Genomic DNA, 55,978 nt, shown 5'->3' on the forward strand with positions numbered 1-55,978 from the left:
CGACCACCTGGCGCATCCGCCAGGTCGGGCGCGAGCGCGCCCGCCAGGCCGAGGCCGCCGCCACGCCGGCGGACGGCCCCGGCGCGGGTGCGCTGGGCTCGGTCCCCTCCACCGAGCTGGGCGCCGAGCACGACGACGCCGCGGTGGGCAGCTGATGAGCCAGGGCACCGTCCGCCCCACGACGGACGCCGCCGTCGACGAGGGCGGGTCGGGCGACGAGGGTCGGGCGACCCGGCGGCTCGTGTCCTCGGGCGCGGTGATGGCCGCGGGCACCGCGCTGTCGCGGGTGCTCGGCTTCGTCCGCCTGATCGTGCTGGTCGCCCTCTTCGGCAACGCCACGCGCCAGAGCGACATGTTCAACCTGGCCAACACCGTGCCCAACAGCATGTACATCCTGCTGGCCGGCGGCGTGCTCAACACGGTGCTCGTGCCCCAGCTGGTCCGGGCCGTCAAGCGCGACAGCGACGGCGGCGAGGCCTACACCAACCGGGTCATGACCGTCGGGCTGCTCGGCCTGGGGCTGGTCACGGTGCTGCTCACGCTCGCGGTGCCGGCGGTCATCGCCCTCTACTCCGGACCCGGCTGGAAGGACCCCGACCTCGCCGCTCAGTACGCGTCGATGAAGGCCCTCGCCTACTGGTGCATGCCGCAGGTCTTCTTCTACGGCGTGCACGTGCTCGCCGGCCAGGTGCTCAACGCCCGCGACCGCTTCGGGCCGATGATGTGGGCCCCGATCGCCAACAACGTCGTGTCGCTCGCCGTGCTCGGGCTCTTCGCCCTCGTCTTCGGGAGGACGAGCACCGGGCAGGCCTTCACCACCGCCCAGGAGGTCGTGCTCGGGCTCGGGGCGACCGTCGGCATCGCCGTGCAGGCGGCTGTGCTCGTGCCGTTCCTGCGCTCGGCGGGCTACCGCTTCCGCCCGCGGCTCGACCTGCGGGGCTCCGGGCTGGGGCACACCTTCCGCCTCGCCCGCTGGACCCTGGGCTTCGTCGCCGTCACCCAGCTGGCCCTCGTCGTGGTCAACCGCCTGGCCAGCGAGGCCACCGTGGACGGCCGCGGCGCGGGCCTCACCGCGTACGCCAACGCGTACGCCGTCTGGATCCTGCCGCACTCGCTGATCACCGTCTCGCTGGCCACCGCGATGCTGCCCTCGGCCTCGCGCCTCGGTGCCGCCGGCGACCTCCGCGGCGTCGCCGCGGAGACGACCCGCACGGTGCGGCTCGCCCTGACCGTGCTGCTGCCCGCCGCGGTGGGCATGGTCGCGCTCGGGCTGCCCGCCGCGCAGCTGGCCTTCGGCTTCGGCCGCGGCGCCCGTGACGCCTCCTTCGTGGGGTGGACGCTGATGGCGCTGGCCCTCGGGCTCGTCCCGTTCACCGTCCAGTACGTCCTGCTGCGCGCCTTCTACGCGCTCGAGGACACCCGCACCACGTTCTTCCTCCAGTTCGTCATCGCCGCGGTGAACGTCGCCGCCGCGCTCGCGCTCACCACCCTGCTGCCCGGCGAGCTGTGGGTCGCGCCCGCCCTGGGCCTGGCGTACTCGCTGGCGTACGTGGTCGGCGCCCTGGTGTCCTTCCGGCGGCTGCGGCGCAGCCTGCCCGACCTCGACGGCCACCCGCTCGTCGCGCACTGCGTCCGGCTGCTGGCCGCGGCGCTCCCCGCCGCGGCCCTGGGCTGGCTCGTCTGCTGGGCCGTGACGAGCCGTCTCGGCTCGCGTCCCGCGCTGCTGCTGGCGCTGGTGCTGGCCGGCGTCGTCGCCGTCGGGGTGTTCGTGGTCCTCGCCCGGCTGCTGCGCGTCGGCGAGGTCGCCCAGCTCACGGGCCTGCTGCGCCGACGCCGGCCGGCGGCGCCCGCGGGGCCGGCCGACGCCGTCACCTCCGGAGAGGCGCCCGCGGAGGACGAGCTCGACACCGAGGTGCGCAGCGCGCGGTCCGCGGAGGTCGTGGGCGCGGTGGAGAGTTCCGTGGTCTCCGGCGGTTCGGAGCCCCCGGGCGGGCCCGGGGCTCCTAGCATCGGAGCAGCATCCACCACACCCGTCGCGGGTCTCGATCGGGGCGACGTGCCCGCGGCGCCAGGCAGCACCGAGGACGACCTGATGACCCAGACGGCGATCGCCCCCGGCCGCCCCCACCCGCTGGACGCCACCGACGAGGACGGCGACGCCGACGCCGTCCGGGAACCGTCCGCGGAGTTCCTCCACGTGCCCACCGCGGCCGCGCTCCCGACGGGGACGGTCCTCGCCTCGCGCTACCGCCTCGAGGAGCTGATCGCGGCCTCGCGGCCCTCGGTGACCTGGCGGGCCTTCGACGAGGTGCTCTCGCGCTCGGTCCTCGTGCACGTGCTGGCGCCGGGCGACCCGGACGAGCCCGAGCTGATGGCCGCGGCCCGGCGGGCCTCCGTCGCCACCGACTCCCGCTTCCTGCGCGTGCTCGACGCGGTCGGCGGCGAGGAGTCGAGCGTCGGGTCCTACATCGTCTGCGAGTACGCGACCGGCCAGTCGCTCGAGGTCCTGCTCAGCCAGGCGCCGCTGTCCGGGCTCGAGGCCGCGTGGGTCGTCCGCGAGGTCGCCGACGCGCTGTCCGGCGTGCACGGCCTCGGGCTGCACCACCGCCGCATCAACCCCGAGAACGTCATCGTCACCCCCTCGGGCAACATCAAGATCGTCGGCCTGCTCATCGACGCCGTCCTGCGACCGAACCGCAGCACCAGCGTCCCCGGGGCCGACACCGGCGAGCTGGTCGACGTCGCCGACCTCGGGCGCCTCCTGTACGCGGCCCTCGTCTCGCGCTGGCCGGGCGGGCCCGCGTACAGCCTCCCCGCCGCCCCGCGCCTCGGCCGGCGCTGGATGACGCCGCGCCAGGTCCGCGCCGGCGTCTCCCCCGCCCTCGACAACGTCTGCGACCAGGTCCTCGGCGACCCGCCGCGCCACCAAGCGCCCTCGATCACGACCGCCCACCAGCTCGTGCAGGCGCTGAGCAAGGTGCTCGGCTCCGCCGACGCCACCGGCGACCTCGAGCGCCGGCTCCACCAGCCCATCCCCGTCGTCCAGCACGGCTCCGGCCGGGCGCCCGCCTCCGACCCCGACACCGGCGCTCCCCCGGTCAGCGCGCTGCTCGACCAGCCCACCGAGGAGATGACCGCCATCCGCCCGGCCGTCCCCGGTGCGGCCGCACCCCGGACGGCGGGCCGCCGACCGGCCGCCGACGCCCCCGTGAGCCGCCCGCGGGCCACGCCCCTGGCCGTAGCGGGACCGGCCGGCGTGACCCAGCAGGTCGCCGGGGCGGGCGGAGCGGGCGGAGCAGGTTCCCGCCCGGCCACCGCGACGCGGACGACGCCGCCGCAGCAGCACCCACGTCGCTGGATCGCCGTGCTGCTGGCCCTCTGCCTGGTGCTGGTCGTGGCCGGGACGGTCTCCGCCCAGGTCCTGAGCCGCCGGCTCGGCTCCTCGCCCGCCCCGAGCACCTCGGCCGCGGCGCCCACGACCTCGGACGCCCCGACCACGCTCCCGGCCGACCAGCCCGTCCGCGTCGTCTCGGCCCGTGACTTCGACCCGCAGGGCGACACCCGCGAGGAGAACCGCGAACAGGTCCCGCTCGCGATCGACGGCAAGGACGACACGCGCTGGACGACGGTCACCTACAAGGGCAACCCGAAGCTGGGCGGGATCAAGCGCGGCGTCGGGCTCGTCCTCGACCTGGGCGAGGCCCAGCAGGTGGGCTCGGTGCGGCTGCTGCTGAGCGGCGACGGCACGGACGTCGACCTCCGCGTGCCGGCCACGGACCCCGCGGGGACGACCACGCCGCCCATGACCTCCGACCGGTCCTGGAGCAGCGTGGCGACGCGCTCGGACGTCGGCTCCTCCGCCACCCTCACGCTCGACCAGCCCGTCACGACGCGCTACGTGCTCGTCTACCTGACCTCGCTGCCCCGCGAGGGCAGCGGCTACAAGGGCGGCATCTACGAGGCCGAGGTGCGTTCTTGAGCGGTGGGGTGACGCAGGGGGCCACCCCGCACCCACCGTCCGACGCGGCCGCGGGCGACGTCGGTCCGGAGCCCGCAGGCGGGTCCCTCGCGACCGTCGCACCGGGCGCCCCCGAGCCGGAGGGCGACCCCGGCCCGACCGACGCCGAGCTGCTGCACGCCCACGTCGAGGGCGACCACTCGGCGTTCAGCACGCTGGTCGCCCGGCACCAGGACCGCCTCTGGGCGGTCGCCCTGCGGGTGATGGGGACGCCGGACGACGCCGCGGACGCGCTGCAGGACGCGTACGTCGCGGCCTTCCGGCGCGCGGGGACGTTCCGGGGCGAGGCGCAGGTGACCACGTGGCTGCACCGCGTGGTCGTGAACGCCTGCCTGGACCGGCTCCGTCGCGCCAAGGTCCGCGCCGTCGACCCGCTGCCCGAGGACCTGGACCGCGTCGAGGTGCTGGGCCGCGAGCCCGAGCGCGACCCCGTCGAGGAGCGGGAGCGCCACGACGCCGTGGCAGAGGCGCTGGCCACCCTCAACCCGGACCAGCGGGCGGCCCTCGTGCTCGTCGACGTGCAGGGCTTCTCGGTCGAGGAGGCCGCGGCCGTGCTCGGCTGCGCCCCGGGGACGGTCAAGAGCCGCTGCGCCCGGGGGCGGGCCCGTTTGGTCCCCCTGCTCGACCACCTGCGCGCACCCCCGTGACCGACCTCGACGCCGCCACCCGGCGTTCGCACCGGCGCTCCGCGACCCCGGCGCTGGCCATACTGGCCGGACAGCGGCACCTCCCCCACCGCGCGCCGGCTGCCGCACACTCCCGCCCGGCACCCCGCACACCCCCCGACCCGACCTCGTCGACAAGGACCCTCCCGTGACCGACCACCCGACCCGCGACACGCTCGCGGACGCCGCGGAGGGGCTCCTCGAGCCCGCCGAGGCGACGGTGGTCGACGCCCACGTGGCGGGCTGCGCCGACTGCCGGGCGGAGCTCGCGGCGTTCTCCGAGGTCGGCACCGTCCTGGCCTCGGCGCCGGTCCCGGTGATGCCGGCCGAGGTCGCCGCACGCCTCGCCGGCGTCGTCGCGCGGGAGCAGGCCGCCCGTGAGGTCTCGCCGGTGCTGCACGCGGTGCCGGGCTCGGGCCCGGACGCCCCTCCCGTGCCGCGCCACCCGTACGGGACGCGCCGCCGGCTGCACCCGAGCCTGCACCACTCCTTCGGCGAGGGCCTGCGCACGGTCTCGCCGGGTCGCCGCTGGGGGCTGCCGGTGCTCGCCGCCGCGGCCGCCGCGCTCGTGCTCGGCTTCGTCGCGTACGTGGCCAGCGCGACGCTCGGGCTCAACGAACCGCCCGCCGTCTCGATCTCCACCGCCCCCGGAGAGCTCGCGGGCCAGGCCGAGCAGCTGCGCGCCCGCACCGACATCGACCCGCACCGCTTCTCCCAGGCGTGGTGGTGCGCCCGGCGCGCCACCGACGGCGCCGGCCACATCGTCGGCCTCGCCACCACCAGCTCCGGCGACCGGCCCGCGGTGCTGGTCTACGTGCGCACCTCCGACGGGCTGGGCGTCCGCGTGGTGACGGGCTGCGACGCGGGCGACCCCGTCGCCACCCCCTGGGTCCGCATCGGCTCCTGACCCGTCCGGGTGCGAGCACCCGGGGAATAGCGGGCCCGCCCGGGGGCGTTCCGGTGGTCCACGGGGAACGACCCGGCCTAGGGTGGGCCCGGTCCGTGACCCACAGGGCAGACAGCGAGGGACAGGCAGGGATGAGCGAGCAGATCCGAGACGTCATCATCGTCGGGAGCGGCCCGTCGGGCTACACCGCCGCGATCTACGCCGCCCGCGCCGACCTGCACCCGCTGGTCTTCGAGGGCTCCATCACGGCCGGCGGCGCGCTGATGAACACCACCGAGGTCGAGAACTACCCCGGCTTCCCCGAGGGCATCCAGGGCCCGGACCTCATGGACGGGCTGCGCAACCAGGCCGAGCGCTTCGGCGCCGAGCTGGTCAGCGAGGACATCGTCTCGATGGACCTGACCGGCGCGGTCAAGACCGTCACCGACGGCTACGGCAACACCTTCTCCGCCCGCGCGGTGATCCTGGCCACCGGCTCCGGCTACCGCAAGCTCGGCCTGCCCGACGAGGACCGGCTGTCCGGCCACGGCGTCTCGTGGTGCGCGACCTGCGACGGCTTCTTCTTCCGCGACAAGGACATCGCCGTGGTGGGCGGTGGCGACTCCGCGATCGAGGAGGCGACCTTCCTCACCCGCTTCGCCCGCTCGGTCACGCTCGTGCACCGTCGCGGCGAGCTGCGCGCCAGCAAGATCATGGCCCGCCGCGCCGAGAAGGACCCGAAGATCCGCTTCGCGTGGAACTCCGCCGTCACCGACATCAAGGGCACCGACCACGTCGAGGGCGTCACGCTGACCGACACGCTCAGCGGGGACAGCCGGGAGCTGGCGATCAGCGGCCTGTTCATCGCGATCGGCCACGACCCGCGCTCGGAGCTCCTGCACGGCCAGGTGCGCCTGGACGAGGAGGGCTACGTGCTCACCGAGTCCGGCTCGACCCGGACCAACCTGCCGGGCGTCTTCGCCGCGGGCGACCTGGTCGACCACACCTACCGCCAGGCGATCACCGCAGCAGGCAGCGGGTGCGCCGCCGCCCTCGACGCCGAGCGCTACCTCGCCGACCTCGACGACGTCGGTGACCCGGTGATCGCGCAGGCCGAGGCCGCCCTCATGGCCGGCGCCGGCAGCTAGTCCGTCGTGCGGGGGCCGGCGTCCCCGCGCTGTCAGACCCGGCCGTCAGACTGACGGCCGGTGCAGGACCTCAGAAGTAGGAGCAGCAACATGGCAAACGTCGCCGACGTCACCGACGAGACCTTCGACTCGGTCGTCCTCAAGTCCGACAAGCCCGTCGTCGTCGACTACTGGGCCGACTGGTGCGGCCCGTGCAAGCAGGTGGCCCCGATCATCGAGGAGCTCGCCGCGCAGCACGGCGACAAGGTGACCTTCGTCAAGATGGACACCAACACCAACCCGGTGACCCCGGCCAACAACCACGTCCTGGGCCTGCCGACGATCCAGGTCTACGTGGGCGGCGAGGTCGTCAAGGCCTTCAAGGGCGCCAAGTCCAAGTCCACGCTGCTGAACGCGCTGGAGGAGTACCTCTGACGCACCGCGGTCGCGGCGTCGCCGCGACCGCGTAGAGCACCCTGCGCCCGCAGACGGTGGACACCTCCACCGCCTGCGGGCGCTCGTGCGCCCGGGGACGTCCGTGATCGCCGCTCGTCCCGGGGCGGGTTCGGTGGGCGACCCGCGCCGACGTCCCGCACGCCTCCTTCGACAATTGCACAACAGTTCTTGTGCAAGAGATGTTGCGGGTTCTAGGGTAGGCACCATGACCCCCCGCGACGTGCAGACGCTGACCGAGGCCAAGGCGCTGAGCGCGGTGGCCCACCCGCTCCGCTCCCGGCTGCTCGACGCGCTGGCGGTGCACGGCCCGTCGACCGCCTCGGCCCTGGCCGCACGGCTGGACGAGGCGGTCGGCAACGTCAGCCACCACCTGAAGGTGCTGGCGCAGGCCCACCTGATCGACGAGGCCCCGGAGCTCGCGCGCGACCGCCGCGAGCGCTGGTGGCGGCTCAGCTCCCCGTCCACCCGGTGGTCGACGGCGGAGATGACGGACCCGGCGGCCGTGGACGCGGCCATCGCGGCCGAACGGCTCCAGCTCACCCGGCAGCTCGAGCGCACCCGGGCCTGGCTCGACGCGCGGGAGCCCGGCGGCGCGTGGGACGAGACCGCCTTCGCGATGCAGCGCTGGCTCCGGCTCTCCCCCGACGAGCTGCGCGAGCTCGGCGACGAGCTCCTCGCCCTGCTCGACCGCTGGGCGGCGCGGTCGGCCGAGCCGGTCGCAGCCCAGGACGGCGACGACCCGGGTGGGGACCGCGAGCCGGTCCTGGTGTTCGCCCGGGGCTTCCCGAGCCGTCCGTGAGCACGGTTCCGGGCGTCACCGCCGCGCAGCCCGAAGGGCGGGGCTTCGGTCTGCTCTGGCTCGGCGAGGGGGTCAGCGTGCTCGGCAGCGCGACCGCCGGCGTCCTGCTCCCCCTGGTGGCCGTCGTCTCCTTCGGCGCGGGGCCCGTCTGGATGGGGCTGCTGTCGGCCGCGGCCTGGATCCCGTGGCTCGCCGTCGGGCTGCCGGCCGGGGCGTGGGTCGACCGGCTGCCGGCCCGGTCCGTCATGATCGCGGCCGACCTCGCGGCTGCGCTGCTCGTCGTGAGCGTCCCGCTGGCCTGGTGGGCGGGCGTCCTGACGCTCCCCCACCTCCTGGCCGTCGCGCTGCTCAGCGGGACGTGCGCGGTGTTCTTCCGCACCGCGTACATGGCGATCCTCCCGCAGGTGGTGCCGGGCGCCGCGCTCGAGACCGCCAACGCCCGGCTCTTCGGCACCGAGTCGGCCGCCCAGGTGGCCGGGCCCGGGCTGGCCGGTCTGCTCGCGCGGGTGGTCGCCCCAGCGGCCGGGCTCCTCGTCGACGCCGTCAGCTACCTGGTGTCCGCCGTCTGCCTGTGGCGGGTACGACCGCGCCCCCGGCCTGCGCTGCCGCCGGCGGAACCGCTCCGCACCCAGATCGGCGTGGGGCTCCGCCTCGTGCTGCGCGACCCGTACCTGCGCTGGCTGAGCGGGCTCGGCGGGGTGTCGAACCTCGGCCTCACCGGCTACCAGGCGCTGCTGGTGCTGTACCTGGTGCGGGACCTGCGCGTGCCGCCGCCGCAGGTCGGCCTGCTCCTCGCGCTCGGGGCCGCCGGCGGCGTCCTCGGCGCGGTGCTGGGGGCCCCGGCCTCGCGCCGCTGGGGGTCGGGGCGCGCCTCCACCGGGTTCATGGTGCTCAGCGGGCCGCCGGCCCTGCTCCTCCCGCTGGCCGCGCCCGGGGCGGGCACCGCCCTCGTCGTCGCCGGGCTCTTCCTCGTCGGGACGGGTGTGGTCGCCGGCAACGTCGTCCGCGCCGCCTGGCGCCAGCGCTACGTGCCGCCCGCCGTGATGGGCCGGGTCCTCGTCACGATGGCGGTCGTCAACTACGGGACGATGCCGCTCGGGGCGCTGCTCGCCGGGGGCCTGGCCGCCGTGGCCGGCACCCGCACCACGGTGGCGGTCATGGCCTCCGTCCACCTGCTCGCGACGCTCGGCGTCCTGGTCAGCCCGCTGGGACGCTCGCGCGCGCTGCCCGACCCGGTCGTCGAGCCAGGGCCGCAGCCGGAGCCCTCGGGGAGCATCGCCGGCTCAGCCCGCCGTGGAGTCTGACGGAGCCGGGATCGCCTCCCGACGCGCGTACGCCGCGGGCTGCGGGGCACCGACCGGGCCCACCAGGCCGGCCAGCCGGCTCCACGCGGCGCCGAGACCGGGCCAGCGCTGGGTCGTCTGGAGGTCCATCCGCAGGCGCGGGGTGACCGGGTGGTCGCGGACGACCTCGAAGCCCACGCGCTCCAGCCAGCCGACCGGCATCATGCAGGACGGCCCCTCGCGGCGGGTGCCGACGGCCTCCAGCGCACGCAGGTCGCGCCGCGCGACCAGCCCCGCCGCCGTCGTCACGAGCTGGCGGCCGAGACCCTTGCCGCGCCAGGCGTCGACGACCTGCGCCGACAGCAGCACGGCGACGTCGGGTGCCACCGGCGCGGTGGCCAGCGTGGGCAGCCGCTGCACCAGCCGGGCCGGTGCCATCGTCAGGAACCCGACGACCTCGTCGTCATGGACCGCCAGCACCCCGCAGTGGCCCCAGTGGTCGGTCACCTGCTGCGCCCACTCCGCCTTGCGCGCCGCGCCGTCGCGGTGCTCGGCGGGGGCGGCCAGGTCGGTGAGGCCGCTCTCCCAGAAGGCGCAGCCGCCGCACGGCTCGGGCAGCAGGTCCAGGTCGGCGGCCGTCATCGGTCGCAGTCGTCGGTTCGCCACGGCGTGCTCCTCACCCTGCGTACGTGCCCGCTGCCGGCCCGCTCAGCCGTTCGCGGCGGGGTCCGGCCAGGACCGCGGCCGGGCCAGGCCGACCAGGAAGCCCAGGGCCAGACCGCCGGCCACACCGGCCAGCAGGCAGGCCGCCCACCGCAGCGCCGGGGACCCCGAACGCTCGCTGGACGCCACGCCCTCATCGTAGCCAGCACCGCGATCGCGGCACCCCGGCGCCGGGGCTTCTCAGCGCCTCGACGCGACGTGCGGGCGGTGGGAGCGATGAGGCACCCTTGGGGGTGGAGAGCACGTCGGAGCGGGAGGCGGCGCCCGGCACGTCGCAGCCGTCGACGCCGGCGGTCCTGCGACGCCAGGACACCCGGCTGGACAGCTACGTCGACCGGTACGCCGCACGGACGCACGGGATGACCGCCTCCGCCATCCGCGCCCTCTTCGCCGTCGCCAACCGCCCGGAGGTCGTCTCGCTCGCCGGCGGCATGCCGAACATCGCCGACCTGCCCCTCGACGTCGTCGGCTCCAGCCTGCAGCAGCTCGTGCTCGGGCGCGGCCTGCAGGCGATGCAGTACGGCTCCGGGCAGGGCGAGCCGGAGATCCGCGAGGCGATCTGCGAGGTGATGCGGCTCGAGGGCATCTCCGCGCACCCCGACGACGTGACCGTCACCGTCGGCTCCCAGCAGGCGCTCGACCTGGTCAGCCGCATCTTCTGCGACCCGGGTGACGTGGTGCTGTGCGAGGCGCCGAGCTACGTGGGGGCGCTGGGCGTCTTCCGCAGCTACCAGTGCGAGGTCGCCCACGTCGCCATGGACTCCGAGGGGCTCGTGCCCGAGGCGCTGCGCGAGGCCGTCCTCGCGCTGCGGGCCGCCGGCCGCAAGGTCAAGTTCGTCTACACGATCCCGAGCTTCCACAACCCGGCCGGCGTCACCCAGTCCCTCGAGCGGCGCGAGGCCATCCTCGCCGTGGCCGAGGAGACCGACCTGCTGGTCATCGAGGACAACCCGTACGGGCTGCTGGGCTTCGACGCCGAGCCGATCCCCGCGATCCGTTCCCTCAGCGACGACCGCGTCGTCTACCTCGGCACCTTCTCCAAGACCTTCGCCCCGGGGTTCCGGATCGGCTGGGTGCTCGCCCCGCACGCCGTGCGCGAGAAGCTCGTGCTGGCGCAGGAGTCGGCGACGCTCTGCCCGCCCACCTTCAGCCAGTTCGCCATCACGGCCTACCTGGCGCAGCACGACTGGCAGGGCCAGATCAAGGTGTTCGCGGAGATGTACCGCGAGCGCCGCGACGCGATGCTGACCGGGCTCAGGAACGACATGCCCGAGGGCGTCACCTGGACCGTGCCCGCCGGCGGGTTCTACGTCTGGCTCACCCTCCCACCGGGCCTGGACTCCCAGGCCATGCTCCCCCGCGCCGTCACCGCGCGCGTCGCGTACGTCCCGGGCACCGCCTTCTACGCCGACGGGTTCGGCAGTCGCCACCTGCGGCTGTCCTACTGCTTCCCCACGCCGGCCCGCATCCTCGAGGGCACCCGGCGCCTCGGCGACGTGCTGGCCCACGAGACCGAGCTCATGTCCACCTTCGGGACGGCGGTCGCCGGTGCGCGGCCCGGCGAGCTGTCGACGGGGCTCGCCCCCGGCACCAACCAGGCGTGAGGACGGCCACGACCATGAGCGCAGTGCAGCAGGGCCCCGACGTCAGCGTGCCCGTCGAACCCGTCGACCTGCCCCTGCCCGAGCTGGTCGTCGTGCTGGCCGGCGGCCTGTCGCACGAGCGCGACGTGTCGCTGCGCTCGGGACGCCGCGTGGCGCAGGCCCTCCGCTCGCGTGGGCTCGACGTGCTGGAGAGCGACGTCGACTCCTCACTGGTCCCCCGCCTCGCCGAGGTGCCCGGGGCCGTCGTCTTCCCGGTGCTCCACGGGGAGGCCGGCGAGGACGGCGCGCTGCGCGAGGTGCTGGCGCTGCTCGGCGTGCCGTTCGTCGGCAGCGTGGGCTCGGCCTGCCGCGTGGCCTTCGACAAGTCCATCGCCACGACGGTCGTCGCGGACGCCGGGGTGACGGTCCCGACCCAGGTCGCCCTGCCCCACGAGATCTTTCGCGAGCTCGGGGCGCAGGCGCTCGTGGCCGCCCTCGGCGACCAGATCGGCTTCCCCATGATGGTCAAGCCGTCGCGCGGCGGCTCGGCCCTCGGCTGCTCCAAGGTCTCCACGCCCGAGGAGCTGCCCGCAGCGATGGTCGGGGCGTACGCGTACGGCCCGGTCGCCGTCGTCGAGTCCTTCGTGGAGGGCACCGAGGTGACCGTCGCGGTGGTCGACCGCGGCCACGGTCCCGCTGCCCTGCCCGCCGTCGAGATCCGGCCCGACTCAGGGGTGTACGACTACACCGCCAGGTACACGGCGGGCACGACGCGCTTCCTGTGCCCGGCCGAGATCCCTGCCGACGTCGCCGCGCGCTGCGCGGAGGTCGCCCTGCGGGTCCACGACGAGCTGGGGCTGCGAGACCTCTCGCGCACCGACCTCGTCGTCCGCGACGGCGAGCCCGTCTTCCTCGAGGTGAACGTCGCCCCCGGCATGACCGAGACCTCCGCCGTCCCGCTGGCCAGCGAGGCCGCCGGGTGGAGCCTCGGCAAGATGTGCGCCGACCTCGTCGCGGTGGCCGCCGCGCGTGGCGGGCGAACCGCACCCGTGCCCGCATGAGGTGGCACCCGTGAGCACGCAGATCGGCGGGCCGTCGACCGCGCAGCCGCACACCTGGCTCAAGCAGACCGGGGTCGTGGCGCTGGGGGTCGTCGTCGCGGCGGCCATGGTCGTGCTCGGCATCTGGCAGCTCGACGTGTACGAGCGGCAGGGCTCGCAGGCGGCCGACCGCCGCGCCGCCGAGGCGCCGGTGTCCCTACCGGCCGTCGCGCCGCCGGGCGGCACCGTGCAGGACGGCTTCGGTCGCCGGGTCACCTTCACCGGCACCTACGACCCCTCGCTGCAGGTGCTCGTGCCCGGCGACGGCGGCTTCCGGGTGCTGACCGGGCTCAAGCAGGCCGACGGGAGCATCGTGGCCGTGGTCCGCGGGCTCGAGCCCGACGCCGAGCAGCCGGTGCCACCGACCGGCGAGGTCACCCGGACCGGCGTCCTGCTGCCGTCGGAGGAGGCCCCGACGTCGACCGCCGCGCTCCCCCAGGGCCAGGTCGCGACCGTACGGCTCCCCGTGCTCGCCCAGACGTGGCCCGGGCCGCTCGTCGGCGGCTTCGTCACCCTCGACGCGGCCGACGCGACGCAGGAGGGGCTGACGCCCGTCGCGGTCGACCTGCCCGAGGGCCAGGGCCGGCTGCGCAACGGTGCGTACGCCCTCCAGTGGTGGGTGTTCGCGGCCTTCGCGCTGGGGATGAGCATCCGGGTCGCGCGGGACGTCGGTCGCCTCGAGGAGCGCGAGCTCGACCCGTTCGCGTGACCCTCGTCGGCGTTCGCGTCGCGTGACGCGGCTCCCTCGACGGACCCCACGCCAGGCGTCCGGTCCACGCCACCGGCGACGTAGGCTCCGAGCATGCGCAACGCCCTGATCCGCTACCGCGTGATGGCCTACGTGGTGGGGGTCCTGCTGATCGTCCTCACCTGCGTCGGGATGCCGCTCAAGTACGTCTGGGGCAACGACAGCGTCGTGACCGCGACCGGCATCGCGCACGGCTGGCTCTACATGCTGCTCATCATCACCGCGATCGACCTGGGACGCCGGGCCCGCTGGAGCTGGCTCCGCCTGCTGCTCATCGCGCTCGCCGGCACCGTCCCGTTCGTCACCTTCGTGGCCGAGCACTACGCCACCAAGGACGTGAAGGCCAAGCTCGCCGAGGACGCGGCGCACCCGGCCGAGCCCGAGATCGTCTCCGTCGACCCTCAGCACTGAGGCTGGATCACATAGCCTGACTATGTGACCGGCTCAGCGCCGAGAGCAAGGTCAGCCCGCGAGGATGGCGGCGATGCGCTCCAGGTCCTCCTCGGAGGCGAACTCGATGGTGATGCGTCCGCGCTTGCGGCCCGCGTCGACGCGGACGCGGGTGTCGAGGCGGTCGGTGAGCGTCTCGACGAGCACCCGCGCCCGTTCTGACGGTTCCCGCGAACCCCGCCGGCTGGGTGGGGCGGTCGGCTGCTCCCGCTCCCCCAGCGTCACGAGTTCCTCCGTCGCCCGGACCGACAGGCCCTCGGCGACGACTCGCTGGGCGAGGCGCTCCTGGCCGAGCGGGTCGGGCAGGGCGAGGAGCGCACGGGCGTGCCCGGCGCTGAGCACGCCGGCGGCCACGCGACGCTGCACCGTCGGCGGAAGGCGCAGCAGGCGGATCGTGTTGGAGATCTGCGGCCGGGACCGCTTGATCCGGGTGGCGAGCTCGTCCTGCGTGCACCCGAAGTCCTCGAGCAGCTGCTGGTAGGCGGCCGCCTCCTCGAGCGGGTTGAGCTGCGCGCGGTGCAGGTTTTCCAGCAGCGCGTCGCGCAGCAGGTCGTGGTCCTCGGTGGGCCGGATGATGGCCGGGATGGTCGCGGTGCCGGCAGCCTGCGACGCGCGCCAGCGTCGCTCCCCCATGACCAGCTCGTAGCGGTCGTCGCCGAGCGGACGGACGACCACAGGCTGCAGCAGCCCGACCTCGCGGATCGAGTCGACCAGCTCCTCCAGCGCGTCGCCGTCGAAGACGCTGCGCGGCTGCCGGGGGTTCGGCACGATCTGCTCGAGCGGGAGCTCGGCGTACGACGAACCCTCCGGCACCGGCACGAGGGGCTCTGCCGCCGCAACGGGCTGCGCCTCCGCCTTGGGCTCGCTCGGGAGGTCGGTCCGCTGGAACAGCTCCCCCAGCCCGCGCCCGAGGCCGCGGCGCTCGGTGCTGCGCTCGTTGGTGACGGTCATGCTGCCTCCTCGGCTCCGCGGCGGGCGATCTCCTCGGCCGCCTTCAGGTAGGACACGGCTCCGACGGAGTCCGGGTGGTAGGTCAGGACGGACTGGCCGTAGCTCGGGGCCTCGGAGATCCGGACCGAGCGGGGGATCGCGACCGAGAGCGTCTCGTCGCGGAAGTGGGACCGGACCTCGTCAGCGACCTGTGCGGACAGCCGCGTCCGGCCGTCGAACATCGTGAGCAGGACCGTCGACAGCTTGAGCTGGTCGTTCAGCTCGCCCTTGACGAGATCGATGGTGCGCACCAGTTGCGAGACACCTTCGAGCGCGTAGTACTCGCACTGGATGGGGATGAGGATCTCCGTCGCAGCCACGAGGGCGTTGAGCGTGAGGAGACCGAGCGACGGGGGACAGTCGAGCAGGACGTAGTCGACCGGGTGGTCGGCGACGTAGCGGTCGAGCGCTCGGATCAGGCGCCGCTCCCGGGCGACGACGCTCACGAGCTCGATCTCGGCACCGGCCAGGTCGATCGTCGCCGGCAGGACCTGCAGCCCGGGCGCCTCCGGGGACTCGACGACGTGGTCGGCGACGCTGGCGCCGCCGATCAGCACCTCGTAGGTGCCGGCGGTACCGGGTCCGTGGTCGATGCCGAGAGCCGTCGACGCGTTCCCCTGGGGGTCGAGGTCGACGACGAGGACCCGGAGTCCGCCGAGTGCGAGCGCGGTGGCCAGGTTGACCGCGGTCGTCGTCTTGCCGACACCACCCTTCTGGTTCGCGATGACGAACGTCCGGCGCTGCGTGGGCGTCGGCAGCACCCGCGTCCGTGTTTCACGTGGAACGGGGAGGTCGTCCGGCACCGGCGGCTTGGCCGCCAGCTCGTCCTGGTCGAACCGGGCACGTCGCGGTCCGGCAGCCTTCGGGATCACGGATTCAGGCGCCTCGGGTGGCTCAGCAGCGTGGTCGACGACGTTGTCGACCGACGGGGGGCTGGCGCTGACTAGACCCGGGTCAGGTTCGGCGTCGCCCTCCGATGCCGCGTCCTCGTCCGGCTCCCGTGTCGGTACCTCCGGGCTGCTCCCACTCTCGTCCGCCGGGAGAGCGGGGGAGGAGCCGACCACTGCCGGGTCGGACGGCCAGTCGACTGTTTCACGTGGAACATGGGGCCACCCGACGCCAGGGTGCGCGTGGTCCCTCCGCGGCCAGCCCAACCCAGGGGCGACCTCGACAGGCCGTTCCGGTCCTGCTCCGATGCTCATCGGCCTCCTTCGACCGGGCCACGCTACGGGGCCGGGGAGCCCGGGATGTGGACCCACGCAGCGCACGAGACGAGAACCACACGCCGATCACTTCCGAGGAGCACGACCGCCGGATCAGCCCACGATCCCGAGGGCCGGCAGCACGACGAGGTCGACGACGTCGACGAAGTAGGAGCGTCCGACGGGCCCCTCGGCGAGCCCCCGGCTCGCCATCGCCGGGATCACCTGGGCGACCAGGGGCACGGCTTCCGCGCGGCCCGGGCTGACCTGTCCCCGCGCGAGCGCGCGGTCAAGCAGCGCCTCGTACACCCCGACATACGGCGTGGTCACGGTGGTCCTGACGGCGTCAGCCACCCGGGGCGAGACCTGAGCGGCGGTCACCAGGCCGTCGAAGAGGACCATCCGGCGGTCGGGTCCGCCCAGCCAAGGGGAGTCGACGACCGCCAGCAGGTCCGACCGGACGGTGCCCGTGTCCGGGAGCTCGCGCGCCTCGGGCGGCGTCCCCACCGCCTCTACGGCCGCCACGACGAGGTCGGCCTTCGTCGGCCACCGCCGGTAGAGGGTCGTCTTGGCCCGACCCGTCCGCAGTGCGACCAGGTCGAGCGTCACCTGGTCGTAGCCCCGCTCGGCGAGCAGGTCCAGCGTGACCGCCAGGATCGCCGGGTCGCCCGAGTGGTCGTACGGGCGCCCTGGTCGACGCGCCCCGTGCGCCGCCTCGCTGCTCTCAGAAGCTGCGTCCACCCGGTCAGCCTAACGACCTCGTCCGGGTTACGCTACCAATGAGTATCGTTTAGTCAGTATGGCTGCGCGGCGAGGGAGAGCGAACGGTGGAGATCAAGAACTCGGTGATCCTGGTGACCGGGGCGTCGGCGGGCATCGGGGAGGCGACGGCGCGGGCCGCCTCGGCCCACGGAGCCCGGGTGGTGCTGGCCGCCCGTCGGGCCGAGAGGGTGGAGCGTCTGGCCCGCGACCTGGGGGACGCCGTGGCCGTGGCGTGCGACGTCACCGACGCGGATCAGGTGGCGGCCCTGGTCGCCCGCGCGGTCGAGCGCTTCGGCCGGGTGGACGCCCTCGTCAACAACGCCGGTCAGGGGCTGCACGCGCGCGTGGAGGACACGGCGCCCGACGATCTCCGTGCCCTCCTCGAGCTCAACCTCGTCGCCCCGATGGTCCTGATGCAGTCGGTGCTCCCCGTGATGCGGGCCCAGGGCTCGGGCCGGATCGTCAACGTCAGCTCGGGGACGACCCTGGCCGACGCACCGGCCACCGGTGCCTACGTCGCGTCGAAGATCGCCCTCGAACGGCTCTCGGCGATCGCGCGCGCCGAGCTCGAGGGGAGCGGCGTCACGGTCTCGACCGTCGTCCCGTTCGCCACCCGCACGGAGTTCATCACCGCTCTGCGCGGCGGCGCCGAGGCGGCCGCGAGCGAGATGGCCGGGGTGGACTTCGACCCGCCCGAACGGGTCGCCGCGATGATCCTGGACGTCATCCGCACCGGAGCGGCCCGCGCGGACCTGGTGCCGGTCGCGTACGGGGGCACCCGACGCTGATCGCGCCCCTCGGCGCCCTCGCGGCGGCACCGCGAGGCGAAGGCTCAAGCGCGACGGACCCGCACCACGGTGGTCGGCTCGGACGTCGCGTGCGCCTGCACCGAGAGGACGTCCACCCTCAGGCGGCGGCGGGCGAGCACGGCGGACTCCTGCTCGACCTCCTCGGCGGCGGACCGGCCCTTCACGGCCAGCACCGCCCCGCCGGGCGCGGTGAGCGGCAGGCACCATTCGAGCAGCCGGGGGAGCGGGGCCAGCGCGCGCGAGGTGACCACGTCGTACGCGCCGCGGTGGTCCTCGGCCCGACCACGGACGACCTCGACCCGTCCGCCCAGTCCGAGGTCCTCGACCGTCTGGGTGAGGAAGGTCGCCCGGCGCAGCAGCGGCTCGAGGAGCGTCACGCGGAGGTCGGGCCGTGCGAGCGCGAGGGGCAGGCCGGGCAGGCCCGCACCGCTGCCCACGTCGACGACGTCGGCGTCGCCCGGCACGAGGTCCGCCACGGCTGCACTGTTGAGGACGTGCCGCTCCCACAGCCGGTCGGTCTCGCGCGGACCGATGAGCCCCCAATCGACCCCGGTGGTCGCGAGGATCTCGACGTAGCGCTCCGCGAGGGCGGCGTCGGTGCCGAACACCGCCTCCACGACCTCCGGCCCGACGTCGGTCATCGCGTCGCTCCTGCCGCTCGGCGTCAGGACGCCGGCAGCACCACGACGTGGCGGCGCGGCTCCTCGCCCTCCGACTCGCTCACCAGCCCGGCCGACGCGACGGCGTCGTGCACGATCTTGCGCTCGAAGGGGTTCATCGGCGCGAGGGCGGCCCGCTGCCCGGAGCTCCGCACCTCCTCCACGGCGTCCTTGGCGACCTGGAGCAGCTCGGTGCGCCGCGTCTCGCGGTAACCGGCGACGTCGAGCATCAGTCGGCTGCGGTTGCCCGTCTCCGTCATCACGGCGAGGCGGGTGAGCTCCTGGAGCGCGTCGAGGACCGTGCCGTCGGGCCCGACGAGGACCTTCGACTCGCTCACGATCGAGACGTGGGCGCGGTCGCCCTCGATGAAGGTGTCGATGTCGCCGTCGAGGTCGGCGATGTCGAGCAGCTCCTCCAGGTAGTCGGCGGCCACCTCGGCCTCCGCCTCCAGCGGGTTCTCGTCCTCGTCCTCGTCCTCGGCGTCCTCGGCCGCGTCGTCGTCCTCGGACTGCTCCAGCGCGTCCTCGTCGGAGGTCGCCGGAGCGAGGGTCGCGTCGTCGGTCACCGTGCTGGCGCCGTCGTCGACGACGACCGTCTCGCTGGTCTGGTCGGGCCCGACGCCCTGCTCGGTCGTCGCGCTGCCGTTCGTCGTCTCGCTCATGGGGTCAACCTCTCCTCCCGCCGGGCCGGGGCCCGGCGGCGCACTCCGACCCGCGTACGGTGCGGGCCGGTCTGGTCCGGTCCGCGGCCGCCCTCACGGGCGTGGTGCCGGGCGGGCCGGGTGGACTGGGTGGGTCAGCGCTGGCGCTGGGACCGCGACGACTTGCGCGGCTGCTGCCGGACGACCCGGGGCGGTGCGGGTGCCGCGGCCGCCGCTCCGTTGGACTCAGCGACGGCGACCCCGCCCCGCGCGACCTCGGTCGCGGGCTCGGTGGCCTGGCGGTGGCTCTGGTGGCGCTGGTGCCGCTCTTCCCACGCCGCGAAGGCAGGCGTGCCCGGCGCGGGGTTGCGGCGGATCACGTAGAACTGCTGGCCCATCGTCCACAGGTTCGAGGTGAACCAGTAGATGAGGACGCCGACCGGGAAGTTGATGCCGCCGATGGCGAAGATCAGCGGGAAGACGTACAGCATGATCTTCTGCTGCTGCGCGAACGGGCCCTCGAGCGCCTCGGCCGGCATGTTCTTGCGCATCAGCTGGAGCTGCGTGACGAAGAGCGTCGCGGTCATGGCGAGGATCAGGCCGAGCGTCAGGACGTGGACGCTCGTGATGCCGTTGGCGAAGCCCACCTTGGTGAAGGTGTCGGAGATCCGGGCGCCGAGGATCGTCGAGCTGTTCAGCGAGTCGACGAGGCCCGGGCTGACGTCCGGCTTGAGCCAGTGGCCGCGCGGGATGTTGCGGGCCGCGCCGTCGAGCACCCGGAACAGCGCCAGGAAGATCGGCATCTGGATGAGCAGCGGCAGGCAGGAGGCCAACGGGTTGGCGTTGTTCTCCTTGTAGAGCTTCATGGTCTCCGCGCCGAGCTTCTCGCGGTCGTGACCGTACTTCTTCTGCAGCTCGCGCACCTTGGGCTGAAGCAGCTGCATCGAGCGCGACGACTTGATCTGCTTGACGAACAGCGGGATCAGCGCGACGCGGATCACCACGGTCAGCGAGACGATCGACAGGGCCCAGGTCCAGCCGTTGTCGGCGCCGAAGAGCGGCGACCACACGGAGTGGAAGAGCACCAGGATGCCCGACACCACCCAGTAGAGCGGCTGCAGGATCGTGCTGCCGATCGAGATGAACGGGTCCCAGATCGACAAGGAGGTCAACAACGGGCTGAGCATCAGGTCACCCTCTGCAGGACTGGCGATCGCGGTTCGGTGGGGGAGTGGCGGTGCGGGGCGTGCCCCGGCTGGTAGGAGGAGTGCTCGGCGTCACCGGCCGCCGCGGCGAGGACGGCCTGCTCCTCGTGCCACTCCGGCGTGCCGGGGACGGGGTCGTACCCGCCCGGCGTCCAGGGGTGGCAGCGGAGCAGCCGCCGCGCGGCGAGCCAGGGACCGCGGACCGCCCCGTGCACCTCGACCGCACGCAGCGCGTACGCCGAGCAGCTCGGGTAGTAGCGGCACACGTTGCCGTAGAGCGGGCTCACCACCAGACGGTAGACGCGCAGCAGCGCGATCAGGAGGTGCTTCACCGCGATGTCCGGGTGCGACCAGGGGACGACCGGTGCATCGCCTGGCTCCACGCCGACGCCAGGTCGTCACCGAGCCGCTCCGGCGACGTGCTCGACGCAGGCAGCGCCCGGACGACGACGTCGCGCGGGACGTCCGCGTCCGCGGTCCCGGTGCGGGACAGCTCGGCGGCGACCAGGTGACGCAGCCGGCGCTTGACCCGGTTGCGCACCACGGCGCCGCCGACGGCCTTCGACACGACGAAGCCGACCCGGCTCTGCGGGTCGGCTCCGAGGACGGCGTGCACCACCAGCGTGGGCCTCCCCGCGCGCACCCCTGCCCGGGTCACCCGACGGAAGTCGGTTGACTCGTGCAGACGCGCGGTCCGGGGAAGCACCTCTGGAGCGCGAAGGCTCAGGCGGAGAGCTTCGCGCGACCCTTGCCGCGGCGGGCGGCGAGGATGGCGCGGCCGGCGCGCGTACGCATCCGGAGCCGGAAGCCGTGGGTGCGGCTGCGACGCCGGTTGCTCGGCTGGAAGGTGCGCTTGCTCATCGGGAGGACTCCCCAGGGTGTTCGGGTTCAGGCGGGTTCGGGTCGTGCGTCCGACCGGACCGACGACGGGTGGTCGGGGTGCGGGCGGGGGTGCCGCTGGTCACAGCGACCCACCAACGGTACGGGGGGCTCACAAACAGGTCAAACCGACCGGGCCGGAGCACCAGAGCGATCCTTCCGGCGTGTCCAGACGACACGCCGGGAAGGGTCGAGATTGGTGCCCCCACGGGCTTGCACCGGCCAGTTTTCGGTTGCTAGCGTCGCGCCTCGCCTTCACTTCACGTCGTGCCTCTGGGGCTTCGGGGGTTGTCCCCACGGTGCGTCTCCACCTGCGTGCCCGGTACGCCGGGAGACGGCAGTTCGTGCATGCACAGGTTGTGGACAACACTGTGGAGTGGGAACGACCGACAGACACTGGACAGACCGTCCGTCGGGTGGCGTCGACCCCCTCACGGGTGTCGTACGTGCTCGGGGGGACATCGATGGAGAGGCACGGGTGCGCGTGAGCGACGTCGTGGACAGCGGCACTTCGGGCACACCGCACGCGGCCGAGGCGTTCGAGCAGGTGGTCCTCGGGGCCTCGCCGGAGCTGCGCCGCTGGCTGGACAACGCCAAGCCGCTGAACGTGCACGACGACGTGATGATCATCGCGGTGCCGAGCAACTTCGCCCGCAACCTGCTCGAGGTCCGCTTCCGCGGCCACGTCGAGCAGAGCCTCGAGGGCGTCTACGGCCGCCGGATGAAGATCATGGTGACCGTCGACGACGGTCTCAACCCCTCCCCGTCCTCCATCGAGCTCGACCAGGAGGCCTCCCGCGAGCGGCGCCCGCCGGGGGAGCGCGAGGTCCTCGACCGTGCGCGCACCGACGCCGCACCCGCCCCGGAGCAGCCGCAGGACACCGAGGCCGCGTACGCGCCCGAGCAGCCCGCCGGCGAGCAGCGGACCTACGCCCCGGCCCAGGCCCCGCTGCCCGTCGACGACGTGGCCGACCGCAACGCCGGCTTCGGCGCCCGCAGCGACGGCAGCCCGATCGCCCACGGCGGCGCCCACCAGGGCAACGGGCTGCGCCCGCGCCGCGAGGTCGGCGCCCGGCTCAACCCGAAGTACACCTTCGAGACCTTCGTCATCGGCGCCTCGAACCGCTTCGCCCACGCCGCGGCCATCGCCGTCGCGGAGAACCCGGGCAAGTCGTACAACCCGCTGACCATCTACGGAGACTCCGGGCTGGGCAAGACCCACCTGCTGCACGCCCTCGGCCACTACGTCCGCAGCTACTTCGAGACGACGCGCGTGCGCTACGTCTCGACCGAGGAGCTGACGAACGACTTCATCAACGCCATCAGCCAGAACAAGGGCGCGGAGTTCCGCCAGCGCTACCGCGACGTCGACGTCCTGCTGATCGACGACATCCAGTTCCTGGAGGGCAAGGAGCAGACGCAGGAGGAGTTCTTCCACACCTTCAACACGCTGCACAACGCCGAGAAGCAGATCGTCATGACGAGCGACCGGCCGCCGAAGCTGCTGGAGAACCTCGAGCCGCGCCTGCGCAGCCGGTTCGGGTGGGGGCTCATCACCGACGTCCAGGCGCCCGACCTCGAGACCCGCATCGCCATCCTGCGCAAGAAGGCCGCCCAGGAGCGCCTCGTCGCCGGTCCCGACGTGCTCGAGTTCATCGCCAGCCGGATCCAGACCAACATCCGCGAGCTCGAGGGTGCCCTGATCCGCGTCACCGCCTTCGCCAGCCTCAACCGCCAGCAGGTCGACCTCGCCCTCGCCGAGATCGTCCTCAAGGACCTCATCCCCGCCGGCGGGGAGGCCCAGATCACCAGCAGCATGATCATGGCCCAGACGGCGTCCTACTTCGACATCACCATCGAGGACCTCTGCGGCGGCAGCCGCACGCAGCAGCTCGTGAACGCCCGCCAGATCGCGATGTACCTCTGCCGCGAGCTCACCGACCTCTCGCTGCCCAAGATCGGCCAGCAGTTCGGCGGCCGCGACCACACGACGGTCATGCACGCCAACAAGAAGATCAACACGAGCATGGGCGAGCGCCGCAGCACCTTCAACCAGGTGACGGAGCTGACGAACCGGATCAAACAGCAGGCCTCGCAGCGCTGACCTCGCTGCACTGGTCGGCTCTCCTGGGGCTTCGTCTGGGATCCGTCGGGTCCTGAGCGACGGCGCCGAGCAACCATCCGCACGGGCGCGAGGTCCACGCTGAGCGACGTTCGCAGTCGCGCCCGTGCTCCCGCCAGACCCATCCACGCTCGGCGCCGTCACTCAGGACCACTCCTTCACCGCTCAGCCTCATCGGGGGCTCCAGCACGCTTCGGTACGGACCACAGGCGGGTGCCGTCCACGGTCTGCCGCACCCCGGCGTCGGGACTGTCGAAGGGCATGAACACAAGGGAGCCGCGCGCAGCCCTCCAGCAGATCGCGCCAGTACGCACGACCTGAGCACGACGGAGCCGCCCGCGTACCCACGAGCGCTTCTCGACCTGCCGTGCGCGCACGAGGACGCCTCGCTGGACACGCAGACCCGCGCCAGGCCTGTGTTGGAGGCCGGAGGACGACCGAGGAGCCCCCGCGGCCACGTGACGTCGAAGGGAGGGCTCAGGGCCTCGGCGCCGAGCGTGGATGGGTCTGGCGGGACCACGGGCGCGACCGCCGACGTCGCCCAGCGTGGACCACGCGCCCGTGCGGATGGTTGCTCGGCGCCGAGGCCCTGCGCCCGACCGGCACCAGACGGCACCGACCGAGCCGGAGGAGAGCGACTCAGTCGCCGAACGAGTCCCGCCCACGACGGACCAGGAGCGGGTCGGCCGGGTAGACCACCGAGGTGTCCTTGTCCGCGTACGCGAACTGGTCGAGGAAGAAGCGCATCGCGTTGATGCGGGCGGCTTTCTTGTCGTTGCTCTTCACCGTCGTCCACGGGGCGACGTCGGTGTCCGTGGCGGCCAGCATGGCCTCCTTGGCGTCGGTGTAGGCGTCCCAGCGGTCGAGGGACTCGATGTCCATCGGGGAGAGCTTCCAGCGGCGTACGGGGTCGATCTGGCGGATCGCGAAGCGGGTGCGCTGCTCCTGGCGCGTCACCGAGAACCAGAACTTGGTCAGGTGCACGCCGCTGTCGACGAGCATCTGCTCGAACAGCGGCGCGTGGGTCAAGAACTGCTCGTACTCAGCGGGCGTGCAGAAGCCCATGACGCGCTCGACGCCGGCGCGGTTGTACCAGGAGCGGTCGAACAGGACCATCTCGCCGGCGGTGGGCAGCTGGCTGACGTAGCGCTGGAAGTACCACTGGCCGGCCTCGGTCGTCGTCGGCTTGTTGAGCGCGACGACGCGGGCGGAGCGCGGGTTCAGGTGCTCCATGAACCGCTTGATGGTGCCGCCCTTGCCGGCGGCGTCGCGGCCCTCGAAGAGGATCACGTGCTTCTGGGCGGTGTCAGCGATCCAGTACTGGAACTTCAGCAGCTCGATCTGGAGCGCGTACTTCTGCTCCTCGTAGGTGTCGCGGTCCATCCTCTCGTCGTACGGGTGGTCCTCGCGCCAGCTCTCGATCGGGTCGCCGTCGGGGCCGATCAGGTCGGGGTCGGAGCCGTGCTCGTCGGGCCGCACGCTGTAGCCCGACGAGATGAGGTCGTCCAGGTACTCCCGGAACCCCTCGCGGATGATCGTCACGTCGCGCTCCCTCTCCCGGCGGCCGCTCGTGGGCGGTCGCACCCATCCTCCTGCGCACCCGGGTCGTCCGTGCCGGGTCGCCTGGTGCACCGGGTGCACCGCGGGCCAGTCTCGGACGCCCGCAGGAGCACCCGGGTGACGTGCGGCTGAACGGCGGGCGACGTCCCGGTGAGCGTCCGACGACGCCCGGCCCGGTGTTACCGACCGCGCATCACGATCGGGTGACGGCCTCCCCACACCTGGGGACAAGGGTGTGGACAACGGGGGAAACCACACGATCCGCCCGGGACGACCCGTGGGCAGTCGTCGCGCCGCGTCAGCGTGTCCGCAAATCCTCCCCGTGTCATTCCGAGTGGTCCACACCTGGCTCCCGAGGCCGATCGCCGCGCTGACCAGCGCGGACGTGTAGTTCTCCACAGTGCCCACAGCACCTACGACGACGATGAAGAGAGAGATACGAAAAGATGGTCTGAGTCTGGCGACCCCGAAGCTGTGCACAGGAGGGTCGCGGCGCGACGATCAAGCGAGGAACGACCGTGGGTCTGCTCGACAAGCTGTTCCGGCGCCAGTCCGACGACGACGGCGGTGAGGACGCGGTGATCACCCTCGACCTCGACGCCCGCCGTCCGCAGCTGCTGCGCCTGGAGCAGGGCCTGGACGCGCTGTCCCGGGCGATGCGCGACGTGCAGACCGTCGACAACCCGGGCTGGCGCGGCCGGATCAACGAGTACAGCCGGCTCGCCGGCGACGCGATGGTCATGCGCAAGGGGACGCCGACCCGCGAGGGCGTGCTCGACCTCGTCTTCGAGGTCCGTCCGGTCTTCACCGGGCCGCCGCCGTCCGAGCTCGAGGTCCTGGTGCCGCTGCAGGACGAGGTGCTGGCCGCGGCCGAGGAGCTGCGGACGCTGCGTCCGGGCGAGAAGGCCTGAGCGCGGGGTCGCTACGGTCGGCGGGCGGCAGGGGCGTCCGCGCTCGCTATGCTTCGCCGTGCCCACGGGCCGGTCGTAGCGGCCGGCGTGTGATTCCGCAGCGGGCTGTCGAGGAGGACGCGTGAAGATCAGGCTCGAGCGCGACGTGCTGGCCGAGGCCGTCCAGTGGGCGGCCCGCAGCCTGCCCGTACGCCCGAGCGTGCCGATCCTCGCCGGCCTCCTGGTGCGGGCCGACGCCGAGGGCGTGACGTTCTCGAGCTTCGACTACGAGACCTCCGCGCAGATCAGCGTCAAGGCCGCCGTCGCCGACGAGGGCCAGGCGCTGATCTCCGGCCGCCTGCTCGCCGACATCTCCAAGAGCCTCCCGGCCAAGCCGGTCGACATCACCAGCGACGAGACGCGCATGGAGCTCGTCTGCGGCAGCGCCCGCTTCACGCTCCAGACGCTGCCCGTCTCGGACTACCCGGCGCTGCCGACGATGCCCGAGTCGAGCGGCACCGTGCCCAGCACGGTCTTCGCCCAGGCCGTCGCGCAGGTCGTCGTCGCCGCCGGCCGCGACGAGCTGCTGCCGGTCTTCACCGGCGTCCGGGTCGAGATCGAGGGCGAGACGATCTCGCTGCTCGCGACCGACCGCTACCGGATGGCGCTCAAGGAGCTCACCTGGAACCCGGCCTCGACGCAGGCCTCGGCGACCGCGCTGGTGCCGGCGAAGGTCCTCAACGACACCTCGCGCTCGATGACCGCCGGCGAGGAGGTCACGCTCAGCCTGGCCAGCGTGGGGGCCGGCGAGGGCATCATCGGCTTCGAGGGCCACGGCGCCAACGGCGAGCGGCAGACGACGACGCGGCTGCTGGACGGGGAGTTCCCCAAGGTCCGCCACATCATGAACACCGCCGCGGTGATGAACGTCCGCGTCAGCACCGCCGAGGTCATCGCGGCCGCCCGCCGCGTCGCGCTCGTCGCCGAGCGGAACACCTCGCTGCGGATGCTGATCTCGGAGGGTTCGGTGACGCTCGAGGCCGCCACCGGCGACCAGGCGCAGGCGTCCGAGGCCATCGAGGCCGTCGTCGACCAGCCCGAGGGCGGCGACCTCGCCGTCACGGCCGCCGGCTTCAACCCGAACTACCTGCTCGACGCGCTCGGGGCCTTCGACACCCCGTACGTGAACTTCGCCTTCACCGCGCCGAGCAAGCCCTGCCAGCTGACCGGCGTCCCCGAGCTCAACGGCGAAGCGCTGACGGACTACCGGCACGTGATCATGCTCATGCGCCTGCCCAGCTGAGCTGGTCATCGTCCTGAGCTGACTCGGTCGGGCGCCTCACGCTCGCGTCTTCCTCCTCACGGGGCACGACGAAGAGCGTGTCGTGCCCCGCTCGTCGTCCAGACGCGACCGGCGCCCTCCCTCACACGCTCATGACGAGGTCCGCTCCCTGCCGCTCGGGTTCTGCGTCCGGTGCCGACCGTGCGCGATGGGTGACAAGACCCGGGCCGGGGGTGGGAGCCCGGTCCCGCTAGGTTGAGCCGCGAGTCTTCGGCGAAGGAGTTTTGGCATGCAGCTCGGAATGGTGGGCCTCGGCCGGATGGGGGCGAACATCGTCCGCCGTCTGATGCGCGGCGGGCACGAGTGCGTCGTCTACGACGTCAACGCCGACTCGGTGAAGAGCCTCGAGGGCGAGGGGGCGACCGGGTCGTCCTCCATGGAGGACTTCATCTCCAAGCTCAGCACCCCGCGCGCCGTGTGGGTGATGATCCCGGCGGGCCTCACCGGCCAGATCGTCGACCAGATCGCCCCGCTGCTCGACGAGGGCGACATCATCATCGACGGCGGCAACTCGAACTACCACGACGACGTCCGCCGCGCGGCCAAGCTGAGCGAGCAGGGCATCAGCTACGTCGACATCGGCACCAGCGGTGGCGTGTTCGGCCTCGAGCGCGGCTACTGCCTCATGGTCGGCGGGCCGGACCGGGCCGTCGCCCTCCTCGACCCGGTGCTCAAGACCATCGCCCCCGGGCCCGGCGAGATCGACCGCACCCCGGGCCGCAGCGGCGAGCTCGCGCCCGAGGAGCAGGGCTACCTGCACTGCGGCAAGTCCGGCGCTGGCCACTTCGTCAAGATGGTCCACAACGGCATCGAGTACGGGATCATGGCCGCCTTCGCCGAGGGCCTGAACATCCTGCAAAACGCCGACGCGGGCGAGAAGCAGGCCGAGCACTCAGCGGAGATCGCGCCGCTGGAGGAGCCGGAGTTCTACCAGTTCGACATCGACACCGCGAAGGTGTCGGAGCTCTGGCGTCGCGGTTCGGTGATCTCCTCGTGGCTGCTCGACCTGACGGCCGCCGCGCTGCAGTCCAACCCGCAGCTCGACGGCCTCGCCGGCCGCGTGTCCGACTCGGGCGAGGGCCGCTGGACGGTCAAGGCCGCCATCGACGTGGGCGTCCCGGTCCCGGTCCTGGCCGCGTCGCTCTTCGAGCGCTTCGCCTCCCGCGACAACGACCGCTTCGCCAACCAGGTGCTGTCGGCCATGCGTCAGCAGTTCGGCGGCCACCACGAGCTGCCGGCCGGCGACTCGCTCGAGGCCGGCGGGGAGAACGCCGACCAGGCCGGCGGGAAGAACTCCGGGCAGTCCGACACCGCCTGAGGCTGGGTCGGGTCGGGGCCGTCGGGCCTGCGGGTCGCGGCTCCGCGCAACCATCCGCACGGGCGCGTGATCTCGTCGTCTCGACGTAGGCGGTCGCGCCCGTGCTCCCGCCAGACCCATCCACGCGCGGAGCCGCGACCCGCAGACCCTCGTTCACGTCGCGTCCGCGCTCACTGCGGCCGACGCTGCGTGTCAGGTCGCTGGCCTACCCGACTTCAGGGGTACGGCTCCGCTGTGGTCGGGCGCGCTCGAACCTCTGTGGGGCGGCGGTCTGCTCAGAAACCGACCCCAGATCGACTCGAGGCGCAGGACTCGCGCTCAGCGCGCGGCCCGAGCGCGATCTCGGGGCGCGGATCGAGCAGATCAGGCGACGGGGACGAACTTCGAGAGGAAGTCGGCAGCCGCGAGGCGTCTCCGGAGGAGCTCGTGGTTCGGCGGGGCCTCGAGGACGTCGGTGTAGCCCGGGAGGTCGACCGGGTGGGAGTCCAGGTCGCGGAAGCCCATGCTCCAGTCGCCGAAGCGGCGGTGCGGGGACAGGCTGCTCCAGACGTTGACCACGTCGGCGTGGCGGGGGTCGTGGGCGATCACGTTGTAGAGCGGGCGGACGACGTCCTCCTCGCCCTCGAGGACCTGCATGAAGGAGCCCTCGCGGTGCAGGAGGACGCCCGTGATGCCGAGACCGGTGTTCTTCGCCCGCGATTGCGCGAGCAGGGCCGAGAGCTCCGGGGTCGACCATGACCCGACGGCGCTGCTCACGTACACGGCGGTGTAGAGCACGCTTACAGCGTATGCGGGCCGTTTCAGACGCCCCGGGCGCGCGCGGGCAGTGCGCGGTGGCCCGGCCCTGTTGAATGGGGGCGTGTTCGTGGACCACCTGCAGCTCGTCGACTTCCGGTCGTACGCGGCTGTCGACGTCGCGCTCGGCGCGGGCGTGGTGGTCTTCGTGGGCGCCAACGGGCAGGGCAAGACCAACCTGGTCGAGGCCGTCGAGTACCTCTCGACGCTCGGCTCGCACCGGGTGTCGAGCGACGTGCCGCTCGTGCGGGCGGGCGCGGAGCGGGCCATCGCCCGGGCGCGGGTGCAGGCCGGCCTGGACGACGAGCGCCAGCTGCAGCTCGAGGTGGAGATCAGCCGGGGCAAGGCCAACCGCGCGCGGCTGAACCGTTCCCCCGTGCGCCGCACCCGCGAGATCGTCGGCGTGCTGCGGACGGTCGTGTTCTCGCCCGAGGACCTCGCCGTGGTCAAGGGCGACCCGTCGGAGCGGCGGCGCTTCCTCGACGACCTCGTCGTCTCGCGCTGGCCGCGGATGGCGGGGGTGCGGGCCGACTACGACCGCGTGCTGCGTCAGCGCAACACCCTGCTCAAGTCGCTGAGCGGCCGCAGCCGCGGGGGACCGCCCGGCGCGGACGCCGCGGCGACGCTCGACGTGTGGGACGCCCACCTGGCGGCGGCCGGGGCGGAGCTGGTCGAGGCGCGGTTGGTCACGCTCGGCGACCTCGTGCCGCACCTGGCCAAGGCGTACGCCGACATCGCCCCGACCAACAGCGAGGCCGCCGCGGAGTACGTCACCGCGGTCGACCTCGAGCCCGGCGCGGACCGGGACGCGATCGTCGCCGCGCTGACCGCGGCGATGACGGCCCGCCGGAACGACGAGGTCGCCCGCGGCATCTCGCTGGTGGGCCCGCACCGCGACGACGTGCTGCTCTCGCTCGGGGTGCTGCCGGCCAAGGGCTACGCGAGCCACGGCGAGTCCTGGTCCTTCGCCCTCGCGCTGCGGCTGGGCAGCCTGGCGCTGCTGCGCTCCGACGGGGTGGAGCCGGTGCTGGTGCTCGACGACGTCTTCGCCGAGCTGGACGCCACCCGGCGCGAGCGGCTGGCGAGCATGGTCAGCGGGGCCGAGCAGGTGCTGGTCACCGCCGCGGTCGGCGGTGACGTGCCGGCCGTCCTGTCCGGGCGCCGCTTCCGCGTCGCCGGCGGGGAGGTCACGCCGGATGCCTGAGCCGAGGGACCCGGTCGAGCCGGGGGAGCCGCCGCCCGAGGAGCACGAGGCCGTCCCGCACGACCCGACCGGGCTGAGCCTGGCCCGGGAGACGGCCCGCGCGCTCGGCGCCCGGGCCCGGCGGCGCCGTCCGCCGCCCTCGGGGGAGCGGCGCCGCACGGTCGACCCGGTCAGCTCCGGCGCGCACCCCGACGACCGGGACCCGCAGACCCTGTCGCGGGCCGTGCACCGTCTCGTCGACGCCAAGGGCTGGGCCGCCGAGGTCAACGTGCGGACGCTGCTCGCGCGCTGGGCGCTCCTCGTCGGGCCGACGCTCGCGCTGCACTCCAAGCCCGAGCGCTACGCCGACGCCGAGCTGACCGTCCGGACCGACTCGACCGCGTGGGCGACGCAGCTGCGGCACATGGCCCCCCAGCTCGTGGCCATGCTCAACGAGCAGCTCGGCGCCGACACCGTGCGCTTCGTGCGTGTCCTCGGCCCCGACGCCCCGTCGTGGAAGCACGGCGGGCGCTCGGTCCGCGACGGCCGCGGCCCCCGCGACACCTACGGCTGAGGCGCGCGCCGGTCAGACCGCGAGGCTGCTGCGCATCTCGAGCGAGATCTGGGCGGCGTCGAGGTTGGCCAGCGCGTGCTCGAGCAGCTCGGCGTCGAAGGTGCCGTGGTCGCGCGCGTCGAGCAGGGCGCTGCGCTGCGCCGCGATGACCGCGAGGCGGTGCTCCTTCGCCGCGACGAACTGCTCGCCGGTCGGCGGCCCGTCCGGGTGCGGCGGCGCGGGCAGGGCCGCCGTGGTCGTGCGCACGAGCTCGGTGATGCGGTCGCGCTCCGCGGCCTCCTGGCGCTCGACCTCGGCGGGGTCGGTGCTCGGTCCGAGGCGGTGGACGAGGGCACCCACGGTCCCGCCCTGCAGCAGCAGGGACAGCGCGGCGACCGCGAAGGCCACGAGCACGAGCAGCAAACGCTGCGGGGTGTCCTCGGGCAGCGTCTGGGCCGCGGCCACGGTCACGGCGCCGCGCATGCCCGCCCAGACGACGACGGTCCCGTCGCGCCAGCCCAGCGGCTGGCGCCGGAAGTACTCGATGTCGGCCAGGACACGGGTGACGCGCGAGGCGAAGCGGTCCACGTCGCGCTCCGAGCGCGGCCGCCGGCCGCGGTTCACCGCCTCGAAGCTCTCGCGCCTGCCCTCGGGCGTGCCCATCGAGGACTGGAACTCCTCGAGCCGGTCGCGGAGCTGCTGACCTCGCTGCGCCATGCGGCTGAGGAAGACCAGGAGCGGCACGACGTACGCGGCGCGCACCAGCAGGACGAGCACGAGCGCCCCGGCCGCGACCAGCACCGCGGTGCCGACGCCGGCGTGGTCGCGCTCGACGTCGGTGACGATGCTCGAGATCTGCAGCCCCATCGTGAGGAAGACCGCCCCCTCCAGGACGAGCTCGACGGTGCGCCAGTTCTGGGAGTCGGACAGCCGGTTCTGCGGGGAGAGGTGGCGCGGCGCGAGCACACCGGTCAGCAGGCCGGCCACCACCGCCGCGACCAGCCCCGAGGCGCCCAGGAGCGTGGCGGGCAGCGAGGCGACGAAGGGGACGGCGAAGGAGATCACCGTGTTCACGGTCGGGTCGGTGATCCGGCGCCGGACCAGGAGGTTGACCGCACCGACCCCGGTCCCCAGCACCACCGCGACCACGATCGACCAGGCGAAGTCGCCGACGGTGCCCCAGAAGGAGAAGGCCTGCGTCGCCGCCAGCGTGGCGGTGCCGAGGAGGACGAGCGCCGTGGCGTCGTTGAGCAGGCTCTCCCCGTCGAGCATCGCGACGACCCGCCGCGACGTGGGCGTCTGCTTGACGATCGAGGTGGCCACGGCGTCGGTGGGGCTGATGATCGCGCCGAGCGCCACCCCGTACGCGAGGGTCAGGCCGGGCACCGCGGCGCTGAAGAACAGCCCGAGCACGACCGCGCTGAGCACGACGAGGACCACCGACAGCCCGCTGATTGCGCCGAACTCGCGGCGGAAGTTCATCGTCGGCATCGACACGGCGGCGGCGTACAGCAGCGGCGGCAGGACGCCCTCGAGGATCCAGTCGGGCTCGACCTGCACGCCGGCCAGCGCGGGGACGAAGCTCGCGAGCACACCGACGGCGACCAGCAGCAGGGGCGCCGCGACGCGCAGCCGAGGACCGACCACGCTGGCGCCGGCGATGACGACGAGGGCGACGACGAGGACGACGAGCAGCTCGGTCACGGGGCCAGCCTCGCAGGGGCAGCGCCTACGGTGACGAGGTGCAGCCGATCCGGTCCCTGAACGACGTGCTCGACGACGCGGCCTTCCTCAGCACCGAGCGGCAGCGCCGGCTGGGCGACCTCCTCGGGAGGGCGGCGGGTACGCCGAGCGCTGGGACGTCGACCTCGAGGCCGGCCGGCTGACCTTCACCGGTCCGGCCGGGACCCTGGAGACGCCCGCCCACCTCGTCGGCACCGCGGCCCCCGGCCCGGGCAGCTGGATGTGGGCCTGGAACAACGTCAACGCATTTGCCGACGCGGTCGTTGCGCGCGCGGCCACTGTGCGGGACTTCGGCACGCGCTTCGGCATCCCGGAGCTGACGAGCGCGGAGGTGCCGCTGCGGGGGAGCGCCCGCGCCGACGCCGTCGAGTACGCCGTGGTCGCCGGCCTCGTGAACGGCGGCCTGCCGCACTACACCGCCGAGGTGGGCGGCGGCACCGTCGTGGCCTTCGTGCTCGACGAGCCCCGCGCGGCGCTGCCGGCGCCCAGCCTCGTCACCGCGGTCTCGGTCATCGGGGAGACGCTGATGGGCGGCGCGGTCCTCGACCACCGCCGCGCGCTCGAGGCGTACGCGGAGCTGCGCGGCCTCGGCCTCGAGCCGGCCGGGCGCGACGCGGTGCTCCTCGGGCCGGACGGCCGGGTAGAGGTCCGCTTCGACGAGGAGGACCGGATCGTCGGCCTGGAGGGCTCGCTCGGCGCCGGCGCGGGTGCGGAGGACGGCACGGGGACCGGCGCTGGGAGCGGTGCCGAGGACTAATCCCCTCGCCGGCGCGGTTGCGCTCCTTGCATACTGGAACTAAGCCATCCGCGCCGACCTAAGGCACAGCCCTGTCCTCTCCGCCTGCCGCGAACCCCGGACCCACGGTCTCGCTGCTCCCGACCGCCCGGAACCGCGACGGCGAGGCCCGTACGGGCGCCGCCACCTCGATCTGGCGCTTCCGCTCCTACCTCCTGCCCTACCGCTGGCGCTTCGTCGTCCTCGTCGTCGTCGCCGTGCTCGGCATCGGCGCGAGCATCCTCGTGCCGCTGGTGACCCGCCGCGTGGTCGACGGCCCGATCGCGAACAGCGACCGGCCGGGCCTGTACGTGCTCGGGGCCGTCGCCATCGCCGTGGGCGTCGGCGAGGCGCTGCTGATGTTCATCCGGCGCTGGATCGTGTCCAAGGCGACCCTCGGCGTCGAGACCGACATCCGTACGCAGCTCTACGCCCGGCTCATGCGCCTGCCCCTGGCCTTCCACTCGCGCTGGGCCTCCGGGCAGCTGCTCTCGCGCATCACCTCCGACCTGTCGGTGATCCGCCGCTTCCTCGGCTTCGGCCTGGTCTTCCTCGGCGTCAACATCCTGCAGATCGTCGTGGTCGTGGCGATCCTGCTGCACCTCTACTGGCCGCTCGGGCTGGTCGTGGTGGCCTCGACCGTCCCCGTCACCTGGGTGTCGCTGCGGACGCAGAAGGTCTACACCAAGCTCTCCCGCGCGGTGCAGGACCAGACCGGCGACGTCACCTCCAGCGTCGAGGAGATGGCCCGCTCGCTGCGGGTGATCAAGTCCTTCGGGCGGGCCGACCACGTCTTCGGCGGCTTCGACCGCCGCAGCACGCGGCTGCACGACACCGCCGTCACGCGCGTACGGGTGCAGTCGAACTTCTGGACCTTCCTCGACGTCATCCCCAGCGTCACGCTGATCATCGTGCTCGGCCTCGGCGCGCTCGCCGTGGCGCAGGACCGGGTCACGCTCGGCACCCTGGTCGCCTTCACGACGCTGATGATGTCGCTCGTCTGGCCGGTGACCTCGCTGGGCTTCCTGCTGTCGATGACCCAGGACGCGATGACCGCGGCCGACCGCATCGCGGAGGTCTTCGACGCCGAGATCACCATCGTCGACGGGCCGCGCGAGCTCGAGGCCGTCCGCGGCGAGCTGGCCTTCGAGCACGTGTCGTTCCGCTTCCCGGACGCGAGCGAGGACGTCCTGCACGACGTCAACCTGCACCTCGCGCCCGGGGAGACCGTCGCCCTGGTCGGCGCCACCGGGTCGGGCAAGACGATCTTCACCAACCTCGTCGCCCGGCTCTGGGACGTCACCGGCGGGCGCATCACGCTCGACGGCGTCGACGTCCGCGACCTGCGCCTCGACCGGCTGCGCGAGCTCGTGGCCACGGCGTTCGAGGACCCGGTGCTGTTCAGCATGTCCGCGCGGGAGAACGTCGCTCTCGGCCAGCCCGACGCGAGCGACGAGGAGGTCCTCGCCGCCGTCGAGGTCGCCCAGGCGCAGTTCGTCCACGAGCTGCCGTACGGCCTGGACACCCGCATCGGCGAGCAGGGCATGAGCCTGTCCGGCGGTCAGCGCCAGCGCCTGGCCCTGGCCCGCGCCGTCCTCGCCCGCCCGTCGGTGCTCGTCCTCGACGACACGCTGTCCGCCCTCGACATCCACACCGAGGCGCTGGTCGAGGAGGCGCTGCGGCGCGTCCTGGTCGACGTGACCGGCATCGTCGTCGCCCACCGGGCGTCGACCGTGCTGCTGGCCGACCGCGTCGCCCTCCTGCAGGGCGGCACGATCACCCACGTCGGCACCCATACCGAGCTGCTGGAGACCGTGCCCGCCTACCGCGCGCTGCTGTCGGCCGAGCTCGACCCCTCCGACGAGCTGCTGGAGGTGGCCTCGTGACGACCGCCCAGGAGCGGCCCCTCGAGGTCGCCGACGACGAGCGCGAGGTCGAGCGGGCGGTGGTCGTCGACGAGCACGAGCGGTGGCGGGGCGTCGGGGTCGACTCCGGCGCGAGCGACGAGGAGGTCAGCCGTACGGGCAGCCGCTTCCTGCGCCAGCGCAGCCGGCGCCTGCTCGGCTCGCTGCTCGGCCCGTACAAGGGCTGGATCGTGGTCATGGTGCTCGTCGTCCTCGTCGAGAACGCCGCCCGGCTGTCGATCCCGCTGCTCGTGGCCCGCGGGATCGACCAGGGCCTGCCGCCGGTCATGGACGGCGGGAGCCCCCGCACGCTGCTGATGATCGTCGCGGCGATGCTCGTCGCCGTCGTGCTGCAGTCGCTCGGCCGGATCGCCTTCCTGCGGGTGTCGGGGCGGATCGGCCAGGACGTGCTGCTCGAGCTGCGGCGCCGGGTCTTCACCCACTTCCAGAAGCTCGACGTCGCCTTCCACGACCGCTTCACCTCCGGCCGCGTGACGTCGCGGCTGACCAGCGACATCGACGCCATCTCCGAGCTGCTCGTCGGCGGCTTCGACGGCCTGGTGACCGCGGTGCTGACCATGGTCGGCGTCGCGGTCCTGATGCTCAGCCTCGACGTGGAGCTGGGCCTGGTCTGCCTGCTCTGCTTCCCGGTGCTGCTGCTGCTCGTGCGGTGGTTCGCGCGGCGCTCGGCCACGGTCTACCGCCGGGTCCGCGAGCTGTCGGCCCTGGTCATCGTGCAGTTCGTCGAGACCATGACCGGCATCCGCGCGGTGCAGGCCTACCGCCGCGAGGGCCGCAACTCCGACATCTTCGACGGCATCGCCGACCGCTACAAGGACGCGAACACCGACTCCTTCCGCCTCGTCGCCGTCTTCATGCCCGGCGTCCGGCTGGTCGGCAACATCACCATCGGCGCGGCCCTGCTGTTCGGCGGCTACCGGGCGCTCGAGGGCGACATCACCATCGGCGTGCTGACGGCCTTCCTGCTCTACCTGCGGATGTTCTTCGAGCCGATGCAGGACATCAGCCAGTTCTTCAACACCTTCCAGTCCGCCTCGTCGGCGCTGGAGAAGCTGTCCGGGGTGCTCGAGGAGGAGCCGGGAGTGCCCGAGCCGGCCCACCCCGTCGCGCTGCCGCGGCCGCGCGGCGAGGTCCGCTTCGACCACGTCGACTTCGGCTACGACCCCGAGCGCCTCGTCGTTCGGGACCTCGGGCTGACCCTGCGCGAGGGCGAGACCGTCGCCGTCGTGGGGACGACCGGCGCGGGCAAGACGACGATCGCCAAGCTCCTGGCCCGCTTCTACGACCCCACCCGGGGACGGGTGAGCCTCGACGGGGTCGACCTGCGCGAGCTCGCCGACGCCGACCTGCGCCGGGCGGTGGTGATGGTGACGCAGGAGAACGTCATGTTCTCCGGCAGCGTGGCCGACAACATCGGGTTCGGCCGGCCCGACGCCACCCGCGCCGAGGTCGAGGCCGCGGCCCGCGCGGTCGGGGCCGACACGTTCATCGAGGCGCTGCCGGAGGGCTACGACACCGACGTCGCCAAGGGCGGCGGCCGGCTCTCCGCGGGCCAGCGCCAGCTGGTCGCGTTCGCCCGAGCCTTCCTCGCCGACCCCGCGGTGCTGGTCCTGGACGAGGCGACGTCGAGCCTCGACATCCCGAGCGAGCGGCTCGTGCAGCAGGCGCTGCAGACCGTGCTCGCCGACCGTACGGCGGTGATCATCGCCCACCGCCTGAGCACGGTCGAGATCGCCGACCGCGTCCTCGTCGTCGAGCGCGGCGAGATCGTCGAGCAGGGCCCGCCCTCGCTCCTGCTGGACGAGTCGGACGGCCGCTACGCCGCCCTGCACGACGCCTGGGAGGCCTCGCTCGCCTGAGCTCCCGCCGGCTGCTTGCCGGCTTCCTGCCCCTCGGTGTGGTGACCACTGGTCACCTGTGGGCCGCGGAGAAGGTCTGGAGCGACCAGAGCTGACCAGTGGTCGGAGTACGGGCAGAGGTGGCGGGTCGGGCGGCCTCGGCCGCGGGTCAGACGTCGAAGACGACGACCCGGTCCGCGTTGGCGCCGATGGCGGACTTCACGGGCTCGTGGTTGGGGTGGTCGAGGTAGACGTCGCGCGCCTCCGGCGAGGCGAACGTGACGACGAGCATGTAGTCGAAGCCGTCCTCCTTGCCCTCGGGACTCGAGGAGGGCCCCTCGACGACGTCGACGACGTCGGGGATGGTCCGGCCGAAGTCGGCGACGAGCGGGCGCACGGTCCGCTCGGCCTCCTCGGCCGTGCCGGGACGCCAGGACACGAGCACGACGTGGGTGGTGGTCACGCCGCCGAAACTAGCCGCCGCGGTCAGCCGGCCGCGGTGCGCACCCAGGCGACGGCGTCCCCGACCTCGCCGACCGCGGGGACGTCCGCGGGTGCCGACGGCCGACGGACCACGACGACGGGTACGCCGAGCTCGCGCGCGGCGTCGAGCTTGGCCTCGGTGTGGGTGCCGCCGGAGTCCTTGGTCACGAGCAGGTCGGCGCGGTGCTCGGCGAGGAGCGCCCGTTCGCCGTCGAGCGCGTACGGCCCGCGCGAGCGGACGACCCGCCAGGCCGGTGGCAGGTCGAGGTCGGGCGGGTCGACCACCCGGACGAGGACCGAGCGGTCGGCCCAGGGCAGGAAGGCGGCCAGCCCCTGCCGACCGGTGGTGAGGAACGGCCGCTCGCCGGGGACGGCGAGCACGCCCTCGACGCCGTCGACCCAGGTCCACCGTCCGGCGTCGGGGTGCTCGGACCAGCCGGGGCGGGCCAGGCGGAGCAGCGGGGTGCCGGTGACGGCGCAGGCTGCGGCCGCGTTGGCCGAGATCCTCGCGGCGAAGGGGTGCGTGGCGTCGACGACGGCGGTGACGTGATGTTCCACGAGAAACGTCGCGAGGCCCTCGACCCCGCCGAACCCGCCGACCCGCACCCGGCCCACGGGCAGCGCCGGCTGCGAGACGCGGCCCGCGAGCGAGGAGAGCACGTCGACCCCGTCGGCGACGAGCCGCGCGGCCAGCGCGCGGGCCTCGGCCGTGCCGCCCAGGACGAGGACGCTCACGCGGACGTCCGGCGGACGAGACCGCGGCCGAGAGCCAGCCCGACGGCGACCGCGAGGCTCAGCAGCGACGTCGCCCGGGCCAGGCGGACCGTCCGGGCCACGTCGGCGACCGCCACCGGTCGCCCGTCGCCGAGCGTCCCGCGGTCCTCGACGTGCCCCTCGTACGCGTTCACCCCGCCGAGCCGGACGCCGAGGGCCCCGGCGAACGACGCCTCGACGACGCCGGCGTTCGGGCTGGGGTGCTGGGCCGCGTCACGCCGCACCGCGCCCAGCGCGGCGCCGGGGGTGCCCCCGACGAGTGGCGCCGCGACGGCGGCCAGCAGGCCGGCGACGCGGGCGGGCCCGAGGTTGAGCAGGTCGTCGAACCGCGCCGCCGCCCACCCGAACCGCCGGTAGCGCTCCGAGCGGTGCCCGACCATGGCGTCGAGGGTGTTCGCGGCCCGGTAGGCGAGCAGCCCCGGCACGCCGGCGACCGCGCCCCACAGCAGCGGGGCGACGACGGCGTCGGAGGTGTTCTCCGCGACCGACTCGACGCAGGCCCGGGCGACCTCGTCGGCGTCGAGCCGGGTCGTGTCGCGTCCCACCAGGTGCGTCACCTGCACGCGGGCCGCGGCCAGGTCGCCCCGCTCGAGCTGCGCGGCCACCGTCTCGGCCTCGCGCCGCAGCGAACGTCCCCCGAGCACCGCCCACGTCGCCGCCGCCGTGACGAGGACGCGGGCGACCGGGGCACGCCCGAGCCGTTCGAGGCCGACCCCGAGCAGCACGGCACCCCCGACGAGCACTCCTGCGTACGCCGTCCCCCGGAGCCGGTCGGGCGCCCAGACCCGCCGCTCCAGGGCACCGGCGACGGTGCCGAAGGCGGCGACCGGGTGCCCGCGGCGGGGGTCGCCGAGGACGACGTCGGCGGCGTAGCCGAGCAGCAGGCCCGCCGCCGTCGCCCGCGGGCCAGCGCCTAGGGTCGTCACCGATGTCTCCTCTCGCCTCGGCACCGGCCCAGCGCACGCTCGTCACCGGCGGTGCCCGTTCGGGCAAGTCGCGCTTCGCGGAGGGTCTGGTGGCCGACGCGGAGACCGTCACCTACGTCGCGCCGGGCCCTGTGCCCGACCCGGCGACCGACGCGGAGTGGGCTGCGCGGGTGCGCGTGCACCAGCAGCGCCGCCCGGAGCACTGGACGACCGTCGAGACCGACGACGTGGCCGCGGTGCTGCGCCGCGGCGACGACGCCTACCTCGTCGACTGCCTGGGGACCTGGGTGACCGCGGTGGTCGACGGCCTGGGCACCTGGGACGTGCCGCTGCCCGACTGGCAGGCCGACTTCGACGCCCGCGTCGAGGACCTCCTCGACGCGTGGCGCTCGACGCCGCGCATCGCCGTGGCCGTGACCAACGAGGTGGGCTGGGGCCTGGTGTCGGAGCACCGCTCGGGGCGCGTGTTCACCGACCTGCTCGGCCAGGTCAACGCCGCCGTCGCCGGCGCGAGCGAGGACTGCGTGCTGATGGTCGCGGGGCGCGCCCTCTACGTCTGAGTGCCCCCGAGCCCGGACCGGCGTGGTCACGCCGCGGCCGCCAGCACGACCAGCAGCGTCGCGAACGCCGCCTCGACCGCGGCCCCCATGACGTCGCCGCTGACCCCGCCGAAGCGGCGCGTGGTGTGCCGGACCAGCACGAGCACCACGACCGCGGCCAGGACCCCCGCGACCAGCCCCAGCCACCACGGCTGACGCACGGCGAGCCCGGCGACGACCGCGAGGCCGAGGAGCAGGAGCGTCCCGGTCGCCACCCCGAGCGGGCCGACCGAGCCGGCGACGACCCGGCCCAGGCCGTCCGGTCGCGCCGCCGGCACACCGACGCGGCAGACCAGCACGAGCACGGCCCGCGACGCGCAGACCAGCAGCAGCACCGCGAGGGCGCCACCCGACGCGTACGGGAGCGCGGCGAGCCCGGCGACCTGGAGGCCGAGGACGACGACCAGGGCGACGGCACCCATCGGGCCGACGTCGCCGCGGCGCATCACCTCGAGCGCGCGGGCCCGGTCCCAGCTGGCGCCGAGCCCGTCGACGGTGTCGGCGAGCCCGTCGAGGTGCATGGCCCGCGTCCCCAGGGCCAGGACGCCGACCACCAGGAGGGCGCGGACGGCGGGCGGCAGCACCGCGAGCTGCGCGAGCAGCACGACCAGGCCGGCGAGCGCGGCGACCGGGAGCACGGCGACCGGCCCGAGGACCATCGCGCGACCGGCCGTGCGCGGCGTCGCCTCGACCGGGCGTACGGGCACGACGCTCAGGAACCCGCCGGCCAGCCGCAGCGCGTCGAGCACCGAGGTCCTACCCGCCCGGCGCCAGGTCCGCGAGCAGCGCCATCTCGCGCAGCAGCAGGACGGCGGAGCGCAGGACGGGCAGCGCGGTGAGCGCACCCGTCCCTTCGCCGAGGCGCAGGCCGAGGTCGACCAGCGGCTCGAGCCCGAGCTTGTCGAGGGCGAGCTGCTGGGCGGGCTCGGTGGAGCGGTGGCCGGCGGCGCACCAGGCGACCACGCCCGGTTCGAGGTCCTCGGCGACGGCCAGCTCGGCGAGGCTGACGATGCCGTCGAGCAGGACGGGCACCCCGGCCCGTGCCGCGGCGCACAGGAACCCGACACCGACGGCGAGGTCGGCCGAGCCGAGGGCGGCGAGCCGCTGCACGGGGTCGTCGACGCGCGCGCCGGCGCGGGCGAGCGCGGTGGCGACGACCTCCGTCTTGTGCGCGAGCGCGGCGTCGTCGACGCCGGTGCCGCGCCCGACGACCGCGTCCGCCCCCACGCCGAAGGTGGCGGCGACCAGGGCCGCGGCCGGTGTGGTGTTGCCGATGCCCAGGTCGCCGAGCAGCAGCAGGTCGGCCCCGGCCGCGATCTCCTCGGCCGCGATCGCCGCGCCGGCGTCCAGCGCGGTGCGGACCTCGTCGGCCCTCAGCGCGTCCTCGGTGTCGATCGACCCGGACGAGCGCCGCAGGCGGTGGCGCCCGACCGCGGGACCGAGGCCGCCGAGGTCGGCGTCCACCGCGATGTCGAGGACCTGCATGGCCACGCCGTGCTGGCGGGCGAGGACGTTCGCCCCCGAACCGCCCCCGGCCATCGCGGCGACCATCGCGCCGGTGACCTCGCGGGGGTAGGCCGAGACCCCGGCGTGCGAGACGCCGTGGTCGCCGGCGAGGACGGTGAGGCGTACGCGCTCGAGCGGGCGCGGCGGGCAGGTGCCCTGGCAGGCGGCGACCCAGGCAGCCGCGTCCTCGAGGCGTCCGAGCGCCCCGAGCGGCTTGGCCAGGGCGTCCGACCGTTCCCGGGCGGCGCGGGCGGCCGCCGCCGACGGCGGCGCGATCACGCGTCGACCAGCGCGGTGGTGCGCTCGCTGCGACGGCCGCGGACGGCCAGGCGGTGCGCCAGCTCGGCGGTGACGAGCCCGATGACGCCCCACAGGGTGAGCTGGACGAGCACGCTCGACAGCCGGAAGTCGTAGAGCACGCTCGCCGGGAAGCCCTCGGGCACCTCGTCGTAGGTCGGCACCAGGCTGCTCGCCAGGCCGACCACGACGACGTACGCGGCCCCGCAGACGATCGCGGCGTACCAGGCGCCCCAGCGCGCAGCGGCCCGACGGCCGACCAGCACGGCGGTCACCCCGGCGATCACCGAGATGGCCACGAGCAGGAAGTAGAGCTCGGTGCGGTAGCCGATGGTGTCGGCCGAACCGACGGCCGGCGGGTTGGGCGGGTAGGTCAGGAACGGCACGAGGTAGACCGCGACGAAGCCGAGCCCGGCGACCAGGAGCGGCACGCCCCGGGCCCCGAGTCGGCCGAAGCGGCCCATCCCGAGCGCGCTGACCACGCCGATCAGCCCGCCGAGGGTGACCCCGGCGACGATCGTCGCGGTGGCCAGTCCGGCGGTCGACTGCAGCGAACGGGGGACCTCGGTCTCCCCGGCGGTGCCGTGGTCGTGACCACCGGCGGCGTGACCGTGGTCGTGGTCCTCGGCGGCGGCGGAACCGGTGTCGGTCCCGTGCGAGTGACCCCCTGCGGAGTCCTCGAGGGCGATGGCGGCGCTGACGGACGGCTCACCGACGACGTACGCCACGAAGAACGCGGCGACGCCGGCGAGCAGGCCGGCCAGCAGCCCCCGGACCAGCAGGTCCCGGGCTGTGGTCATCTCAGCGGCTCAGTGGCAGGGGAAGCCGAGGAGGTGGCGCCCGTCGTGGGTCCACTCGTGCACGGCGGTGCCGTTCAGCAGCGAGGTGGCCCCCTGCTCGGCGCCGACGAAGTACATCGCCACGAAGGCGAGCAGCGCGGCGAACGCGAGCCAGGGCAGCACCTGGTGCAGCGGGACGGGCTTGAGCGTCACGGCTGCGGGCGCAGGGGCCGGCGCGGCGATGGCGGTGGGGGTGCGGTGGTCGGTCATGGTTCCTCCTGGGTTTCAGCGACCCGTGGTCGGGAGCCCGTGGAGGAGGGGTCTGACTCGGGCGTCACCCTCTGGTCGAGGGCTGGCCCACACAGTGGCGCGACCGTGCCGGAGTCCCACCGGCTTCCGCTTGATCTCCGCGAACCCGAGCACTGTAGCCCGTACGCACCCGGGTCGGCGAGGGCGTGACCACGGCTTGGCTTCGCGGACGGCGACGCGTCCGTCAGCCGTACGTCTCGACGTCGCTGAAGAGGCTGCTGACGCTCTCGCCGTGGTGGATCCGGTGCATGGTCTCGGCGAAGAGCGGGGCGACCGAGCGGACGTGCAGGTTCGGCAGCCGGTCGCCGTGCGCCTGGGGGACCGTGTCGGTGGTGACCACCTGCTTGACGCCCGGCTCGTTGGCCAGGCGCTCGATGGCCTGGCCGGTGAAGAGCCCGTGCGTGCAGACGACCGAGGCCTCGTTCGCGCCGTGCTCGCGCAGCACCCGCAGCAGCTCCACGATCGAGCCGCCGGTGGCGATCTCGTCGTCGAGGATGATGACGTCGCGGCCCTCGACGTCGCCGACGATGCGGTCGATGACGACCCGGTCGTCGGAGAGGCGCTGCTTGGACCCGGCGGCCACGGGCAGGCCCAGCTCGCGGGCGAAGGCGGCGGCGACCTTGGCGTTGCCGAGGTCGGGGGACACGACGACGGTGTTGCTGAGGTCGAAGCGGCGGAAGTGCGCGGCCAGCTCCAGCGTCGCGCTCAGGTGGTCGACCGGCACGGAGAAGAAGCCGTGCACCTGCGGGGAGTGCAGGGCCATCGTCAGCACGCGGGTCGCGCCCGCGCTGGCCAGCATGTCGGCGACGAGCCGGGCGCCGATCGAGATGCGCGGCTCGTCCTTCTTGTCCGAGCGGGCGTAGGCGAAGTGCGGGATGACGGCGGTGATGTGGTCGGCCGAGGCACCCCGCGCCGCGTCGAGCATGAGCAGGAGCTCCATGAGGTTCTCCTGCACCGGCGGTACCAGCGGCTGCACGACGTAGACGTCACGGCGCCGGCAGTTGGCGCGCAGCTGCACCTGCAGGCAGTCGTTGCTGAAGCGCCGCACCACCGAAGGGCTCAGCTGCACCCCGAGGATGCGGCACACGTCGCGCGCGAACTCCGGGTGCGCCGACCCGCTGAAGACGGTGATCTCTCCGGTCACTGGTGGCCTCCTTGTCGTGCAGGGGCGACCCCACAGCTCTCGGCCCGCCCCCTGACCGGGAGGACCGTGCACCATCTCAGCGGACGGCCGGTCGGCGCGCGGCACCGGGGTCCCGGGCGGCAGGACCTGGGCCCTCGTACGGATTAGGGTCACGACCATGCGCAAGCCGCCTCCCCGCTCGGCGGTGCCGCACAAGTTCATCTACCGCGAGGTCGTGCGCCACCCCTCGGCGATCCTGTTCATCACCCAGCTGCTCGGGGTGCTGCTGTACGCCCTCGACGAGGCCACCTCGACCGCGACCGGCTGGCGGGTCGCCCTCGAGCTCTTCGGCGCCGGCGTGCTGGCGCTGGCCATCTGGGCCGTGCGGGACCAGCCGGGCCCGACCTGGATGGCGGTGATCCTCGGGGTGGCCGCGTCCGGGCTCTCGGTGCTCGGTCTCGTCCTCGGCTCGACCCCGGTCGAGCTCGCCGGCGACGTCGTGCACGCCGCGTTCTACTTCCTCGCCGCCTCCAGCATGTTGGTCTACATGCTCGCCGACTCCGACGTGACCCACGACGAGCTGTGGGCGGTCGGGGCGACGTTCACCCTGGTGGCGTGGGCGTTCGCGTACGTCTTCGCGGTCGTGCAGCAGCTCGCGCCCGGCAGCTTCATCGCCGCGGTCGACCCCGACGCCCCGCGGACGTGGCTGGAGCTGCTCTTCCTCAGCTTCACCAACCTGTCGAGCACCGGGCTGTCCGACGTCGTGCCGGTGCTGCCCGTCGCCCGTTCGGTCGTGATGATCGAGCAGCTGGCGGGGCTGGCCTACGTGGCGCTGTTCGTGTCGCGGGTGGTCGGGCTGACCATCAACCGGCGGCGGATGACCCACCCCGAGGCCGGGGAGGACGTGCGGCGGGAGCAGGGAGCTGGGCAGCCAGTCCTGCGACAGGACCGATGACGGTGACCGCCGGGGCGCGGACACCCGCGGCCTCGCCGACGGCGGCGATGTCGGCGACGGTCGCGCTGACGCTGCGCTGAGCGGGCAGCCCCGCGTCGGTGACGGTGAGCGCGGGCGTGGTGGCGGGCAGGCCCTGCGCGACGAGCTCGGCGGTGATCGCGGGCAGCGTGGCGATGCCCATCAGGACGACGAGCGTCGTGCCGCTGCGGGCGAGTGCGCCCCAGTCGAGCGTCGAGCCCGGGTCCCCCGGCGGCAGGTGGCCGGAGACCACCGTGAAGCCCTGGGTGAGGGTGCGGTGGGTCAGCGGCACGCCGGCGAGGGCGGGGCCGGCCAGCGCGGAGGAGACGCCCGGCACGACCTCGACGGGGATGCCCGCCTCGGCGCAGGCCTGCCACTCCTCGCCACCGCGGCCGAAGACGAAGGGGTCGCCGCCCTTGAGGCGCACGACCCGCTTGCCGGCGCGCGCGTGCTCGACCAGCAGCTCGTTGATGCGCTCCTGCGGCGTGAACGACCCGCGCGGGATCTTGGCGACGTCGACCACCTCGGCGTGCGCCGGGGCCTGGTCGAGGACGCCGATGGGGGCGAGCCGGTCGGTGACCACCACGTCGGCGCTGCGAACCGCCTCGAGCCCGGCCACGGTGAGCAGCCCGGGGTCGCCGGGCCCGCCGCCGACGAGCACGACCGAGCCCTGGCCGGGCGTGGCGCCCGGCGCCGCGGCGGGTCGGCGGCTGCCGACCACCGGCAGGCCGAGGTCGGCGCACCAGCGGCGGACGACCTCGTCGAGCGTGGGGTCGGCGACGACGACGAGGTGCACCGCGTGCAGGTCGACGGGGCTGGGGGAGCGCCGGTCGAGGCCGATCTGGCCGCGCTCGGCCAGGTCCACGACGGTGTCCACGGGGGTGTGGCCGACCACGCGGACCAGCGCGCCGGCGTCCAGCAGCGAGCGCACGGGCGCGAGCGCGCCGGCACCGGCGCCGGCGACCAGCACGGCGCACCCGGCGAGGTCGAGGTCGGCGGTGAAGCTCACGCGAGGCACCGTACGACCGCGGCCGCGAGAGCGGCACTGGTCGTCTCGTCGCGGACGGCCACGCGGACCCAGCCGGCGTCCAGCCCGGGGAAGGTCTCGCCCCGACGGACCGCGTACCCCTGGTCGCGCAGCGCGTGCCGCAGCCAGCCCCGCGGGCGCTCGGGGCGCAGGTGCGCGGTGTCGAGCAGGACGAACGGGGCGCGCGGGTCGCCGGCCGCGGTCAGCCCGAGCGGGGCGAGCGCGTCGAGCAGGGCCCGGCGCCGGCCGGTGAACCGGTCCGCCGCGGCCGCCGCCTCGGCCCGGGCGGCGGGCGACAGGCAGGCGACCGTGGCCGCGAGCGCCGGGGTCGAGGCGGACCAGGGCGGCTGCTGGGCGCGCAGCCGCGCCACCAGCGCCGGGTCCCCGACCACGTAGCCCGCCCGGAGCCCGGCCAGCCCCCAGGTCTTGGTCAGCGAGCGCAGCACGAGCACCCCGGGCAGGTCGGCGGCCGCGAGCGAGGCGGGTTCGCCCGGGACCGCGTCCATGAAGGCCTCGTCGACGACCAGCACGCGCCCGGGCCGGACGAGGGCCTCGAGCGTCGCGCGCGGGTGGAGCACGGAGGTGGGGTTCGTCGGGTTGCCGACCATGACCAGGTCGGCGTCCTCCGGCACCCGAGCGGGATCGAGGACGAAGCCCTCGGCCGCGGTGAGGACCAGGCGCTCGGGCCGGTGCCCGGCGGCGAGGAGCGCGGCCTCGGGCTCGGTGAACTGCGGGTGCACGACCAGCGCGTGCCGGGGGGTGAGGGCCCGTGCGACCAGGGTGAACGCCTCCGCCCCACCGGCGGTGGGCAGCACCCGGTCGAGGTCGACGCCGTGGGCGGCGGCGATGGCCTTGGCCGCTTCGTCCGTCCGCGGGTAGGCCCCGAGCGTCGCCGTGCTGGCGTTGATCACCTCGCGCAGCCAGGCCGGGGGTGCGGGCGTCGCGACGTTCACGGCGAGGTCGACGAGGCCCTCGCCCACGTCCGAGTCGCCGTGGTGGGCGAGGTCGTGGTCCGGCCCGTGCTGGTCCTGCTGGCGCGCGGTGCGGGCCGCGTGGTCGTGCACCGCGGTCGCGAACGACTGGGCGAGCTGCGGGTGCCCGGCCCAGTGGACGTGCTGGTACGACGCGTGCAGCGTCGGGTGCCCGAGCCCGGCCGGGTCGCCGCTGAAGCCGTCGGCCTCGCCGCCCACGAGCCAGGCGGCGCCCTCGCCCCTGACTGGGGCACTGGTCGTTCCGGGGGGTTCGGGGGGGTCGTCCCCCCCGCAGCAGGAGACACCGTGGTGCGGTGGAACTCGTGCCCGGTGGCCCGGGTGCCCGCGGGGCCGAGCAGCCCGTCCGTCGGCACGACGAGGCCCTGGTAGCGCAGCGTGAGCTTCGGCGACATGACCGCCTCGGCCTCGAGCGCGCCGACCATGGGAACGCCGTCGACGCTGCGGCAGAGGTAGAGCAGCCCCGCGCACTCGGCGACGGTCGGCATCCCGCCGGCGATCGCCGCGGCGAGGGTCTCGCGCAGGGCGGTGTTCGCGCTGAGCTCGGCAGCGTGGACCTCGGGGAAGCCGCCGCCGAGGTAGAGCCCGGCCGTGCCCTCGGGCAGCGCGGTGTCGGTGAGGGGGTCGAGCTCGACGGGCTCGCAGCCGGCGGCGCGCAGCAGCTCGTCGGTCTCGGCGTAGCGGAAGGTGAAGGCGCGGCCCGCCGCAACGGCGACCTTCGGGCGGGCGGGGCTCGGCGGCCGGACCTCGAGGGTCGGGTCCCAGGGCTCGACGGCGAGGTCGGGTGCTGAGTGGGCGATGGCCAGGACGGCCTGCAGGTCGACGTGCTCGGCGACCTGGTCGGCGAGGCGGCGTACGGTCTCGGCCGCCTGCTCCCGCTCGGCCGCGGGCACGAGCCCGAGGTGGCGGCTGGGGGCCTCGATGCCCGCGTCGCGCGGCAGGACGCCGAGGACGGGCAGGCCGGTGGACTCGAGGGCGGCGGTGATCTCGGCGGTGAGGCGGGGTGAGCCGGCGAGGTTGAGGATGACGCCGGACAGGCGCACGCCCGGTTCGAACGTGTGGAGCCCGTGGACGAGCGCGGCGGTCGTCCGGGCCATCCGGGAGATGTCGACGACGACCACGATCGGCGCCTCGACCAGGCCGGCGACGTGCGCCGTCGAGGCGAAGCCCTCGCCGCCCATCCGCCCGTCGAAGAGCCCCATGACGCCCTCGACGACGGCCACGTCGGCCGGCGTGGGGACGGCGGCGCCGTGCAGGAGCAGCGGCGCGAGCTGGTCGGGCCGGCAGAGGTGGGGGTCGAGGTTCCTGCCCGGTCGGCCGGTGGCCAGCGCGTGGTAGCCGGGGTCGATGTAGTCCGGGCCGACCTTGAAGCCGGCCACCTCCAGCCCCTCGCCCCGTAGCGCGCCCATCAGCCCGGTGGCCACGGTCGTCTTGCCGTGGCTGGAGGCGGGCGCGGTGACGACGAGCCGGGGCAACGCTCCCTGAGCCCGTCGAAGCGGTGTCCTGAGCCTGTCGAAGGGGGCCCCGGAGGGGTTGGCGTTCTCCACCGCGGAGGCGCTCACCACTCGATCCCCCGCTGGCCCTTCTGGCCCTGCTCGAAGGGGTGCTTGACCTGGGTCATGTCGGTGACGAGGTCGGCGACCTCGACGAGGCGCGGGTTGGCGCGGCGCCCGGTGATCACGACGTGCTGCTGGCCGGTGCGTCCGGCGAGCGTGCTGACGACGTCGTCGACGTCCACCCAGCCCCACTGCATCGGGTAGGTGAACTCGTCGAGGACGTAGAGGGTGTGAGTCTCGGCGGCGAGGCGGCGCTTGATCTCGGCCCAGCCCTCCGCGGCAGCACGTGCGTGGTCCTCCTCCGTGCCCTCCTTGCGGGCCCACGACCAGCCGGCGCCCATCTTGTGCCACTCGACCGGCCCGCCCTGGCCGGTCTGGGCGTGCAGCTCGCCGAGCGTCTCGAGCACGGTCTGCTCGCCGATGCGCCACTTGGCCGACTTGACGAACTGGAACACGCCGATCGACCAGCCCTGGTTCCAGCCGCGCATGGCCAGCCCGAAGGCGGCCGTCGACTTGCCCTTGCCGTCCCCGGTGTTGACCACCAGCAGCGGCCGGTTGCGGCGCTGCCTGGTCGTGAGCCCGTCGTCCGGCGTCCGCTCGACGCGTCCCTCGGGCATCAGGCCGCCCTCGGTCCCTGGGTCTGCCGCAGCGCCGGGTCGAGAGCGGCGCGCTCGGTGCGTACGGCGTCGACCAGCGAACCCGCCGCCACCTCGCCGAGCCTGACGTGGTCGGCGCCCAGCCGCACGGCGAGGTCGCGGGCGAGCCCGAGGCTCATGCGGCCGGTCTCGCAGTCGACGACGAGCGCGCTGACCCCGGTGGCGCGCAGCAGCTCGGCGGCCTGGCGCGACCGGGCGACGGCGTCGGGCCCGCTGGTGGCCCGGCCGTCGGTGACGACCACGAGCAGCGGCCGGCGTCGGGGGTCGCGGAGGCGTTCGAGCCGGAGCGTCTCGGCCGCGCGGAGCAGGCCCTCGGCCAGCGGGGTGCGCCCGCCGCTCGGGAGGTCGGTGAGCCGGCGCGCGGCGACCTCGACCGAGGAGGTCGGCGGCAGGGCGAGGACGGCCTCCGTGCCCCGGAACGTCACCAGCCCGACCTTGTCGCGGCGCTGGTAGGCGTCGAGCAGCAGCGACAGGACGGCGGTCTTGACCGCCTCCATGCGCTTGCGCGCGGCCATCGAGCCCGAGGCGTCGACGGCGAGCAGGACGAGGTTGGACTCGCGGCCCTCGGTGACCGCGTGGCGCAGGTCGGTGCCCACGAGCCGGAGCCGTGAACCGTCCGTACGCCCGCGGGTCGCCTGGTGCGGTGCTGCGGCGCGGACGGTGGCGCTGAGGTGCAGCGGCCGGTGCTCGCCGTCGGGCAGGGTCGAGCCGACCGTACGACCGGTGCTGGTGACCGCGCGGCTGCGGCGCCCGGCCGTGCCCGTCCCGACACCGCGGGCGGTGAAGAGGCGCGTCCGGTAGGCCTGACCGGGTGCCGCGACGGACACGGCGACCGCCCCACGGGTCGGGTCTCCGTCGCGGGCGTCCGGGGTGCTGCTCGGCTCCGGGGCGGCCGGCGGCTCGGGCTGCCGGTCCGCGGGACCCTGCGGGCCGTCCTCACGGTCGGCGGATCCCGGACCGGGCGGGGTGGCCGGCGGGTCGCCGGCCTGGGCGTCGGCCGGGTCGGCCGCGTCGCCGGTGCCCTCCGAGTCGTCCGGGCCGGGGCTCGGCGGCGGGTCCTGCGGCGGGTCGGGGATGGGCGGGTCGTCGTCGCCGAGCAGCCGGTCGAGCAGCTCCTCGTCGAGCCCGGGCGCGTCGAACGGGTTGCGCCGGCGGCGGTGCGGCAGCGCGAGCCGGGCGGCGGCACGGATGTCGGCCTTGGTGACCCGGTCGCGCCCGTGCCAGGCGGCGTGCGCGACGGCGGCACGGGCGGTGACGAGGTCGGCGCGCAGCCCGTCGACCTCGAAGGCCGCGCACACCTCGGCGATGAGCAGCAGCTCGGCGTCGCCCAGCCCGACGTGGGCCACGCGGGCCTGCGCGTCGGCCAGCCGGTGGCGCAGGCGGGTCTCGGACTCGCTCCATGCGGCGGCGAACGACTCGGGGTCGAGGTCGTACGCCATCCGGCGCCGGACGACCTCGGCGCGTAGGGCGGGTTCGCTGGGGGCGGCGACCTCGACGGTCAGCCCGAACCGGTCGAGCAGCTGCGGGCGGAGCTCGCCCTCCTCGGGGTTCATGGTGCCGACGAGCACGAGCCGGGACGCGTGCGCGATCGAGACGCCCTCGCGCTCGACCGTGGACCGGCCGGTCGCGGCGGCGTCGAGGAGCAGGTCGACGAGGTGGTCGTGGAGGAGGTTGACCTCGTCGACGTAGAGCAGGCCGCGGTGCGCGGCGGCGAGCAGGCCGGGGGAGTAGACGACCTCGCCGGAGCCGAGGGCCTGGCGCAGGTCGAGCGAGCCGATGACGCGGTCCTCGGTCGCGCCGACGGGGAGCTCGACCAAGCGGGCCGGTCGGGTCGTCGCAGGGTCCTGGTCATGCGGACCGTCGGGGCACGTCGGGTCGGGCGCGGCCGGGTCGCAGCCGAACCGGCACCCCTCGACGACCGCGACCTCGGGGAGCACGGCGGCGAGCGCCCGGACGGTCGTCGTCTTCGCCGTGCCCTTCTCGCCGCGGACGAGCACGCCGCCGACCTCGGGCGAGACGGTGGTGAGGACCAGCGCGAGCGCCAGGTCCTCGGAGCCGACGACGGCGGAGAAGGGGAAGGTCGGCGCCGGGCGCGCGGTGCGCGCCGGCGGCGTCGATGACGGGGGTGAGCCGGGCATGTGCGGTGGAACCCTCCTGCGGGTGTCCTCGCCCGCGAGCCGTGGGTGTGCGGCGCAGCAGACGTCCTGACTCCCGGGTCGTACGACTCACCCGGTCACAGTGGCGGGACCGCTCCGGACTCTCACCGGATTCCTCTGCTCGCGTCGCCGCCGATCCTCTCACGGCCGAGCCGTCGGAGAACTTCTCGCCCGTGGTGCACCTCAGCGGTGCACGAGGGGCGAGAACTTCTACGCCAGGCGAGGTCAGGATCGCAGGAAGGTCTGCGGAGGGCATGCCTCGCCCACCGCGGCGGCGATGGCCGAGGCGTACGCGGCCTGGCCCTCCGCCGTCAGGTGGAAGCTCGACGAGCTGGGGACGAGCGAGCCGAGCGAGGCCAGCACGACGCCGTTGACCCAGGGCGCCTGGCGGTCCGACAGCGCGTGCCCCTCGAAGGCGGCGGTGACGTCGACGAAGCGGGCTCGGACCCCGGTGGCCTGCGCGCGCTCGACGCCCGCGGCGAGGGCGGCATCGAGGGCCTCGCTCTGGATGCCCATCCACTCCGCGTCGGCCTCGGCCACGAAGAGCGGCAGCACCTCCGAGGCCCGGTGGCCCTGCGGGGTGGGCCGTGATCCGAGCAGCCGGGGGTAGCCGGTCACGAGGATCTCGGCGTCGGGCGCCCGCCGTGCGACGTCGGAGAGCACGCGCACCAGGGGGACCGTGCGGTCCTGCGGCGAGGCCGCGGGCCCACCGAGGAAGGCGATCCGCTGCCGCGCGCCCGCCTTGATCGACTCCCGCCACGGCGCGCCCTGGTCGAGGACGGCCTGGATCCGCGGGTCGGGGGAGTGGAGGCAGGCGGCGAGGACGGTGGCGAAGCCGGCGTCGTTCCCGCCCACCGTGAGCGTCACCGTCTGCGTGCTCTCGCGCAGCGACGAGACCTGCGTGGCGAGCACGTCGCCGGTCACGGCCCCCGAGCGGGCGGCGCCGGTCAGCGCCGAGAAGCGCGCCGCCCCCGTCTCCTTGAGCAGAAGGGGATAGGCCAGCGAGGGCAGCAGGCCCTCCCCGGACGCGTACGAGTCCCCCAGTGCGACGTAACCCACGCCCCCAGCCTCCGCCGTCCAGCCCTCGTGCCGCGGGGCGGGCGTCTCGTCAGGCCTCGCTCGGTGCGCCGGGGCGTCACCAGGGCGTGGGGCCCTCCCGGTCGAGGAAGCGCCCGCTCGGGCCCTCGGTGTCGAGGGCGGCCGCGACCACCGCGTCGCTGCCCTCCTCGACGCTGTGCCCGGCGTGGTCGGTGAACTCGGTGGCGGTCAGGCCGGGGTCGACCGCCGTGACGAGCACCTGGGGCAGGCCCTTGGCGTACTGCACGACCAGCATGTTCAGGGCGGCCTTGGAGGCCGGGTAGGGCAGGTGGGCGATGTCGGCGTAGACCGGGTCCGTCGACTGCAGCCGGAGCGAGCCCATGCCGGACGACACCATGACCAGCCGCGGCCGGTCCCCGCGCAGCAGCAGCGGCAGGAAGGCCTGGGTGACCCGCACCGGGCCGAGCAGGTTGGTCGTGAGGACGTCGGCGAAGTCGGCCGGCCCGACCTCGGCGGCCGGGGCCCAGGTGCCCGGGACGCCCGCGTTGTTGACCAGCACGTCGAGCGAGCCCAGCGACTCCTCCACCTGCCGGGCGGCGGCCGCGACGGAGTCGTCTTCGGTCACGTCGAGCGCGAGCGGGCGGACGTCGAGCCCGGCGAGCGTGGGGTCGTCCCGGACCCGGCGGCCGAGCGCCTCCGCGTCGCGCGCGCCGGCCAGGACGGTGTGACCCTGCCCGGCCAGCCGGCGGGTGGTCGCAGCCCCGATGCCCCGCGAGGCCCCGGTCACGAGGATGGTGCTCATGCCGTCATGATCACCGATGCGTCGGTCAGGGCGCGGTGAGGAGGACGCGGTCGGTGTCGAGGCCGAGGGAGACCCGGGTGCCGGGGGCGAGGCCGCGCAGCCGCGAGCCGGAGAGCTGGGCGACGAGCTCGGCACCCTCGGGGGCGCGGACGCGGACGCGGGACACCGCGCCGCTGAACTGCACGTCGACGACCTCGGCCCCGCCCGACTCGTCCGGGGTGACGGTGAGGTGCTCGGGCCGGACGAGGGCGACGCCCGGTCCGTCGGTGACGGAACCGTCGAGGGTCGCGACCTCGGTGCCGAGGACCCGGGCGCGGCCTGCGGCGACCTGGGCCGGGATGCGGTTCATCAGGCCGACGAAGTCGGCGACGAAGGGGTTGGCCGGGTGCGCGTACAGCTCCTGCGGCGAGTCCAGCTGCTGCAGCCGGCCCTGGCTCATGACGCCGACGCGGTCGGCGATGGCCAGCGCCTCCTCCTGGTCGTGGGTGACGAAGAGGGTGGTCGTGCCGACCTCGAGCTGCACGCGGCGGATCTCGTCGCGCAGCTGGACGCGGACCTTGGCGTCGAGGGCGGAGAGGGGCTCGTCGAGGAGGAGGACGGAGGGTTCGATGGCCAGGGCCCGGGCCAGCGCGACGCGCTGCTGCTGGCCGCCCGAGAGCTCGGTGGCGTAGCGGTCGGCCTGGTGGGCGAGCCCGACGAGCTCGAGCATCTCCCGGGCCCGCGAGGCGCGGCGGGACCGGTCGACCTTGCGCAGCCGCAGCCCGAACTCGACGTTGTCCTGCGCGGTTAGGTGCGGGAAGAGCGAGTACGCCTGGAAGACCATGCCCATGTCGCGCTGGTTGGCGGGGACGTTCGTGACGTCCTTCCCGCCGACGACCACGCGCCCGACCGTGGGCTCGTCGAGGCCGGCCAGGATCCGCAGCGCCGTCGTCTTACCGCAGCCCGACGGACCGAGCAGGGCGACGAGCTCGCCGGGGTGCAGCGTCAGGTCGAGCCCGTCGAGCGCCCGCGTGGCGCCGTAGTGGCGCTCGAGGCCCTCGAGGCGCACCTCGACCCCGGTCCGCTCCGCCGCGCGTGCGGTGGTCGTCATCGCCGTCCTTCCGTCATGCCTGGGCAGGGGTCGTCGGGGCCGGCGTCCCCGTGGTCACCGCGGCCGTCCGTGCCGACGCGGTCGCCGAGCGGCGCCGCCGTCCGCCGCTGACCACCGACAGGACCACGAGCAGCACGGCGGCGAAGAGGATCGAGGCCAGCGAGGCGGCGATCGACTCCTGCGCGTCCGACTTGGCCTGCAGGTTGATGGCGACCTGCAGGGTGTCGTAGTTGAGCAGCGAGGCGAAGGTGAACTCGCCCAGCACCAGCGCGATCGAGATGAAGGCGGCCGAGAGCAGCGCCGTCGTCAGGTTGGGCACGACGACGCGGACGATCACCGTCGCCCACCCGGCGCCCAGGCTCCGCGCGGCCTCGGCGAGCGTCGTCACGTCGATCGCCGACAGCCCCGCGTCGAGCGCGCGGTAGGCGTACGGGAGGACGAGGACGACGTAGAGCAGCGCCAGGACGTACGGGGTGTCGCCGAAGAGGTAGTTGAGCCAGAGCACGACGTTCTTGAGCCCGACGACGATCACCAGCGGAGGCACGGTGAGCGGCAGCAGGCAGAGGAACTCCAGCGGCCGGGCCGCCCACGGCACCCGCAGCCGCACCCAGATCATCGTGGGCACGAGCAGCACGACCATCAGCACGACGGTCAGCACCGCGAGCACCAGCGACGTGACGATCGCGCCCGACAGCTGCGGGTCGGTCACGAGCTTGGCCCACGCCGCGCCCGTACGCCCGCCGGTGCGGAAGCTGCGGGTGCTGAAGTCGAGCATGCTGACCAGCGGCACGACGAAGAAGAGGCCGACGAGCACCAGCACGACGACGCGGAAGACGGTGAGCCGGCGCCGGGCCGCGCGCCTGGGGCTCGTGCTCATCGGACCCCCCTCATCGGACCCACCGGGCCGTGCGCCGGACGAGCAGGCTGTAGCCGGCCATGACCACGGCGACGATGACGATCATCTCCAGCGCGAGGGCGTAGGCGAAGTTCTGGCGGCCGAGCACGACCTCGCTGGTCAGCGCGCTGCGGATCCACAGCGGGATGATCGGGCTGCCCTGGCTGACCAGGGCGGCGGCGGTCGCGTACGCGGCGAAGCTGTTCGCGAAGAGCAGCAGCAGCGAGCCGAGGAACGCCGGCGTCAGCAGCGGCAGCCCGACGAGGCGCCAGTACTGCCACGTGGTCGCGCCGAGGTTCGAGGCCGCCTCGCGCCACTGGACGCGGACGCCGTCGAGCGCGGGCAGGAAGACGATCACCATCAGCGGGATCTGGAAGTAGGCGTAGACCAGCACGAGGCCCTTGAGGCCGAAGAGCCACACGCTGCTGGTGAGGCTGGTGCCGAGGTTCGCGTCGAGCCAGGTGGAGACCACGCCGGAGATGCCGAGCGTGGCGATGAACGCGAAGGCGAGCGTCACGCCGCCGAACTGGGCGAGGACCCCGCAGACGCTCGTCACCAGGCGGCGCAGCGCCCCGTCCGGCCTGCCGGTGACCACCGCGTACGCGACGAGGGCGCCGACCACGCCGCCGATGACGGCGGTGACGGCCGAGACGAGCACGCTGTTGAGCAGCGCGGTCAGGACGCTGGGCTCGACCAGCCCGGCCAGGTTCGTGAGGCTGGGCCGCCCGTCCTCGGCGAACGCCCCGATCACGACCGTGACCGTGGGCACGACGAGGAAGATCAGCAGGTAGACGCCGAAGGGCACCACGCCCAGCGCCGGCCGCAGCCGCGCCAGCCTCGTGCGTGCCATCGTCTCCCCGCCTCGTCCTCGTCGTGCCCGGTCGTGCTGCTGATCACGCTCCTGCGAGCGCGGTCAGCTGGTGGCCTTGCTCCACTCCTTGCTGAGCACGTCCGCCGCCTTCGTGCTCTGG

56 protein-coding genes, 2 pseudogenes and 1 riboswitch (2 of these 59 cut by a window edge) are annotated in these 55,978 nt (G+C 74.1%); of the genes and pseudogenes, 25 read left to right on the top strand and 33 right to left on the bottom strand.

The annotated features are described in order from the left end of the window. From BLU42_RS16875 to BLU42_RS16910, 8 genes are all read left to right on the top strand, one after another. Positions 1–155 carry the final stretch of a hypothetical protein gene (locus tag BLU42_RS16875; RefSeq protein ID WP_157720056.1) on the top strand. 2,179 nt of this gene lie to the left of the window's left edge, so the window shows 155 of its 2,334 coding nt (coding positions 2,180–2,334); its start codon lies beyond the left edge, outside the window; it ends in the stop codon at positions 153–155. Continuing rightward, positions 155–3,979, top strand: coding sequence for a murein biosynthesis integral membrane protein MurJ (gene murJ, locus BLU42_RS21205; RefSeq protein ID WP_197680490.1), 3,825 nt, complete (start codon positions 155–157; stop codon positions 3,977–3,979). The genes BLU42_RS16875 and murJ overlap by 1 nt, the downstream gene beginning before the upstream one ends. Then, on the top strand, positions 3,976–4,665 hold the full coding sequence (sigM, locus tag BLU42_RS16885) for an RNA polymerase sigma factor SigM (protein WP_231918224.1): 690 nt from the start codon (positions 3,976–3,978) through the stop codon (positions 4,663–4,665). The genes murJ and sigM overlap by 4 nt, the downstream gene beginning before the upstream one ends. 166 nt (positions 4,666–4,831) lie before the next feature. After that, positions 4,832–5,590, top strand: coding sequence for a zf-HC2 domain-containing protein (locus BLU42_RS16890; protein WP_091077044.1), 759 nt, complete (start codon positions 4,832–4,834; stop codon positions 5,588–5,590). Between the two features lie 131 nt (positions 5,591–5,721). Beyond that, positions 5,722–6,717, top strand: a complete 996-nt coding sequence (gene trxB / locus BLU42_RS16895; protein WP_091077047.1) for a thioredoxin-disulfide reductase — start codon at positions 5,722–5,724, stop codon at positions 6,715–6,717. Positions 6,718–6,807: 90 nt separating this feature from the next. Further along, positions 6,808–7,131, top strand: a complete 324-nt coding sequence (gene trxA, locus BLU42_RS16900; protein WP_091077050.1) for a thioredoxin — start codon at positions 6,808–6,810, stop codon at positions 7,129–7,131. A 226-nt stretch (positions 7,132–7,357) separates the two neighbouring features. After that, a complete protein-coding gene (locus tag BLU42_RS16905; RefSeq protein WP_091077053.1) occupies positions 7,358–7,951 on the top strand; it encodes an ArsR/SmtB family transcription factor in 594 nt (197 codons plus the stop codon). Further along, on the top strand, positions 7,948–9,255 hold the full coding sequence (locus BLU42_RS16910; RefSeq protein WP_157720057.1) for an MFS transporter: 1,308 nt from the start codon (positions 7,948–7,950) through the stop codon (positions 9,253–9,255). The genes BLU42_RS16905 and BLU42_RS16910 overlap by 4 nt, the downstream gene beginning before the upstream one ends. Here the strand turns inward: BLU42_RS16910 and BLU42_RS16915 are convergent. Further along, positions 9,235–9,900, bottom strand: a complete 666-nt coding sequence (locus BLU42_RS16915; RefSeq protein ID WP_157720058.1) for a GNAT family N-acetyltransferase — start codon at positions 9,898–9,900, stop codon at positions 9,235–9,237. The two genes, BLU42_RS16910 and BLU42_RS16915, sit on opposite strands and share 21 nt — an antisense overlap. Positions 9,901–9,942: 42 nt before the next feature. Continuing rightward, a complete protein-coding gene (locus BLU42_RS20725) occupies positions 9,943–10,086 on the bottom strand; it encodes a hypothetical protein (RefSeq protein WP_157720059.1) in 144 nt (47 codons plus the stop codon). A gap of 104 nt (positions 10,087–10,190) precedes the next feature. On the opposite strand from BLU42_RS20725, the gene BLU42_RS16920 reads away from it, so the two are divergent. The 4 genes from BLU42_RS16920 to BLU42_RS16935 all read left to right on the top strand — a co-directional run bounded on the left by BLU42_RS16920 (position 10,191) and on the right by BLU42_RS16935 (position 13,799). Continuing rightward, positions 10,191–11,561: an aminotransferase-like domain-containing protein gene (locus BLU42_RS16920; RefSeq protein WP_407940216.1), complete on the top strand. Its 1,371-nt coding sequence runs from the start codon at positions 10,191–10,193 to the stop codon at positions 11,559–11,561. 74 nt (positions 11,562–11,635) lie between these two features. Then, positions 11,636–12,601 carry a D-alanine--D-alanine ligase family protein gene (locus BLU42_RS16925; RefSeq protein ID WP_091080805.1) on the top strand — a complete coding sequence of 322 codons (966 nt, stop codon included), beginning with the start codon at positions 11,636–11,638 and terminating at the stop codon, positions 12,599–12,601. 10 nt (positions 12,602–12,611) lie between these two features. Continuing rightward, positions 12,612–13,349: an SURF1 family protein gene (locus tag BLU42_RS16930; RefSeq protein ID WP_091077064.1), complete on the top strand. Its 738-nt coding sequence runs from the start codon at positions 12,612–12,614 to the stop codon at positions 13,347–13,349. Between the two features lie 93 nt (positions 13,350–13,442). Then, positions 13,443–13,799, top strand: coding sequence for a DUF3817 domain-containing protein (locus BLU42_RS16935; protein WP_091077067.1), 357 nt, complete (start codon positions 13,443–13,445; stop codon positions 13,797–13,799). 51 nt (positions 13,800–13,850) lie between these two features. Here BLU42_RS16935 and BLU42_RS16940 read toward each other — a convergent pair whose 3' ends face one another. The 3 genes from BLU42_RS16940 to BLU42_RS16950 all read right to left on the bottom strand — a co-directional run bounded on the left by BLU42_RS16940 (position 13,851) and on the right by BLU42_RS16950 (position 16,771). Continuing rightward, positions 13,851–14,789, bottom strand: a complete 939-nt coding sequence (locus BLU42_RS16940; protein ID WP_091077070.1) for a ParB/RepB/Spo0J family partition protein — start codon at positions 14,787–14,789, stop codon at positions 13,851–13,853. Further along, a complete protein-coding gene (locus tag BLU42_RS21510; protein ID WP_407940274.1) occupies positions 14,786–15,700 on the bottom strand; it encodes a ParA family protein in 915 nt (304 codons plus the stop codon). The genes BLU42_RS16940 and BLU42_RS21510 overlap by 4 nt, the downstream gene beginning before the upstream one ends. 444 nt (positions 15,701–16,144) lie before the next feature. After that, the gene (locus BLU42_RS16950; RefSeq protein WP_091077076.1) at positions 16,145–16,771 is read right to left on the bottom strand and encodes a TetR/AcrR family transcriptional regulator; all 627 of its coding nucleotides are present in this window, start codon (positions 16,769–16,771) and stop codon (positions 16,145–16,147) included. Positions 16,772–16,857: 86 nt separating this feature from the next. Between BLU42_RS16950 and BLU42_RS16955 the strand changes: the two genes are divergently transcribed. Next, a complete protein-coding gene (locus BLU42_RS16955; RefSeq protein ID WP_091077080.1) occupies positions 16,858–17,580 on the top strand; it encodes an SDR family oxidoreductase in 723 nt (240 codons plus the stop codon). Positions 17,581–17,624: 44 nt separating this feature from the next. On the opposite strand, the gene rsmG is transcribed toward BLU42_RS16955, so the two are convergent. The 6 genes from rsmG to rpmH all read right to left on the bottom strand — a co-directional run bounded on the left by rsmG (position 17,625) and on the right by rpmH (position 20,967). After that, complete coding sequence (rsmG, locus tag BLU42_RS16960) at positions 17,625–18,242, bottom strand: 16S rRNA (guanine(527)-N(7))-methyltransferase RsmG (protein ID WP_091077082.1); 618 nt, start codon at positions 18,240–18,242, stop codon at positions 17,625–17,627. A 23-nt stretch (positions 18,243–18,265) separates the two neighbouring features. After that, positions 18,266–18,922, bottom strand: coding sequence for a Jag family protein (locus BLU42_RS16965; protein WP_091077084.1), 657 nt, complete (start codon positions 18,920–18,922; stop codon positions 18,266–18,268). A 134-nt stretch (positions 18,923–19,056) separates the two neighbouring features. Further along, positions 19,057–20,088, bottom strand: coding sequence for a membrane protein insertase YidC (gene yidC, locus BLU42_RS16970; RefSeq protein ID WP_091077087.1), 1,032 nt, complete (start codon positions 20,086–20,088; stop codon positions 19,057–19,059). Next, positions 20,088–20,438, bottom strand: a complete 351-nt coding sequence (gene yidD / locus BLU42_RS16975) for a membrane protein insertion efficiency factor YidD (RefSeq protein WP_172825815.1) — start codon at positions 20,436–20,438, stop codon at positions 20,088–20,090. The genes yidC and yidD overlap by 1 nt, the downstream gene beginning before the upstream one ends. After that, positions 20,435–20,812: a ribonuclease P protein component gene (rnpA, locus tag BLU42_RS16980; protein ID WP_091077092.1), complete on the bottom strand. Its 378-nt coding sequence runs from the start codon at positions 20,810–20,812 to the stop codon at positions 20,435–20,437. Before rnpA ends, yidD begins: the two co-directional genes overlap by 4 nt. Positions 20,813–20,829: 17 nt before the next feature. Next, a complete protein-coding gene (gene rpmH, locus BLU42_RS16985; protein ID WP_091077096.1) occupies positions 20,830–20,967 on the bottom strand; it encodes a 50S ribosomal protein L34 in 138 nt (45 codons plus the stop codon). Positions 20,968–21,469: 502 nt separating this feature from the next. Between rpmH and dnaA the strand changes: the two genes are divergently transcribed. Then, on the top strand, positions 21,470–23,089 hold the full coding sequence (gene dnaA / locus BLU42_RS16990; protein ID WP_172825718.1) for a chromosomal replication initiator protein DnaA: 1,620 nt from the start codon (positions 21,470–21,472) through the stop codon (positions 23,087–23,089). A 657-nt stretch (positions 23,090–23,746) separates the two neighbouring features. Here the strand turns inward: dnaA and ppk2 are convergent. Beyond that, entirely contained in the window at positions 23,747–24,640 is an 894-nt protein-coding gene (gene ppk2, locus BLU42_RS16995; protein ID WP_197680832.1) for a polyphosphate kinase 2, read from the bottom strand. Between the two features lie 545 nt (positions 24,641–25,185). Between ppk2 and BLU42_RS17000 the strand changes: the two genes are divergently transcribed. The 3 genes from BLU42_RS17000 (at position 25,186) to gnd (ending at position 28,217) form a co-directional block, all read left to right on the top strand. Further along, on the top strand, positions 25,186–25,578 hold the full coding sequence (locus BLU42_RS17000; protein ID WP_091077104.1) for a hypothetical protein: 393 nt from the start codon (positions 25,186–25,188) through the stop codon (positions 25,576–25,578). Between the two features lie 121 nt (positions 25,579–25,699). Continuing rightward, a complete protein-coding gene (dnaN, locus tag BLU42_RS17005) occupies positions 25,700–26,860 on the top strand; it encodes a DNA polymerase III subunit beta (protein ID WP_091077107.1) in 1,161 nt (386 codons plus the stop codon). Between the two features lie 268 nt (positions 26,861–27,128). Then, positions 27,129–28,217 carry a phosphogluconate dehydrogenase (NAD(+)-dependent, decarboxylating) gene (gene gnd, locus BLU42_RS17010; protein ID WP_091077110.1) on the top strand — a complete coding sequence of 363 codons (1,089 nt, stop codon included), beginning with the start codon at positions 27,129–27,131 and terminating at the stop codon, positions 28,215–28,217. 363 nt (positions 28,218–28,580) lie between these two features. On the opposite strand, the gene BLU42_RS17015 is transcribed toward gnd, so the two are convergent. Continuing rightward, the gene (locus BLU42_RS17015) at positions 28,581–28,994 is read right to left on the bottom strand and encodes a BLUF domain-containing protein (RefSeq protein WP_157720060.1); all 414 of its coding nucleotides are present in this window, start codon (positions 28,992–28,994) and stop codon (positions 28,581–28,583) included. Positions 28,995–29,076: 82 nt separating this feature from the next. Here BLU42_RS17015 and recF point away from each other — a divergent pair, with 82 nt between their 5' ends. Both recF and BLU42_RS17025 read left to right on the top strand, forming a co-directional pair. Next, a complete protein-coding gene (gene recF, locus BLU42_RS17020; RefSeq protein WP_091077112.1) occupies positions 29,077–30,216 on the top strand; it encodes a DNA replication/repair protein RecF in 1,140 nt (379 codons plus the stop codon). After that, positions 30,209–30,769 (top strand): DUF721 domain-containing protein, encoded by a 561-nt coding sequence (locus tag BLU42_RS17025; protein WP_091077116.1) that lies wholly within the window; start codon positions 30,209–30,211, stop codon positions 30,767–30,769. The genes recF and BLU42_RS17025 overlap by 8 nt, the downstream gene beginning before the upstream one ends. Before the next feature lie 12 nt (positions 30,770–30,781). On the opposite strand, the gene BLU42_RS17030 is transcribed toward BLU42_RS17025, so the two are convergent. Then, positions 30,782–32,452, bottom strand: coding sequence for a cation:proton antiporter (locus BLU42_RS17030; protein WP_091077120.1), 1,671 nt, complete (start codon positions 32,450–32,452; stop codon positions 30,782–30,784). A gap of 38 nt (positions 32,453–32,490) precedes the next feature. On the opposite strand from BLU42_RS17030, the gene BLU42_RS20730 reads away from it, so the two are divergent. The 4 genes from BLU42_RS20730 (at position 32,491) to BLU42_RS17045 (ending at position 37,050) form a co-directional block, all read left to right on the top strand. Further along, positions 32,491–32,634, top strand: coding sequence for a hypothetical protein (locus BLU42_RS20730; RefSeq protein WP_157720061.1), 144 nt, complete (start codon positions 32,491–32,493; stop codon positions 32,632–32,634). Further along, positions 32,631–33,248 (top strand): DUF6882 domain-containing protein, encoded by a 618-nt coding sequence (locus BLU42_RS17035; RefSeq protein ID WP_331715278.1) that lies wholly within the window; start codon positions 32,631–32,633, stop codon positions 33,246–33,248. Before BLU42_RS20730 ends, BLU42_RS17035 begins: the two co-directional genes overlap by 4 nt. 194 nt (positions 33,249–33,442) lie before the next feature. Then, on the top strand, positions 33,443–35,152 hold the full coding sequence (locus BLU42_RS17040) for an ABC transporter ATP-binding protein (protein ID WP_331715279.1): 1,710 nt from the start codon (positions 33,443–33,445) through the stop codon (positions 35,150–35,152). Further along, complete coding sequence (locus tag BLU42_RS17045; RefSeq protein ID WP_157720063.1) at positions 35,149–37,050, top strand: ABC transporter ATP-binding protein; 1,902 nt, start codon at positions 35,149–35,151, stop codon at positions 37,048–37,050. The genes BLU42_RS17040 and BLU42_RS17045 overlap by 4 nt, the downstream gene beginning before the upstream one ends. Positions 37,051–37,198: 148 nt before the next feature. Here the strand turns inward: BLU42_RS17045 and BLU42_RS17050 are convergent, their stop codons facing one another. Genes BLU42_RS17050 through BLU42_RS17060 form a run of 3 tightly spaced genes read right to left on the bottom strand, consistent with a single transcriptional unit; the run spans position 37,199 to position 39,212 of the window. Continuing rightward, entirely contained in the window at positions 37,199–37,492 is a 294-nt protein-coding gene (locus BLU42_RS17050; protein WP_157720064.1) for a Dabb family protein, read from the bottom strand. 23 nt (positions 37,493–37,515) lie between these two features. Beyond that, complete coding sequence (locus BLU42_RS17055) at positions 37,516–38,247, bottom strand: cobalt-precorrin-6A reductase (RefSeq protein ID WP_091077128.1); 732 nt, start codon at positions 38,245–38,247, stop codon at positions 37,516–37,518. Continuing rightward, positions 38,244–39,212: a cobalamin biosynthesis protein gene (locus tag BLU42_RS17060; RefSeq protein WP_091077131.1), complete on the bottom strand. Its 969-nt coding sequence runs from the start codon at positions 39,210–39,212 to the stop codon at positions 38,244–38,246. Before BLU42_RS17060 ends, BLU42_RS17055 begins: the two co-directional genes overlap by 4 nt. A 2-nt stretch (positions 39,213–39,214) precedes the next feature. Between BLU42_RS17060 and BLU42_RS17065 the strand changes: the two genes are divergently transcribed. Then, on the top strand, positions 39,215–39,772 hold the full coding sequence (locus BLU42_RS17065) for a bifunctional adenosylcobinamide kinase/adenosylcobinamide-phosphate guanylyltransferase (protein ID WP_091077133.1): 558 nt from the start codon (positions 39,215–39,217) through the stop codon (positions 39,770–39,772). 26 nt (positions 39,773–39,798) lie between these two features. On the opposite strand, the gene BLU42_RS17070 is transcribed toward BLU42_RS17065, so the two are convergent. The 5 genes from BLU42_RS17070 to BLU42_RS17090 all read right to left on the bottom strand — a co-directional run bounded on the left by BLU42_RS17070 (position 39,799) and on the right by BLU42_RS17090 (position 43,846). Next, the gene (locus tag BLU42_RS17070; protein WP_091077136.1) at positions 39,799–40,560 is read right to left on the bottom strand and encodes an adenosylcobinamide-GDP ribazoletransferase; all 762 of its coding nucleotides are present in this window, start codon (positions 40,558–40,560) and stop codon (positions 39,799–39,801) included. Positions 40,561–40,567: 7 nt separating this feature from the next. Next, the gene (cobT, locus tag BLU42_RS17075; RefSeq protein WP_091077139.1) at positions 40,568–41,596 is read right to left on the bottom strand and encodes a nicotinate-nucleotide--dimethylbenzimidazole phosphoribosyltransferase; all 1,029 of its coding nucleotides are present in this window, start codon (positions 41,594–41,596) and stop codon (positions 40,568–40,570) included. Next, a complete protein-coding gene (locus BLU42_RS17080; RefSeq protein WP_091077143.1) occupies positions 41,593–42,414 on the bottom strand; it encodes a CbtA family protein in 822 nt (273 codons plus the stop codon). The genes cobT and BLU42_RS17080 overlap by 4 nt, the downstream gene beginning before the upstream one ends. A gap of 9 nt (positions 42,415–42,423) precedes the next feature. After that, a complete protein-coding gene (locus BLU42_RS17085; protein WP_091077146.1) occupies positions 42,424–42,663 on the bottom strand; it encodes a CbtB domain-containing protein in 240 nt (79 codons plus the stop codon). A gap of 223 nt (positions 42,664–42,886) precedes the next feature. Beyond that, entirely contained in the window at positions 42,887–43,846 is a 960-nt protein-coding gene (locus BLU42_RS17090; protein ID WP_231918228.1) for a ribose-phosphate diphosphokinase, read from the bottom strand. A 157-nt stretch (positions 43,847–44,003) separates the two neighbouring features. On the opposite strand from BLU42_RS17090, the gene BLU42_RS17095 reads away from it, so the two are divergent. Further along, positions 44,004–44,780: an ion channel gene (locus tag BLU42_RS17095; RefSeq protein WP_091077149.1), complete on the top strand. Its 777-nt coding sequence runs from the start codon at positions 44,004–44,006 to the stop codon at positions 44,778–44,780. Here the strand turns inward: BLU42_RS17095 and cobA are convergent. The 11 genes and pseudogenes from cobA to BLU42_RS17145 form a co-directional block, all read right to left on the bottom strand. Next, positions 44,689–45,519, bottom strand: coding sequence for a uroporphyrinogen-III C-methyltransferase (gene cobA / locus BLU42_RS17100; protein ID WP_231918616.1), 831 nt, complete (start codon positions 45,517–45,519; stop codon positions 44,689–44,691). The genes BLU42_RS17095 and cobA overlap by 92 nt on opposite strands. A 6-nt stretch (positions 45,520–45,525) precedes the next feature. Continuing rightward, positions 45,526–45,816, bottom strand: a pseudogene (locus tag BLU42_RS21640) (NAD(P)-dependent oxidoreductase); the annotation flags it as partial. After that, a pseudogene (locus tag BLU42_RS21745) lies at positions 45,804–48,289 on the bottom strand (cobyrinate a,c-diamide synthase). The pseudogenes BLU42_RS21640 and BLU42_RS21745, both read right to left, overlap by 13 nt. A gap of 83 nt (positions 48,290–48,372) precedes the next feature. After that, positions 48,373–48,987 (bottom strand): cob(I)yrinic acid a,c-diamide adenosyltransferase, encoded by a 615-nt coding sequence (gene cobO, locus BLU42_RS17110; RefSeq protein ID WP_091077152.1) that lies wholly within the window; start codon positions 48,985–48,987, stop codon positions 48,373–48,375. Further along, positions 48,987–51,164, bottom strand: coding sequence for a VWA domain-containing protein (locus BLU42_RS17115; RefSeq protein WP_091077154.1), 2,178 nt, complete (start codon positions 51,162–51,164; stop codon positions 48,987–48,989). Before BLU42_RS17115 ends, cobO begins: the two co-directional genes overlap by 1 nt. Before the next feature lie 39 nt (positions 51,165–51,203). After that, a riboswitch (cobalamin riboswitch) is annotated at positions 51,204–51,349 on the bottom strand. Positions 51,350–51,407: 58 nt separating this feature from the next. Next, on the bottom strand, positions 51,408–52,241 hold the full coding sequence (locus BLU42_RS17120) for an SGNH/GDSL hydrolase family protein (RefSeq protein WP_091077158.1): 834 nt from the start codon (positions 52,239–52,241) through the stop codon (positions 51,408–51,410). A gap of 76 nt (positions 52,242–52,317) precedes the next feature. After that, a complete protein-coding gene (locus BLU42_RS17125; RefSeq protein WP_091077163.1) occupies positions 52,318–53,022 on the bottom strand; it encodes an SDR family NAD(P)-dependent oxidoreductase in 705 nt (234 codons plus the stop codon). Between the two features lie 25 nt (positions 53,023–53,047). Beyond that, complete coding sequence (locus tag BLU42_RS17130; protein WP_091077166.1) at positions 53,048–54,112, bottom strand: ABC transporter ATP-binding protein; 1,065 nt, start codon at positions 54,110–54,112, stop codon at positions 53,048–53,050. A 13-nt stretch (positions 54,113–54,125) separates the two neighbouring features. After that, positions 54,126–54,989, bottom strand: a complete 864-nt coding sequence (locus BLU42_RS17135; RefSeq protein WP_091077169.1) for an ABC transporter permease — start codon at positions 54,987–54,989, stop codon at positions 54,126–54,128. Between the two features lie 10 nt (positions 54,990–54,999). Continuing rightward, complete coding sequence (locus BLU42_RS17140; RefSeq protein WP_091077175.1) at positions 55,000–55,857, bottom strand: ABC transporter permease; 858 nt, start codon at positions 55,855–55,857, stop codon at positions 55,000–55,002. Between the two features lie 63 nt (positions 55,858–55,920). Beyond that, positions 55,921–55,978, bottom strand: partial view of an ABC transporter substrate-binding protein gene (locus BLU42_RS17145; RefSeq protein WP_091077178.1) — the final stretch only. 1,091 nt of this gene lie beyond the right edge of the window; only the last 58 of its 1,149 coding nucleotides appear in the window; its start codon lies beyond the right edge, outside the window — the gene reads right to left on this strand; its stop codon occupies positions 55,921–55,923.

The organism is Microlunatus sagamiharensis (assembly GCF_900105785.1).
Lineage (GTDB): Bacteria > Actinomycetota > Actinomycetes > Propionibacteriales > Propionibacteriaceae > Microlunatus > Microlunatus sagamiharensis.

Excerpts from the sequence above, each read along its gene's own strand:
- BLU42_RS17095 (WP_091077149.1), top strand. The coding sequence starts at position 44,004 with ATGCGCAAGCCGCCTCCCCGCTCGGCGGTGCCGCACAAGTTCATCTAC.
- rpmH (WP_091077096.1), bottom strand. The coding sequence starts at position 20,967 with ATGAGCAAGCGCACCTTCCAGCCGAGCAACCGGCGTCGCAGCCGCACC.
- BLU42_RS16965 (WP_091077084.1), bottom strand. The coding sequence starts at position 18,922 with ATGAGCGAGACGACGAACGGCAGCGCGACGACCGAGCAGGGCGTCGGG.
- yidC (WP_091077087.1), bottom strand. The coding sequence starts at position 20,088 with ATGCTCAGCCCGTTGTTGACCTCCTTGTCGATCTGGGACCCGTTCATC.
- trxA (WP_091077050.1), top strand. The coding sequence starts at position 6,808 with ATGGCAAACGTCGCCGACGTCACCGACGAGACCTTCGACTCGGTCGTC.
- BLU42_RS16935 (WP_091077067.1), top strand. The coding sequence starts at position 13,443 with ATGCGCAACGCCCTGATCCGCTACCGCGTGATGGCCTACGTGGTGGGG.
- BLU42_RS17130 (WP_091077166.1), bottom strand. The coding sequence starts at position 54,112 with ATGACGACCACCGCACGCGCGGCGGAGCGGACCGGGGTCGAGGTGCGC.
- BLU42_RS16940 (WP_091077070.1), bottom strand. The coding sequence starts at position 14,789 with ATGACCGTCACCAACGAGCGCAGCACCGAGCGCCGCGGCCTCGGGCGC.
- BLU42_RS17135 (WP_091077169.1), bottom strand. The coding sequence starts at position 54,989 with ATGAGCACGAGCCCCAGGCGCGCGGCCCGGCGCCGGCTCACCGTCTTC.
- BLU42_RS16905 (WP_091077053.1), top strand. The coding sequence starts at position 7,358 with ATGACCCCCCGCGACGTGCAGACGCTGACCGAGGCCAAGGCGCTGAGC.
- BLU42_RS17140 (WP_091077175.1), bottom strand. The coding sequence starts at position 55,857 with ATGGCACGCACGAGGCTGGCGCGGCTGCGGCCGGCGCTGGGCGTGGTG.
- BLU42_RS17025 (WP_091077116.1), top strand. The coding sequence starts at position 30,209 with ATGCCTGAGCCGAGGGACCCGGTCGAGCCGGGGGAGCCGCCGCCCGAG.
- BLU42_RS17065 (WP_091077133.1), top strand. The coding sequence starts at position 39,215 with ATGTCTCCTCTCGCCTCGGCACCGGCCCAGCGCACGCTCGTCACCGGC.
- BLU42_RS17115 (WP_091077154.1), bottom strand. The coding sequence starts at position 51,164 with ATGCCCGGCTCACCCCCGTCATCGACGCCGCCGGCGCGCACCGCGCGC.
- gnd (WP_091077110.1), top strand. The coding sequence starts at position 27,129 with ATGCAGCTCGGAATGGTGGGCCTCGGCCGGATGGGGGCGAACATCGTC.
- rsmG (WP_091077082.1), bottom strand. The coding sequence starts at position 18,242 with ATGACCGACGTCGGGCCGGAGGTCGTGGAGGCGGTGTTCGGCACCGAC.
- murJ (WP_197680490.1), top strand. The coding sequence starts at position 155 with ATGAGCCAGGGCACCGTCCGCCCCACGACGGACGCCGCCGTCGACGAG.
- BLU42_RS17085 (WP_091077146.1), bottom strand. The coding sequence starts at position 42,663 with ATGACCGACCACCGCACCCCCACCGCCATCGCCGCGCCGGCCCCTGCG.
- cobO (WP_091077152.1), bottom strand. The coding sequence starts at position 48,987 with ATGCCCGAGGGACGCGTCGAGCGGACGCCGGACGACGGGCTCACGACC.
- BLU42_RS17125 (WP_091077163.1), bottom strand. The coding sequence starts at position 53,022 with ATGAGCACCATCCTCGTGACCGGGGCCTCGCGGGGCATCGGGGCTGCG.
- BLU42_RS17080 (WP_091077143.1), bottom strand. The coding sequence starts at position 42,414 with ATGACCACAGCCCGGGACCTGCTGGTCCGGGGGCTGCTGGCCGGCCTG.
- trxB (WP_091077047.1), top strand. The coding sequence starts at position 5,722 with ATGAGCGAGCAGATCCGAGACGTCATCATCGTCGGGAGCGGCCCGTCG.